The sequence below is a fragment of the Fulvivirga sp. M361 genome (genome assembly GCF_007097395.1).
Taxonomy (GTDB): Bacteria; Bacteroidota; Bacteroidia; order Cytophagales; family Cyclobacteriaceae; genus Fulvivirga.
The window spans coordinates 1-57,671 of the sequence record NZ_VKDC01000030.1 but is presented as its reverse complement, the minus strand read 5'-3'; the positions used below and the strand labels follow the sequence as shown (position 1 = coordinate 57,671).

Annotated in this window: 34 protein-coding genes; 27 read left to right on the top strand and 7 right to left on the bottom strand. The window is 40.4% G+C overall.

All coding sequences use genetic code 11. The features are described from left to right. Positions 1–285 precede the first annotated feature (285 nt). From FNH22_RS24325 to FNH22_RS24285, 9 genes are all read left to right on the top strand, one after another. Entirely contained in the window at positions 286–3,345 is a 3,060-nt protein-coding gene (locus FNH22_RS24325) for a tetratricopeptide repeat protein (RefSeq protein WP_143401107.1), read from the top strand. Continuing rightward, on the top strand, positions 3,345–5,048 hold the full coding sequence (locus tag FNH22_RS24320) for a hypothetical protein (protein WP_143401105.1): 1,704 nt from the start codon (positions 3,345–3,347) through the stop codon (positions 5,046–5,048). Before FNH22_RS24325 ends, FNH22_RS24320 begins: the two co-directional genes overlap by 1 nt. A 272-nt stretch (positions 5,049–5,320) precedes the next feature. Next, positions 5,321–6,094 carry an SPOR domain-containing protein gene (locus FNH22_RS24315; protein WP_143401103.1) on the top strand — a complete coding sequence of 258 codons (774 nt, stop codon included), beginning with the start codon at positions 5,321–5,323 and terminating at the stop codon, positions 6,092–6,094. 8 nt (positions 6,095–6,102) lie between these two features. Continuing rightward, complete coding sequence (locus FNH22_RS24310) at positions 6,103–6,783, top strand: MotA/TolQ/ExbB proton channel family protein (RefSeq protein ID WP_143401101.1); 681 nt, start codon at positions 6,103–6,105, stop codon at positions 6,781–6,783. Continuing rightward, positions 6,783–7,169, top strand: a complete 387-nt coding sequence (locus FNH22_RS24305; RefSeq protein ID WP_143401099.1) for a biopolymer transporter ExbD — start codon at positions 6,783–6,785, stop codon at positions 7,167–7,169. The genes FNH22_RS24310 and FNH22_RS24305 overlap by 1 nt, the downstream gene beginning before the upstream one ends. A gap of 27 nt (positions 7,170–7,196) precedes the next feature. Further along, positions 7,197–8,075 (top strand): hypothetical protein, encoded by an 879-nt coding sequence (locus FNH22_RS24300; RefSeq protein ID WP_143401097.1) that lies wholly within the window; start codon positions 7,197–7,199, stop codon positions 8,073–8,075. A 100-nt stretch (positions 8,076–8,175) separates the two neighbouring features. Beyond that, entirely contained in the window at positions 8,176–9,603 is a 1,428-nt protein-coding gene (locus FNH22_RS24295) for a RagB/SusD family nutrient uptake outer membrane protein (protein ID WP_143401096.1), read from the top strand. 208 nt (positions 9,604–9,811) lie between these two features. Then, a complete protein-coding gene (locus FNH22_RS24290; RefSeq protein WP_143401094.1) occupies positions 9,812–11,806 on the top strand; it encodes a DUF3858 domain-containing protein in 1,995 nt (664 codons plus the stop codon). Continuing rightward, entirely contained in the window at positions 11,803–13,695 is a 1,893-nt protein-coding gene (locus FNH22_RS24285; RefSeq protein WP_143401092.1) for a DUF3857 domain-containing protein, read from the top strand. Before FNH22_RS24290 ends, FNH22_RS24285 begins: the two co-directional genes overlap by 4 nt. A gap of 33 nt (positions 13,696–13,728) precedes the next feature. Here the strand turns inward: FNH22_RS24285 and FNH22_RS24280 are convergent, their stop codons facing one another. Further along, a complete protein-coding gene (locus tag FNH22_RS24280; RefSeq protein WP_143401090.1) occupies positions 13,729–15,033 on the bottom strand; it encodes a pyridoxal phosphate-dependent aminotransferase in 1,305 nt (434 codons plus the stop codon). 105 nt (positions 15,034–15,138) lie between these two features. On the opposite strand from FNH22_RS24280, the gene FNH22_RS24275 reads away from it, so the two are divergent. From FNH22_RS24275 to FNH22_RS24255, 5 genes are all read left to right on the top strand, one after another. Then, on the top strand, positions 15,139–16,425 hold the full coding sequence (locus tag FNH22_RS24275) for a folylpolyglutamate synthase/dihydrofolate synthase family protein (protein ID WP_255518150.1): 1,287 nt from the start codon (positions 15,139–15,141) through the stop codon (positions 16,423–16,425). Between the two features lie 194 nt (positions 16,426–16,619). Then, positions 16,620–17,720: a S41 family peptidase gene (locus tag FNH22_RS24270; protein ID WP_143401088.1), complete on the top strand. Its 1,101-nt coding sequence runs from the start codon at positions 16,620–16,622 to the stop codon at positions 17,718–17,720. A gap of 90 nt (positions 17,721–17,810) precedes the next feature. Next, the gene (locus tag FNH22_RS24265) at positions 17,811–20,225 is read left to right on the top strand and encodes an ABC transporter permease (protein ID WP_143401086.1); all 2,415 of its coding nucleotides are present in this window, start codon (positions 17,811–17,813) and stop codon (positions 20,223–20,225) included. Positions 20,226–20,363: 138 nt separating this feature from the next. Beyond that, positions 20,364–22,802 (top strand): ABC transporter permease, encoded by a 2,439-nt coding sequence (locus FNH22_RS24260; RefSeq protein WP_143401084.1) that lies wholly within the window; start codon positions 20,364–20,366, stop codon positions 22,800–22,802. A 127-nt stretch (positions 22,803–22,929) separates the two neighbouring features. After that, positions 22,930–23,679, top strand: a complete 750-nt coding sequence (locus FNH22_RS24255) for a GIN domain-containing protein (protein ID WP_143401082.1) — start codon at positions 22,930–22,932, stop codon at positions 23,677–23,679. 47 nt (positions 23,680–23,726) lie between these two features. Here the strand turns inward: FNH22_RS24255 and FNH22_RS24250 are convergent, their stop codons facing one another. The 4 genes from FNH22_RS24250 to FNH22_RS24235 form a co-directional block, all read right to left on the bottom strand. Beyond that, entirely contained in the window at positions 23,727–24,665 is a 939-nt protein-coding gene (locus FNH22_RS24250) for a type IX secretion system membrane protein PorP/SprF (RefSeq protein WP_143401080.1), read from the bottom strand. Between the two features lie 19 nt (positions 24,666–24,684). Then, complete coding sequence (locus tag FNH22_RS24245) at positions 24,685–31,002, bottom strand: gliding motility-associated C-terminal domain-containing protein (protein WP_143401078.1); 6,318 nt, start codon at positions 31,000–31,002, stop codon at positions 24,685–24,687. Positions 31,003–31,191: 189 nt separating this feature from the next. Next, the gene (locus tag FNH22_RS24240; protein ID WP_143401076.1) at positions 31,192–34,521 is read right to left on the bottom strand and encodes an FG-GAP-like repeat-containing protein; all 3,330 of its coding nucleotides are present in this window, start codon (positions 34,519–34,521) and stop codon (positions 31,192–31,194) included. Positions 34,522–34,534: 13 nt separating this feature from the next. Then, positions 34,535–35,827 (bottom strand): PorP/SprF family type IX secretion system membrane protein, encoded by a 1,293-nt coding sequence (locus FNH22_RS24235; RefSeq protein WP_143401074.1) that lies wholly within the window; start codon positions 35,825–35,827, stop codon positions 34,535–34,537. Positions 35,828–36,060: 233 nt separating this feature from the next. Between FNH22_RS24235 and FNH22_RS24230 the strand changes: the two genes are divergently transcribed. The 3 genes from FNH22_RS24230 to FNH22_RS24220 all read left to right on the top strand — a co-directional run bounded on the left by FNH22_RS24230 (position 36,061) and on the right by FNH22_RS24220 (position 41,639). Next, positions 36,061–36,870, top strand: a complete 810-nt coding sequence (locus FNH22_RS24230; RefSeq protein WP_143401071.1) for a porin family protein — start codon at positions 36,061–36,063, stop codon at positions 36,868–36,870. Positions 36,871–37,093: 223 nt separating this feature from the next. Further along, on the top strand, positions 37,094–37,981 hold the full coding sequence (locus FNH22_RS24225) for an ABC transporter ATP-binding protein (RefSeq protein ID WP_143401069.1): 888 nt from the start codon (positions 37,094–37,096) through the stop codon (positions 37,979–37,981). Positions 37,982–37,991: 10 nt separating this feature from the next. Beyond that, entirely contained in the window at positions 37,992–41,639 is a 3,648-nt protein-coding gene (locus tag FNH22_RS24220) for a M1 family aminopeptidase (RefSeq protein WP_143401067.1), read from the top strand. Between the two features lie 234 nt (positions 41,640–41,873). Here the strand turns inward: FNH22_RS24220 and FNH22_RS24215 are convergent, their stop codons facing one another. Continuing rightward, a complete protein-coding gene (locus FNH22_RS24215) occupies positions 41,874–42,473 on the bottom strand; it encodes a phosphoribosylanthranilate isomerase (protein WP_143401065.1) in 600 nt (199 codons plus the stop codon). Positions 42,474–42,583: 110 nt separating this feature from the next. Between FNH22_RS24215 and FNH22_RS24210 the strand changes: the two genes are divergently transcribed. The 5 genes from FNH22_RS24210 to FNH22_RS24190 all read left to right on the top strand — a co-directional run bounded on the left by FNH22_RS24210 (position 42,584) and on the right by FNH22_RS24190 (position 48,404). Further along, on the top strand, positions 42,584–42,901 hold the full coding sequence (locus tag FNH22_RS24210; RefSeq protein WP_143401063.1) for a co-chaperone YbbN: 318 nt from the start codon (positions 42,584–42,586) through the stop codon (positions 42,899–42,901). A 156-nt stretch (positions 42,902–43,057) separates the two neighbouring features. Next, positions 43,058–43,753, top strand: coding sequence for a hypothetical protein (locus FNH22_RS24205; protein ID WP_143401061.1), 696 nt, complete (start codon positions 43,058–43,060; stop codon positions 43,751–43,753). Next, positions 43,737–45,356 carry a S8 family peptidase gene (locus FNH22_RS24200; RefSeq protein ID WP_143401059.1) on the top strand — a complete coding sequence of 540 codons (1,620 nt, stop codon included), beginning with the start codon at positions 43,737–43,739 and terminating at the stop codon, positions 45,354–45,356. Before FNH22_RS24205 ends, FNH22_RS24200 begins: the two co-directional genes overlap by 17 nt. Positions 45,357–45,377: 21 nt before the next feature. Further along, positions 45,378–46,034 carry a ribulose-phosphate 3-epimerase gene (gene rpe, locus FNH22_RS24195; protein WP_143401057.1) on the top strand — a complete coding sequence of 219 codons (657 nt, stop codon included), beginning with the start codon at positions 45,378–45,380 and terminating at the stop codon, positions 46,032–46,034. A gap of 9 nt (positions 46,035–46,043) precedes the next feature. Beyond that, positions 46,044–48,404 (top strand): carboxypeptidase-like regulatory domain-containing protein, encoded by a 2,361-nt coding sequence (locus FNH22_RS24190; RefSeq protein WP_143401055.1) that lies wholly within the window; start codon positions 46,044–46,046, stop codon positions 48,402–48,404. On the opposite strand, the gene FNH22_RS24185 is transcribed toward FNH22_RS24190, so the two are convergent. Further along, positions 48,387–50,519: a sensor histidine kinase gene (locus FNH22_RS24185; protein ID WP_143401053.1), complete on the bottom strand. Its 2,133-nt coding sequence runs from the start codon at positions 50,517–50,519 to the stop codon at positions 48,387–48,389. The genes FNH22_RS24190 and FNH22_RS24185 overlap by 18 nt on opposite strands. A 324-nt stretch (positions 50,520–50,843) precedes the next feature. Between FNH22_RS24185 and FNH22_RS24180 the strand changes: the two genes are divergently transcribed. The 5 genes from FNH22_RS24180 (at position 50,844) to FNH22_RS24160 (ending at position 57,158) form a co-directional block, all read left to right on the top strand. Further along, positions 50,844–51,317, top strand: coding sequence for a hypothetical protein (locus tag FNH22_RS24180; protein ID WP_143401051.1), 474 nt, complete (start codon positions 50,844–50,846; stop codon positions 51,315–51,317). A gap of 109 nt (positions 51,318–51,426) precedes the next feature. Continuing rightward, the gene (locus tag FNH22_RS24175; RefSeq protein WP_143401049.1) at positions 51,427–52,038 is read left to right on the top strand and encodes a hypothetical protein; all 612 of its coding nucleotides are present in this window, start codon (positions 51,427–51,429) and stop codon (positions 52,036–52,038) included. Positions 52,039–52,092: 54 nt separating this feature from the next. Next, entirely contained in the window at positions 52,093–53,160 is a 1,068-nt protein-coding gene (locus FNH22_RS24170; RefSeq protein ID WP_143401047.1) for a hypothetical protein, read from the top strand. Positions 53,161–53,391: 231 nt separating this feature from the next. Beyond that, positions 53,392–55,938: a DNA gyrase subunit A gene (gene gyrA, locus FNH22_RS24165; protein ID WP_143401046.1), complete on the top strand. Its 2,547-nt coding sequence runs from the start codon at positions 53,392–53,394 to the stop codon at positions 55,936–55,938. Between the two features lie 29 nt (positions 55,939–55,967). Then, positions 55,968–57,158 (top strand): tetratricopeptide repeat protein, encoded by a 1,191-nt coding sequence (locus FNH22_RS24160; RefSeq protein ID WP_143401044.1) that lies wholly within the window; start codon positions 55,968–55,970, stop codon positions 57,156–57,158. Positions 57,159–57,671: the final 513 nt, after the last annotated feature.

The following is a 57,671-nucleotide window of genomic DNA, read 5'->3' as shown; positions in this document are numbered from 1 at the left end:
ACAAGCAGCAGGCAATAGTGTTATAAAGTGGACTTGCAACAAAAAATTCTACAAAGTAACCATCTCTTTACACTTAACTTAACATCAGGTATATTTTGCCCTCATGGTCTTGAAGCCCCAGAAGGTTTTAATTGAAGTGATCCATGTTAAATCGTTGAAAGGCCATTGATTAAATTTACTTAGTTTTACCTTTCATAAAAGATTTAGTCATTGATAGACACCTTTTGATAAATCTTTCGTTAATAATGAGTTAACAACTAACCACTTTTTAAAACCATATCATACATGAAGTTAAGGCTTTTTGTAGTCCTTTTTTTTGTGAGCTTTCATTTTGCACAAGCACAAAACACATTATATTTCACTGATAATGAGTCCCTTTATAGGAAGGGGCTGGAACTACTTGATAAATCCAACTATGCTGCTGCACGTCAGCTTTTTGAACGATACAATTCCTTGTCAGGTACTAAAGTGAATCAATTGGAAGCGGAGTATTATTCTGCCTTCTGTGCATTGAATTTGTATCATAAAGATGGAGAAAAGATGATTGACCGTTTCATTCGTAGTAATGAAACACACCCCAAGGCACTGTTGGCTTATTATGACCTCGGAAAACACTATTTCAAGCAAAAGAACTATAAGAAAGCAATCCGATATCTTTCAAAAGTGAACCTGACCCTGGTTTCCAAAGAGGAAAGTCAGGATACGCGTTATAAACTGGGTTATTCATACTTTACTCAGCGAAAGTTTAATGAAGCATTGGGGTATTTTAACGTACTAAAAACAAAAAAAGGCCCATATATGGCAGCCTCGTCTTACTACGCAGGTTACATAGCCTATCAGCAGGGGCGTTATGATGAAGCCGTTACAGACCTTGAAAGGGCACAGGAAAATGAAGCTTACGCTACGGTAGTGCCGGGAATTTTAGCTAACCTCTATTACCGGCAAAAACGGTATGACGACTTAATTGCTTACAGCAAAAAAGTACTATCTGGTAAGAACAGAGTGAATACCAAGGATTTTTACCTACTTACTGCCGATGCTTATTTAAGTAAAGGCGACTACAAGAAGGCGTCAGAATATTATGATCTCTATGATAATCAGATGAAAAATCCTTCTGCTGATATCCGTTATCGCATAGGATATGCTAATTACCGGTTGGGGAACTTTGATGAAGCGATTACTAACTTAAAACGTGCAGCCTCTGACAGGGACAGCTTAGGTATTTACGCATCTTATTACCTGGGTATTATCTATTTGAAGAATGGGAATAAACTGTACGCCCTAACCGCTTTTGATGTTACCCGAAAATCTGATATAAACGCCGAACTCAAACAGGAAGCCTCTTATCAGTATGCCAAAGTGAGTTATGATCTGGGTAGATCAAAAGAAGCCATCGAGGCCATGATAGGCTTTATCAAAACGTACCCTGATAACGAGCATGCGGATGAAATGAATGACCTGCTTTCTGAGGCTTATCTCACAACTAATAATTATGACCTGGCCATAACTCATGTTGAAAGTTTGAGGAATGTTAACATCAGCATGCAACGTGTTTATCAAAAAGCTGCCTACCTGCGAGGCTCGGAGTTGTTCAATAAAGCTGAATATGCCAAAGCCCTGGACATGTTCAGAAAGGCCTTGAAATATCCTGTAGATGATCAATACCGGGCGTTGACTAACTTTTGGGCAGGGGAGGCTTATTCTATTGGTAATCGATACCAACAGGCCATAGATAATTACCGGTCAGTTTTAAATAATAGCGGTGCTTCTGGCTTGCCAGAATATAAAAAGGCCAGATATGGTGCGGGTTATGCTTATTACAATATGAAAACTTATGATAAGGCACTTATTAACTTCAAGGAATACATTAACACTGTGAACCGGGAAACAGAAAAGCAATATTACGAAGACGCGCTGCTGAGACTGGCAGACTGTTACTATGTATCTAAGTCTTATGATAATGCCTTGAACTACTACAATCAGGCAGTTAGGTTGAATAAAACAGATAATGACTACGCGCACTTGCAGGCCGGTACTGTTCTGGGTATACAAGGAAATGTAGCAAGTGCAGTGAATGAGTATAACTACCTAATTAAAAATTATCCCAAGTCACGTTACTTAGATGATGCCTTGTTCCAAAAAGGACAGCTTTACCTTGAAAGCGGTAATTATCAAGAAGCTGCCATGGGGTTTACTCAGCTCATCCTTAAAAAGCCCAATAGCAGGTTTGTTCCGTACGGATACATGCGCCGGGCTTCAAGTTATTACAATCTGCAACAATATGATAAGACTATTGCAGACTATGAGAAGGTTTTGAGTGCATTCAATACGCATTCGGTGGCAGGTGAAGCACTTCTTCCACTGCAAGAAGTATTGAACTTACAAGGCAGATCAAACGAATTTGATCAGTATTTGACGCGCTACAAAAAGACTAACCCGGATAACAAAGGGCTTGAAAGCGTTGAATTTGAGACTGCTAAAAACCAGTACTTCAACCTGGATTATAACAAAGCCATTCAAAGCTTTAAAAATTATATAAAGCAGTATCCTGACAATGCTAAAGTAGAGGAGGGGACATACTATATTGCCGAGTCCTACTACCGTCTTAAAGAATTTGAAAAGGCCCTTGATCATTATAATGAACTAATGAATACAGGTACATTTGCCCAGCTCAATCGCGTCATTGGACGTATTGGTGAGATAGAATTTAGAAGCGCTCGCTATGAGAATGCCATCTACTTTTATAATCAATTGGCAGATGTGGCCTCGACAAAGAAGGAGCAATATAATGCCTGGTCAGGGCTGATGGAGTCGTACTACTTACTGAGTGAATATGATTCTGTAGATCATTATGCAAAAGTGATCCTGGAGCGAGGCAATGTAAATATAAGCTCTCAGAATAAAGCTTCATTGTTTCTGGGTAAGTCAGCCTTTAGCCAGGGGAACTACGAAGTGGCAAGGGATGAATTTCTCAATACACTGAACAGTGCACGTGATGAATTCGGGGCGGAGGCACAGTACCTGTTAGGTTATATATTTTACCTGGAAGGAAAGTATCACCAGTCGATAGAAGCATTGATAGCCTTGAACAATCACTTTAATGTATATGAGGAATGGGTGGGGAAATCTTACCTGCTACTGGCGGATAACTATGTTAAACTTGAAGATTTCTTTCAGGCCAAAGGCACACTGAATTCTGTGATCGAAAACTTTCCATTGGAACATATCCGGGAACAATCCAGGCAGAAATTACGAGGAATAGAAGCATTGGAAGCTGCTGAAAGAAAAGAAGAATTAAATGAATCTGATACTTTAGATATTGATATAGAAGTTCCTGAAAAATAATGAGTTATAATATTAACATAGATAAAATCTATCAGCGATATATGAGGTTTTTTTCCATTTTAATCGTTGTATTATTGCTTTCAACCGTTCATATTGCAAAGGCCCAGGAAGGTTGGGAAAATGACGGAGAAATTGAAGATGTAGAGATCGAGATCGTTAAAGATCGTGAGATCAATTTGCCGAAGGCCAATCGGCAATTCGATAAAATCCCTCCTTCAAACACTACCATTCAAAAAGACAAATTGGAATACTTTTTTCAATCCATGGATTTCAAATTACCAGAACTTAATGTACGGGTCCGTCCATTGAAAATGAAAAGCCAGAAGCTTTCCAAGATATATGGAAATTATGTCAAAGCTGGATTTGGTAACTATGTTACACCCTACCTGGAAGGTTATGTGGCCAGCAAAAGAGATAAAGAAAGAATGTATGGCGCTCATCTTTATTATTTAAATTCACAGCGTGGTCCTGTGAATGATGAAGCTTCCGGATCGGGAAGGTTTGACCTTGATCTTTTTGGTAAGCTATTTCATGATGACTTTACTGTGGGGGGGGAATTGGGTTTCAGAAATCGCAGTTATCACTTCTTTGGATTTGAGCCGGACCCCAATGTTTTCCAGGTTCTGGAAGAGCAACGATTCAATAACTTTTACTTGAGCACCTCTATTGAGAATACAGATGCAGACGCCAAAGTGCAATACTTCGCTGGGTTGAAATTTGACTACCTGACGGATGACTTTGATGCAACTGAGAGTGAAGTCCAATTTGATTTCAGAGGCAAGTACCAACTAGGTGATCTTACCTCGATAAACTTAAACAGTGACCTGGATTTGATCACACAGAAAGATGATCTGATCGAGGCAGGCACCCGGACCATATTCAGAATAACACCTACCGTCCATTTCCAATACGAAGGATTTAAGATACAGGCCGGGTTTAATGCAGTTTATGAAAACGATACCCTGGGAGATTCTGAAGAATTACATTTTTACCCTGAGGCACGGGCTTCTTATGATCTTACCCAAAGTTTCCAGGTGTATGCCGGCATCCGTGGCGACATAGTTAAAAATACCTTGCGGCAATTAACCACGGAGAACCCATTTTTAGGACCTAATACTGCAGCCTATAACCAAAATAAAACGTTCGAATTTTACGGTGGGATAGAAGGAAAACTCACAAGTAAATTTGGATTTGGTGCCGGAATAAGCGCTGCCAGCTATAAAAACATGTACTTTTTCATTAATGACGTGGTGAGTGAGCAAAAATTTATTGCAGCATATGCGGAAGACAATACAGGTGTTTTTAATGTGTTTGGTGAATTGTCCTACAACACTGAAGAAAAGCTTCGACTTAGTTTAAGAGGGGACGTATTTGCCTATGATACGCCGGATGCATTTGAAAATGCCTGGCACAAACCCAATTATAAACTAACTGTAATTTCTTCATATAATCTGTTTGATAAGTTCCTGTTTGGAGGAGAGCTATATGCTTTAGGGGGACTGCAGGCATTAGATGTTGCTACTGATCGATCCATTGATCTTGATGCAGCATTTGATGTAAACCTTAACGCAGAGTATCTTGTTTCTTCTCAAATATCGACCTTTGTGAGGTTTAATAACATTTTTGGTCAGCAATACGAATTGCTCAATAACTATCCGTCACGTGAATTACAGGTTATGGTAGGGGCAACATATAGTTTTTAGTGCATCGTTGATGGAACAAAAAGGACAAACAGTAAGGTAATAAATGGGCAGCCTTAAGATGATTTTTGGAGAAGTATTTGCCTAATACTGTTATTGATCATCAGCTTAACAAGTCGATTGAAATTTCAAAAAGTCACCTGATTTGTCACTACTCATTGTGAAATATGCGTTGAACCTATCATAGAGCCAGTTTACTTTACATTTGTGGCAGTGAAAAATTAAACTATTTTTGTAAGAATAAACCTCATACATTCAACCATAACATTATCAAAATGGCTAGTAAGAAAAAAGATCAGTCAGAAGAAAGTGATAACATCAATGAAGAAAATCTGGGCGACAATATTAATGAGGCGGACGATAGCTTTGGTTTACCCGATGTAGCTTATCAACCTCTGGATTCTGAAAATGAATCTGAGTCAGATCAGAGACAGGAGTATGGTACCGGGGAATCAGGATCATCAGACTTTGAAAGTTCGTATGAGAAAGAAGAAGATGAGTATGATTATGTTCCAGGAAGTTATTCACCCCCCAAAAGCGAAGGCAATAAGTCTGGTATGATCATTGGTGTCATCGTAGTTTTATTGCTGGCTGCTGTTGCTATATGGTTTTTTGGGTTTCATAGACCGGCTCAGCTGGCAGAAGAAGCTAAGATCGAGAAGCAACGTAAAGCTGCAGAAGCACAGCGTAAACGTCAGGCAGATCTTAAAGCGGAACAAGAGCGTATACAGCGTGAAGAAGCTGAACTTCTGGCGGCGCAGGAGGCGGAAGCCGCAGCAGAACCTGAAGAAGGTAGTATCGAAACAATTTCTTCACGTACAGGTCGTTATCATGTGGTAGTTGCCAGTTCCGTGGATGGCGATCTGGCCATGGACTTTGCGAAAAAATTGAGTTCGAACGGAAAAAGTGTAACCATTATTGAACCTTACGGTAACGTCCTGTTTTACCGTGTTACAATACATGCGTTGGATACATGGGACGAGGCCCAAAGTCAGGCAGATGCACTTAAAGGTGAATATGGTGACGGTGTATGGGTGATTAAATATTGATAGCGTAGATGATATTAACACAAATTACTACGGCGGCACAAGACACCACAGATGTAGTAACCTCACCTGACTCGGTCAGGGTAATTGACCTCCTTTTTCAGGGAGGTTTTATGATGATACCTATCCTGGTACTATCTATCGTAGCGATTTACATTTTTGTAGAACGTGTAAGAACGATAAATGCAGCTTCCAAAACACCGGATCAGTTCATGTCGCAAATTAGGCAACAGGTGGAAAAAGGTGATGTAGATGGTGCCAGAATGACTTGCCAGCAACATGACTCTCCGGTAGCGCGCATGATAGAAAAGGGAGTGGCCAGGATCGGGAGCCCTTTGAAAAACATTGAAGTGTCTATAGAAAATGTCGGCAAGATCGAAATATTTAAATTAGAGAAAAACCTTTCTCTTTTAGCCACTATCTCCGGAGCTGCCCCCATGTTGGGCTTCCTGGGGACGGTTATAGGGATGATACAGGCATTTATCTCCATTGCGCAGGAAGAAGGGTCAGTAAGCCCTAAACTGCTGTCAGAAGGGATTTATACGGCTATGGTCACTACCGCAGCAGGTTTGTTTGTAGGAATACTTGCTTACCTTGGTTATAATTACCTGGTGACAAGAGTTCAGAAAGTGATCCATAAAATGGAGTATAATTCGATTGATTTTATAGACCTTTTACAAGAGCCGAGGTAATGGGATTACAAACCAAGCATAAAATAGAGCCTATGTTCAGCATGTCATCCATGACCGACATAGTCTTTCTATTGCTGATTTTTTTTATGCTTACTTCTTCTTTTATTACTCCATCCGGTTTGCCGGTTAATCTGCCCACAAGCAAGACCAGTACCGTAGAAATGCAAAAAGTTTCTGTGACTATTACCGAAGCGCTTGATTATTACGTTAATGATAAAAAGGTCAGCCGTGCCATGTTGGAAGGAGAGCTTAGAAGCAAGCTGGGAGAGGCAGAAGGGGTAGTATCCTTACATATTGACAAAGCTGTACCTTCTGAACACCTGGTTTATGTAGCCGGTATCGCGACTGCCTTGGAGGCAAAGGTTTCTGTAGCAGTAAAGCAGTAAATATTAAGGCCATCGCCTTTAAATAATATGTCAGAACACGAAGAAAATAGAAATCAAAAAGTGAGCATGATGATATCGCTTGGTATCCATGCACTGCTATTGATTGCTTTTCTATTTATTCTGGCCTGGCGCGAACCGGACCCACCTTTACCGGAATACGGTATAGAGCTTAATTTTGGTATAAGTGATGCTGGTACAGGGCAATCGCAGCCTACCACACCACCTAATGAAAATGTTAGTGAAGAGGAATCTGCTCCTGAGGAACTACCTGAGGAGACTTTGGAAGAGGCCGAAGAAGTGACTGAGGAAGTCCCGGCTCCGGCTGAAGAGGTGACTGAAGTGGTAGAGAATACACAAGATAGTCCGGATGTGGTGCCGGAAAATGAATCTGAGCCGGTAGAAGCGGAGCCCGATCCGGTCGAAGAGAAGGAGGAGGAAGAGCCTGAAGAACCTCAAAAAGTAGAAAACGAAGAACCTGTACAGCCCGAAGTCGGGGCGGATGGAGAAGACGGAGAAAGTGATCAACAACAGGCTTCCAATCAGGGGGATAACCTGGATGCAACAGGTGACGAGGGAGATCCGCAGGGTTCACTGGATTCCAGGACCCTTTATGGTAATCCGGGTGGAGGAGGTGGGTCTTCTCTGGATATGACAGGATGGGTCTGGGACTTTAAACCTAACCCAAAAGATGATTCCAGTGACACCGGCCGCATTGTATTTGAAGTAAAGATTGATGATCAGGGCGAGATCCTTTCCGTAAGAAGATTGGAAAGTACGGTGAGTCCTGCCACTGAAAAGATCTATCGACAGGAAGTAGAAAAACTTACATTTTCCAAAACTTCTGATAATGCTATTCCGGCTCCTGTTTCTACAGGAAAAATCACCTTTGTTATCCGATCAAAGTAAGTCATTACAACTTATTTATTAAGTTGTTAGAGCTTTTTCACTGTTTAAATTGTATTTCATGACAGCAACGGCTATTTTCGCTCGTTAAATAAAAAACGAGATGACCTTCCCTTTAGCTAAACGCTTTCTTGCTCTTATCTTTTTCAGCCTTATTTTTCTTTCCTGTGGGGATGATGATGCGCCTGAGACGGATGTCAACAATGCTCCTGCGGTAAATGATCAAAACTTCACAGTCGAAGAAAATGCTTCTGAGGGTACTGCTGTAGGTATTGTTGTAGCCTCAGATTCGGATCAGGATGACATAGCATTTAGCATAACTTCAGGTAATACTGGCAGTGTTTTCGAAATGGACCAGGCATCGGGTGAAATTACAGTAAATGGCGTACTTGATTTTGAAGTTGTACCTGAGTATACTTTGCAAATAGCAGTGAGTGATGGGACCGATATGACTACAGCGAACATTATGATCTCACTTACAGATATCTCTCGTGAGCTTTTTACCACGGAAGCACAATTGATGGCTGAGCTTGATGGAAGTTATAATAAACTCAACGCTTATGCAGAGTTTTCTTACGTTTTTGATGCAGTATATGCAAATGAAATAGCAGCACCGGATACGGATTGGAATGCAACATTTGGCCACACTCTGACTTCAATGGACGGTAAAGTCAATGATTTATGGTCTGGTGCATGGGATATCCTTTATACCTTGAACAGTATTGCTCTAAGTACTGAAAATGTAATTTCAGGTACACAGACACAAAATGAAATTATTGCAGAAGCTCTTACTATGCGAGGTTTCCTTTTTTTACATCTCTTAAACTGGTATGGTGCATTACCGCTTGATCTGGGTGTTGATGATCAAATGCTGGCAAGAAGTACTATGGAAGAAGTGTTGCAGTTAATTCAATCGGACCTACAGTCAGCCGTGACCAACTTACCTGCCAGCCGTAGTGGTGCAGCACAAAGCCGGTTTACGGCTAATGTTGCAAAAGCAGTTCTTTGCCGCTCTTATCTATGGCAGCTTCAATGGCCTGATGTTTTAAATTCGGCTACAGAACTGATTAACGATGAGGCTTTAGAGCTTAACACTGTCCTGGATAATTTTGAGACAGATAAAGCTGAAATAATCTGGGGATTTGATGCAACAGGAAATATTACTTTCAATAACATGTTTACTAAAGGCACATTTGTCCCTTTGATCAGACTGACAGAGTCGTACTTGGCGCGTGCGGAATCTAATGCTATGTCAGGGTTTGCGATTAACGCTATTGACGATATCGACGTACTCAGAATCAGGAGAGAAGAAGCTGAACTTCCGAACGGACCAGGACAAGAAGAATTACTCGGTTTCGTATTTGAGCAATGGCAAAAAGAGATGAAATTTGAAGGTATGGCTTTTATGAATCTAAAGCGTTTTGGAAAAGCAGAAACTGAACTTTCCATTCAATCTTTTCAACTATTACTACCTATTCCTCAAGGCGTAATTGATACTAATGACAACTTTTTCCAAAACCCCGGATACTAGTTTTCAATTCCGGACAAGGTTAAGTTTTAATGTGGTTTTAAAAAACGCCTGTTTTCGGTATGTATTTCCTGCCCTGAAGTTTGACTTTAGTATAATGAAAAAAAACCTTTTTCCTGACTAAAATCAGGATTACAAATGGCCTGTTTTCTTTATAGCCTTGAGTATTTATAATATATTGTGAGCCTCGTTGTATCTGGCTTTTAATTTTATGAAAACGTCCCCATTATTCCCCGCCCTGTTTTTTGTATTGATCACTTCATTCTCTTACGCTCAAAAATGGCCCTTCAAGTTTGGCAAGGTTACCGAAGAAGAGATGCAATTGGAAAAGTGTGAGTTTTACCCTGAAGCAAAATCAATGGTTCTGGGAGAATACGGTGATCTGAGTTTTTATTATACAGATGACCATGGTTGGAAATATGAAATGGAAGTTACGGTGCGTAAGAAGATATTTAAAATCACCGATGGCGATCAGGCTAATGTAAAAATCAGTTTGTATGAACCGGTCAAGGGAAGCGCTAAGGAGGAAATAACGGGAATAAAGTCGTATACCTACAACGAAGTGGACGGAAAAATTGAACGGGAGAAGCTGGATAACAGTGAATACTATACCAAAAGAATAAGTGATTACTGGGTAGAGATCAGCTTTGCTATACCGAATGTAAAAGAGGGCTCTGTCATTGAATACACCTACAGGAAAACATCCGATTATCTCTATAATTTGACCACCTGGTATTTTCAGTCAGATATTCCCACGGCACATAGCGAGTTCAGATTCACCATACCGGAATATTTTAACTACCAGGCGTCGCAGTTAGGAAATGTCTATCTCGGAGAGAATGAAAATAAAACAAAGCCCGAAAAGTTTACCTATAAATGGGAGGTCCAGGAGGCAATGGGCAATGTCAGAAAAGGTACCGGTACGCTTGAATCGAATAGTAAATGGCGACGTATGGTGTTAAGGAATATTCCTCCCATAGAAGATGAGCCATTCATGAATAACCGGTCCGACGTTCCGTCCAGGTTAGAATTTCAATTGATGTCTACTAATTTTCCAAATAGTGTGATGAAAGTGGTGGCGGGCAGTTATCAAAAATTTAATAATGAACTGTTGACGAGCAGTTCTTTTGGAGACAGGTTAAAAAACGGCAATTTCGTTAAGTCGCTGGAGAATTCACTTCAGGGTAAAAGCCCTCTTGAGAAAGGACAGTCCATATACACTCATATCAGTAAGCATTTTGACTGGAACAAATCGTATAATTTTATGAGTTCTCAGGCAGGAAGACCGGCCTACAATAAAAAAAGTGGTAATGTAGCTGATATTAACTTGACCCTGGTGGCAGCCTTAAGAGAATTTGATCTCCAGGCCTTTCCTGTAATACTGAGTACAAGGGGACATGGGACAGCCCATCCTATATATCCGTCTTATGATGATTTTAACTATGTAATTGCCGTTATTATTGTAGATGGGAAATTGATTACATGTGATGCTACTTCCGGGCTGCCTTTTGGGCAACTCCCTTTGAAATGCAGAAATGGGAATGGATGGTTGGTAAATGATGGTGGGGGGAAGTGGTTAGACCTTAAAGCCAATTCTAAGTATGTTGAGACCACTGTGATAAAAACTGAAATTAAAGAGGGGGAGCTGGTGACACATGTACAGCAGAGAGAAGCAGATTATGCTGCACATTCTTTCTTGCGTAAGATCCGAAATAGCTCCGAAGAGGAATACTCCAAGACAATTTCAGCTGCATTTTCTGATGCGGAAGTAAAAAATTTCCATGTTTCGGAAATTGATCTAAGTCAGCCGGTAGAGATAGAGTACGATGTAGTGCGTGAAGGAAATGATGCCGACGTCATTTACATCCAGCCAATTATTACCGGTAGTATACAAAGCTGCCCATTCACAAGAGAAAGTAGAACATCACATATTGATTTTCCTTACACTCAGTCCAGGCGTGTATTAGCCCAAATAACAATACCGGAAGGTTACCAGGCTGAATTACCTGAAGCTGCAATCTATAAACTTCCTGATGGGGCCGGGGCTTTTATTTTCAACGTTCAGCAGCAAGGTGATCAGGTGCATGTAGTGAGTACATTGACGATAAAGAAAACCATGTTTTCAACAGAAGAATATACCAGCCTGAAAAGGTTTTATGAAATGGTGTCAAATAAAAATCAGGAATTAATAGTGCTATCCAGATGAAAAGATTGTTTAGCCTACTGGTTTATATATTCCTGGCCATACCTGTTGTTTGGGCCCAGGTACCTGATGAATTCTTAAAAGAGTCAACCTCTAATGCTATTGTAGTAAGTAGTCACGAAGAATTTATCATTGAAAGTGCCGAGCAGTCTGTCATAAAAAAAACATACGAGCTTGTTTTAAAAAATAAGTATGCCGGTGACCTGAAAGAGGTATGGTTGTATTATGATCAGTTCAGGAAAGTGACACAGGCCGAGGTGCTGATTACGGACCTGACCGGAAAGGAGATTGCGAAATTTAAACTCAAAGACTTTGATGACAGGGCTGCATGGTCAAGTGACATAGCCTCAGACAGTAGATGGAAGGCATTATCTCCAAGCTTTTCAAGTTACCCTATGAAAATAAATGTATCGTATGAGATAGAGAAATCCGGTTCGCTCCATTATCCCATATGGAAACCCCAGGATGAAGAGAAGTTACGTATCATGTCGGCAGATTTTAAAGTGATTGATCGTTCTGGAAAGGGTATCCGGTTTCATGAGTTTAATGTACCACCTGTTAAAACGGATAAAGGGTCAGAAGAGACTATTTACCAGTGGGAGGTAAAGAATATTGCTCCCTACGAGTTTGAGAGTTTTAATCGGGATATTGAATATTATGCTCCTATAGTATATACGGCACCCAATAATTTTAAGATGGAAGGTTATGCAGGTGAAATGTCCAGCTGGAAGTCATTGGGGGAATGGATTCAACAACTCAACAAGAATAAAAATGATCTTGAACCCCATCAATTAACAGAATTAGACGCTCTGTTAACCGGTGTGAAGGACGATCTTGAAAAAACACGTATTATCTACGACTATCTTCAGAAAAACACGAGGTATGTCAGCATTCAGCTTGGCATTGGTGGATGGCAGCCCTTTAGTGCAGCCTATGTGCACGAAAAGAAATATGGAGACTGTAAGGCGCTGTCGTTTTACATGAAGTCGTTATTGGAACATTATGGTGTAAAGAGTCATTATACGCTTATAAAAGCCGGTAGGTATGCGCATGATGTTAACACTGAATTTCCAAACGCCCATTTTAATCATGCAATACTGACAGTACCTATTTCAAAAGATACTATATTTCTTGAATGCACTTCTCAAACTAGTCCGTTTGGCTATATGGGTACTTTTACCAGTAACAGGAATGCGCTTTTAATCACCGATGACGGTGGTAAATTAATACGCACCAGAAAATACGAAACTTCGGAAAATGTACAATCTACCAAGACAGTTATTGAACTTACTAAAGAAGGTGCTGCGAATATCTCTGTGCAAAGAATATTTAAGGGACTTGAGGTAGAAAACAAAGGCTTTTACAGGCTGTATGATGCAGTAAGTAAGGATAGAGACCATTGGTTATTAGATAAATATCGTTGGGATGGAGTTAGTCTTACTTCCTTTGAATTAATGGAATTTGATGAAAAGAGTGTGCCGAAAGGCGGGTTTATAGCTGAATTAACTGCTGAGAAAGAAGCTCGAAAAATGGGAAAAAGACTCTTCCTAAACCCGGGTAAATATATTAGTGCCGGTATAAAAAAAATGACGGAAGAAGAGCGGAGCAAACCTATTAGCATTAGGTACGGCTATACACAAGTGGATACTATTATTTATGCAGTTCCTGAAAACCATCGTATAGAAGGTAGTTCTTCACCGGTACTTTTAGAAACAGCGTATGGAACTTACCGGAAAGAAATAATCCAAAATCAGCAAAAAATTACTGTGCTTAGAAAGTTTGCACTAAAAGATGGCGTCTATCCAACCGAAGCTATCGATGAATTCAAAGCGTTCATCAATACTGTGGTCAAAAACGATCGGCGACAGATTGTGTTAGTAAATAAAACGTAACACTATCAACGTGCTTTAGAGAATATCAGGCAACTAGTGCAAGGCTAAATACTCTATGAGGCCTTCCTTGATCCGCTGATACGTCTCTTTTTGCTCATCTTTATCGGCTTCCAATAATGTCATTCTGAATCCCAGGAGGTCAGAGGCAAAAGTGGAAATAGGAACTACACACACCTGCTTTGCCGCCAATAGATAATAGACGAAACGTTTATCGAGGGCCATGCCGGGAGTGACCCATGTATCAAGTATTGCCTTGACTTTTGGATCTGCAATTTTCAAAGTTTGTTGATCATTTAGTACACCCTCTTTGAATATAATAGTGTTATAGAAAGCCCCGTTGGTCAGGTTGAACCGGATGCCTTTGATATCTGAAAATACCTGCGTCAGATAGTTACTTCGTTTACCTATCTGCTCGTTGGTTTCTTTGATGAAATCAGCGTAACGAGGGTCTTCCATTATTTCAGGGATAGCTCGCTGCGGTAAAGTAGTCGAACTTACTTCAATCATTTTGGCGTTGTCTATGGTCTGGCAAAGTTTATTAAAATCTGCATCATGTTGCCGGTTATAGTACTCAGCCCAACCACATCTGGCTCCGGGCCATGGAAATTCTTTAGATATTCCCTTTAAAGACATACCGGGGACATCACCGATTACTTCAGCCATACTGGCTGTGCTGGCTCCATTGTAAATAATGTTCTGATAGATCTCATCAAATATCAGGAACAGATCGAATTCCTTAGCAATCGCCACAATGCGTTCCAGAATATGCTTAGGGTATACCATTCCTGTTGGGTTATCCGGGTTGATAACAAGAATACCTACTATGCCCTGGTTGTATTTTACCTTCATATATAAGTCTTCAAGGTCCGGATACCATGAATTCTCAGGATCCAAGGTATAGGTAATAGGTGTTGCATTGGCATGTGCCGCTTCCGCAGATGAGTGGGTGGAATAAGCAGGTGAAGGACCTATCACGCGGGCAGCAGGTTGAAGGAATTGGTAGATCTTGGCTATGGCATCACCTAACCCATTGAAAAACGTTATGTCTTCTAAACTAACCTGGGCGCCATTCAGGGCGTTATTTTTAGCAGCAAGGTATTTTCTTGTTTCCAGCAAACCTTTGGAATGACTATACCCAAAGGTCTTGTCTTGCATTAGTAAATTGATGATGCTTTCTTTCATCCAGGAAGGGAGCTTTCGGTTTTTCTGGATAGGGTCACCAATGTTTTCCCAATGAATTTTGTACCCTAATTCCTGGAGCTTTTCTGCTTTTCTCACAATGCCCCGGATCTCATAAGACAGCTCGTCGGCTCCGGGGCGTAATAAATTTTGACGCATACACTTAAAAAAATTGAACACGAAGGTAATAAGATTCTTAAATCAAATTAAGGATTATGAAATCTGAAGTCTGAAATTTGCCTATTCTTTAATATGATGTTACCAATGACTAATTTTTCTACTTATCAGGAAGTACTGGAATATTTATATACCCAACTGCCCATGTTCCAGCGTGTAGGTGGGACCGCTTTCAGGAAAGATTTGGTTAACACTGAAGCATTATGCGACTTTCTTGACCATCCTCAACATAGATTTAAATCTATTCATGTGGCGGGAACCAATGGAAAGGGTAGTAGTTCGCATATGATCGCATCGGTGCTACAGGAGGCAGGTTATAAAACAGGGTTGTATACCTCGCCACACCTGAAGGATTTTACAGAGCGTGTAAAGATTAATGGAGAACCGGTGACAAAGCACTTCGTGGTCAGCTTTATAAAGAGAATATTGCCGGTGATAGAAACCCTTAGCCCTTCCTTCTTTGAAATTACCGTGGCATTGGCCTTTGACTACTTTGCTCAACAGCAGGTAGACATTGCTATTATTGAGGTGGGAATGGGGGGGAGATTGGATTCCACTAATGTGATACAGCCTGAACTGAGCCTGATCACCAATATCAGTGAGGATCATAAACAGTGGCTTGGAGACACATTGGAAAAGATAGCCTTTGAAAAAGCCGGTATTATAAAAGACCATACGCCGGTTGTGATCAGTGAAAAACAACCTGAAATAACGCATGTTTTTGACCAAAAAGCCATCGACTTAAATGCCTCATTAAGCTATGCTTCCGATGAATATATGGTTTCTACCCAAAATGATAAATGGTCTGTTCGTCTTGATCAACAGGTCTACCTGGAAATAGAGCCAGGGTTAGTAGGTGACTATCAATGTTATAACTTGCCTGGCGTATTAAAGACCATTGAACTTATTGCTGAAAGGGGCTTCCGTATTGAAAAAATACACATTGAACGAGGCCTGGAGCATGTGGTAGCTAATACCGGAATAAAAGGCAGATGGCAGGTACTGGGTGAAAATCCCTTTATGGTTTGCGATGTGGCCCATAACGTAGCCGGGATTAAAAGTATTATGGACCAGGTGAAAAAGAAGCTTTACGGAGAACTTCATATTGTATGGGGCATGATGGGTGATAAGGAAATAGATGATATATTGATGTTGCTTCCGACAAAAGCCTACTACTACTTTTGTCAGGCCGGTATACCCAGAGCTAAAAAAGCCGGAGAGCTTCAAAAAGCCGCCTCCCATCACCAGCTGCAAGGAACTGTGATTGAAAATGTGAACTTAGCTATACAAGAGGCCTTATCTGTGGCAAAAACAGATGATCTGATCTTCATAGGAGGCAGCAATTTTATAGTGGCTGAAATAGACAGTCTTTGAAAAGCAAATATTAAGTAGAGCCCCTGTCCTGGCATGATCCATTGCATTGTGCCATCATGATACATTTAGCTGTACCATAATGATACGTTTTTTATATTGCTCAAATCCTTATTTGTTCATAAGTAATTGATTTTTAGATAATTATAAATATGGCATGTCCTTAGTTATACATCAATATAAAGAGTAAAAAGGGTATGAAAATCTCATTGATCTTACATGTCGTGTTGTTCCAGGCTTTTGCAATGTTGTTGACCATTAGAAGTGAAGCACAGTCATCCAATACAGCGGTTGAAAACTTTGAGGCCTTTTGGAAATTGTTTCATGAAAATTATGCTTCTTTTCATGAAAAGGGCATAGATTGGCAGCAGACCTACAACACATTCAGACCTCAGATTACCAACACTACTACAGATCATGAATTATTTCGGGTGTTGACCGAAATGGTGCGACCTTTGAACGATGCCCATGTCGGTATCAAAGCCAAAAATATTGATACATCATTTTCTGCCAGCCGGATATCGCGTATAAAAAATGAGATTAATTCATTAAAGAATAAGCGTAAGAGATTTAGAGCAATGACGAGAGAGACGTTGAAAGAGTACGGCTTTGAATCTATTAATGAGATAGGCCCCACCTTTCGAGACGAAAAATTATTCAGTTATACTCAAAATGGCAGCATTGGTTATCTCAGGTTCCTGAGGTCTTTTAGTAAGTTAGCCGTAATGATAGGCCCGGGGCTGGATAAGCAGCTGGAAACTATTTTTCACTCTTTTAAAGACCTTGATGCACTTATAATCGATATTCGCTTTAACATGGGAGGTGATGACAAGTTCTCACAGCTGGTGGCTGCAAGACTTGTAAAGGAAGAAACCATTGGTTTCTACAAACAAACCCGGGAAGATGGCGAATTCCAGGAATTGCAAAGCAAATTCATCCCGTCGAAGGGTAAATCCAGGTTTTTTGGACCTACCATATTACTCACCAATGATCGGTCAGTTAGTGCCGCAGATGTATTGGCACTTATGATGGCCGAACTACCGAACGTAACAATTATTGGTGAACGCTCTAATGGATCATATTCTGATCTATACACCAAAAAGCTACCCAATGGCTGGAGGGTCAGCTTAAGCAATCAGCGCTACCTTTCTGCTCAAAAGGTCAATTATGAAGGGGTAGGTACACCGGTTGATATAGAAGTTAAAAACATGCTGCAAGATTTTGAAAACAATAATGATACGGTATTGATCACGGCGATGGAACATTTGAAGGAAATAGGATACGCCTGGGATAAATAAACCTGACAGATCTGAATATAAACAAAAGCAACTTATAGAAAATCAGATCCAATAGAAATAGCAATTAACTACTGTTTAAGCATTTATGTTATGTTAAGAAATTATCTAAAGACTACTTTTCGAAGCTTATTAAAGAATAAAATATTTTCATTTATCAATCTTTTCGGATTGGCCATAGGCATGGCTTCTGTCTTAATGATCACCATTTATGTGAAGTATGAAAGAAGTTATGAAAAATTTTATGACAATGCATATGATATTTTCCGAGTAACCCTTGATCTCTATAATGGGTCAGAATTCGTGGTTAACGACTGTGAAACTTACCAGACATTAGGGCCTGAGTTCAGTGAAAAAATGCCTGAAGTAAGGGATTATGTGCGATTTATGCATTACGGAACAGGTGAGGTTTTTGCTCCATCAACATTAAACCGGCATTACGAGCATAAGATCTACCTTGCCGATCCTTCGGCGTTTACAATATTTGACTATAGTATGCTCTTTGGTGATCCAAGTGTAAATTTTGATGCCCCTTTTAAAGTGGTACTCACTGAAACTATTGCACAAAAATACTTCGGGGAGCTTGATGTGATAGGAGAGGTTATTGAATTAGCCGGATTAGAAACTCCTTTCGAGATAGTGGCCGTTATGAAAGATTTGCCGCAAAACACACATCTGAAATTTGACATGTTGGTCTCACATGCCACTATTCCTAAAGTTTTTACATCGTATGAAAAATATCCATGGGGAGGGAATAATGAGTATACATATCTTTTAATGAATAAGGGAGTAAGTGTAGAGGAATTTAATGAAAAACTGAAGCAATACTCTCTGGATAATGAGAATATTACCGACGAAATCGTCATTTCAGAGCGAATAACAGATATACATTTGTATTCAAACAAAACGTTTGAGCCGGAGGTAAACGGCAGCGCTCAAACGGTCAATTTTATGGTATTGATCGGGATGTTTATCATTGCACTTGCCTGGGTAAACTACATCAACCTGTCCACCGCCAAGTCCCTCGAGCGTGCCCGTGAAGTAGGTGTGAGAAAAGTAGTAGGTTCTTCTAAGACTCAATTGATCAGTCAGTTTTTATTTGACGCATTTATCATCAATTTATTAGCTGCCGTATTCGCTTTTACAATCGTTCAATTGGGTATGCCTGTATTTAGAGATATCACGGGGCAAGACCTGCCGTCAACCATGGTTACAGATCTACAGTTATGGGGCCTGTTGTTAGCGATTATGTTATTAGGGACCTTTCTGGCCGGTAGTTATCCGGCTCTGGTATTATCTTCATTTAAACCGGCTGTGGTCTTAAAAGGTAAATTCACCCGATCTTTTAAAGGCTTATTGTTACGTAAAGGTCTTGTGGTCTTTCAATTTTTGACTACCGTGGTATTACTGTCCGTTTCGTTGGCAGTATATTTTCAGATTGATCACTTATCTACTGCAGACCTAGGTGTTAAAATCGATAACACAGTTGTTTTAAGGTCTCCTCCCAGAATCAAGTATGATTCGGCCTTTGCAGGGCTTGTTAATACCTATAAGAATGAGCTAAGCCAACAATCATGGGTTTCAGGAGTCTCCGTTGCTGAGGCTGTACCAGGTGTAGAATTACATGAGATAAATACCACTACAGGCATTAGGCGTGTGGAGGCGGATGAAAAAGAAGGGACTTTTAATTATTATACCTATGGTGTACAGCCTGATTATTTTAATGTACTGGGTATTCAGCTAGTGGCTGGTAAGTTTTTTCCTGACAAAGCTAAGGCACAAATTGTCATCAATGAACGCGCTGTGGAAACATTAGGTTATGAAAATGCTGAAAGTGCTTTAGGGAAAAAAATAACTTATTTCAGGTACGATGAACCCTGCGAAATAGTGGGTGTGATTCGAAATTTTTATCAACGTTCACCAAAAGAAAAACACATTCCAATGGTCATGTATTGTTCCGGGCAAAGTGACTATCATCTGTTCGTGGTGAAACTGAATACTTCTGATACTAAGAAGGCATTGGCCACTATGTCAGATTTATGGAAAAACGTCTTTGTAAATAGCTCGTTTGACTATTACTTTTTGAATGATCAATACAACCACCAATATCAAACGGACCAAAGATTTGGCAATGTGACGGTTCTATTTACCGTCTTATCCATCATCATTGCTTCGCTTGGTCTTTTCGGTTTATCTTCCTTTACTATTGCCCAACGTACCAAAGAGATAGGGATCAGGAAAGCATTGGGGGCGACGGTATCAGGGATTGTTCATCTTCTGTCTAAGGACTTTCTTAAACTCATTATGATTGCAGGGTTACTAGCTATACCAGCGGCCTATTACCTTGTTTTATTATGGCTGGATAATTATGCCTCTAAAATAGAGTTGGAGTGGTGGCTGTTTGTAATGCCTTTAGCGCTGATTTTAGTTATAGCTATTATTACTATCATAGGTCAAACTATAAAAACAGCAATTCAGAATCCGGTGGGTAGTTTGAGGCATGAATAGATGGATGAACTAAATATTACGATTGGAAAAGAATAAAATAAATGACTCTGGTCGTATTGCAGAGAAATGCAATTCACCCAATAGTGAAATGCCGGTACGGTTACAAGGTACTTTAATTGATTCTAAAAAATATCAGTCATGATAAGGAGCTACATGAAAATAGCCTGGAGGGGTCTTTTAAGACAGAAATTATTTTCAATCATTAACATCTTCGGGCTGGCTGTGGGGTTAACCGCCTGTTATTTGATAACACTGTTTGTCATGGACGAGCTTTTGGCAAATCGATGGCTTAAAAATGTTGACAGACAATATATGATAGAGTCGGATTGGAAAGAGGGGGGGACGGGTTTGGAAATAGTAACGCTTGCACCTTTGGGTAAGGCCCTGACAGAAAACTATCCACATTTGGTGACAGATTATTTTACAGTGCATGCCAGAGGGTGTAATGTTTCCACTGAAGAAGGTAAAAGCTTTCGTCTGGACCTGCAAGTGATTGATGGAGCATTTCTTGAACCTTTTGGTATACCCCTGCTTCATGGTGACCCGGCTACCGCGTTAAATGATATAAATTCTGCTGTGATCCAAAAGGAAGTGGCGCTCAGGTTTTTTGGTAGATCAGATGTTATTGGTGAGACCCTGGTTCTGGAAACAGAGAATGCGAATTACGATCCTGTTGGTAAAAAGGCCTTTGTTATAAGCGGGGTAATTGAAGATATTCCTGAAAACTCTATTACAGATAATCTTAACAGTCGTACAGATATCTATATCAATGGAGAGAACGTAGCCTATTACGGACCTGTCGATATGTGGAATCAATGGAATATAGATATCGTCCAAACGCGCATCGTCTTAGGTCCGGGAATTAAGCCGACTGATTTAACCGGGCCAATGAATGAACTTATAAAAGCTCATGCTCCTCCCTACATGGCCAATAACATAATTCCTAAGCTTACTTCCATGAGTACATATAATTTGACCCAAAACAATGGCGCTAAAAGTAAAATGCTTTGGGTTATTAGTGCTGCAGCTACCTTTATCATGGTAATGGCATTGATCAATTTTGTTAACATTTCATTAGGCATGGCACACAAAAGGATGCGTGAAATTGGTGTCCGAAAAGTGCTGGGAGGTATAAAGCTACAGCTCATAAGACAGTTTTTGATCGAGTCGGTTTTATTGACCATGATTTCTTCTTTACTGGCTATGGGAGTGGTACAGATATTTTTACCTGCTTACGCATCACTTGTCAATAAACCTTTTTTATTCAGCAATGTTAGTACACATTTAATTTACGCGTATTTTGGTGTGATAGCCTTATTTATAGGTATCGCAGGCGGGCTTTATCCATCCTTTGTATTGGCGCGTAAACCCATTTTGCAGTCGTTGAAAGGTAGAACGGTACTTCACAAAAGAAGGCTTAGTTTAAAAGAAGCCTTACTGACTGTTCAATTTATATTGGCATTATTTTTCATTACCGCCAGCGCAATAGTAGCGGACCAAATGGACTATTTTTTGAATAAAGACTTGGGTTATGATGCCAGTGATGTGATTGTGGTAAACTCTGTACCACGCTGGTGGAGTCCGGATGGAATAAAACGCGTTATGGCCGTGAGAAATGAAATGGCGAATGTAGAAGGTGTAACCTCCGTAACCGTTTCTTTTGAAGTGCCTAACGGTCGATATGGCTCTACATTTGACTTTAAAAGAGTAGATAGTCATCAGGAAAACTATTACACGTTAAGTGTTATTTCCTGTGATGAACATTATCTTGAAACTTTTGAGATGGAGTTGGTGGAAGGACGGTTCATCGAATACGGCGACGGCACTGCGGAAAAGATCAAAGTGGTACTCAATGAAACTGCGGCAAAACAACTTTTTGGTGACATTTCACCCATCGGCAGAATGATTCGTGGACGTAATACAGAAGGGCAGGACCCTATTGACCACCAGGTGGTGGGAGTGGTCAAAGACTTTAATTTTGGATCTTTACACCGTGCTATTGAAAGCCAGGTTTTTACACATATGGCAGATCCGCAGTTATACCGCTCTTTTAGCTTTAAGGTGGAGGCTGGAATGGGTTCAGAGGTGCTCCAAAACCTACAAGCCAAATGGAATGAAACATTGCCGGAAGTACCTTTTGAATACTGGTATATGGAAGATGAGCTCACCCGGTTGTATAGCTCAGAACGCCAATTTAAACAAGCCCTGACAGCAGCGGCCTTTTTTGCCTTAGGAGTTGTGCTCATTGGTTTGTTTGGCGTAACACTCCAAAATTTGACCTACCGTACTAAAGAGATAGGCATACGAAAGGTGCTTGGAGCAAGTGGTTTGAGTATGGTAAAGCTTTTCACCCGTGACTATGCTCTTATCTTGATCCTTTCATCAGCTGTGGCTTTACCACTTACCTATCTTATGATGGAAGGCTGGTTATCCAGGTTTGTCTATCGTATTGAGCAGTCGCCCTGGATGTATACGAGTATATGGATACTTTTTGCCTTGTTTAGTTTGCTAATGATCAGCCTGGAAATATTCAAGGTAATAAGTAAGAATCCTGTGGATAGTTTGAGATATGAATGATGTGAAGATAGTTGCTTGAGGGGCAGTTATTCATAGTTTGTCAAATATATATCTCGTTCAAGAGCAACCTTTTTATATAAAATTCATCTTTTATTAAAAGATTGCAAAAACTCAACATTTAATTAGTATGAAACTCCTGACATTATTACTTGCCACGTCCCTTTTATCACCAATAGTATATGGTCAACAAAAGTCCATAAAACTGGAAGAGGTGGAATATTTCAATAAGATCTCTGTGGGACCAATGATCAACCTTGAATTCACACAGGGAGAAACGGAAAGTGTGGAGGTCAAATACCGTAACGTTGAAGAGGATGACATAAATATTAAGATAGTTGGAAAAACCCTTAAGGTTTACCTTGATAAGTCCAAATATTTGCCACAAAGGAGAAAAGAACAAACGGGTTCATACTACCAACGTGTAAATGTTTATGAACGCGCCAGTGTAACAGCTGTGGTAACGGTACGAGACCTGAAAAAGATCGAGTCGCGAGGTGAAGAGCGGATCTATTCTGAAAAGGGTTTAATTACCGACAAACTAAAAATCAAAGCTTACGGAGAATCTGACATCAGGTTAAACTCGTTAAAAGCAGACAGACTGAAAGTAGTGATGTATGGTACACATAACCTGAAAATCAAAGAAGGTATTGTGAAAAGACAAGTAATCAAAGGCATAGGAGATAATGTGGTGAAGAATACTGATCTTCTGACGGACCGCACTAAAGTGGGCATAATAGGAGAGAGTCACGTACGTATTAATGCCCGTGATTACCTTAGGTTAAGTTCACTTGGAGAAACTACATTGGAATATAGTGGTCTTCCACGAATAAACCGATGGTTTACGATTGGTGAGAACGATATGCATCAAATGAGATAGTGAATATCACTCACCAAGGGAAGGTATGATCTATGCGATCACCTTCTTTATTCATACTGGAAGTAACTGGGGCATTCGGCATTTCCATGTATTTGCCGTATTCTGAAGCGATAATTTAACGTAAATTCATGTGTTCCGTTGGAAAACTGTGCAATGTCAGAAGTAGTCCAATCGTAAGAATACCCAAAGTGTAATTGATCCGATAGTTTAAGGTCAAGATATGTAATAACAGCGTCAATGTTTCTATAAGATGCTCCTATACTGAAAACTTCATAGAATATAAGCGCTGCGTTGACGTCAAGACTTAAGGGTGAACCTTCTTGTGCCCGAAGAAGAAGAGCTGGATTAAAAACTACTTGTCTTGTACGGTTTAATGGAAGTAAAAACCCGCCATAAAGATAATAGTACCTGGCTTCCCGGATTTCTCCTAATGCACTTTCTATCCCATCAGTGGAAAGAGAATTGTTCAATAAAAAGGGTACGGAGAACCCTGCAAAGAAGTGCTTATTATGAAAGTAAGCTCCTGCGCCAAAATTAGGACGAAACTTATTGTCAAGGCCTCCAAAAGAGGCATCTCCTTGAGAAAAAAGGTTGAGGTCGCTAAAATCAGCAGATACCATATTAAAACCGGCCTGCAAGCCCAGGGAGAGCTTGCCGGCCGGTGTTTTTAGAATATATGCATAACTTCCGAATATGCTTTGATTTCTGTAACTCCCGATCTCGTCATTAGTTATCATTGCGCCAAGACCCATTCTCTCCTTCAATAATGATGTGTGTCCTGAAATAGAGAACGTTCGAGGGGCTCCATCAAAATTCACCCACTGATTCCTGTATTGAGTTGTCAAGCTCATCTGGACATGGCTGCCTGCATATGCAGGGTTTAGAGCCAGGCCATTAAACAAATACTGTGAGTAAACAGGGTTTTGCTGTGCCCTTACATTTGAAAAACCAATAACTAAGACAACGCAAGTTAGAATGTATCGCATTCTTAGGAAGTTTAAAAAATTAATTGACTATTTCCATGTATCCTGCCAGAGGTTCAGATTCATCACCTTTATCTATTACATAAAAATAGGTGCCGTCCGGAAGATTAGTGCCGGTGATGCGCATTCCTTTGTTAGAAACACCATCAAAAAATACCGACGAGTTATCATATCCTTTATCCTCATATACTAATGTACCGGCTCTATTGAAAATTTTCACAACATTATTAGGAAAATCTTCGATACACTCTATAAGGAAAATATCGTTCAGGCCATCACCATTTCTGGAAACTCCATTGTAAGGGTTGATCTCTGAAAGGATAGTAAAATCCTCTGATACGAAACAACCTAATGTAGTCCATACGTTTACTGTATACTCTCCTGCAGGAACTTCCGTCAGGTTCGGACCTACAACTACTCCTCCATCAGGAGTTTCCCATGCGATACTGTCTACTACCACATCGTTGGTAATAGACAGTGATGCGAAACCATTGGATTGTGAACAACTTGCATTTTGTATGATAAACTCAAACTCAGGGAAATCCTTATCTTCAATGATCACCTCGGTAACAGGGTTAGATACGCACCCTGTAGTCCTGTCAGTAGCTATGACCGTGTAGGGTCCAACAGAAAGGTTGCTATAGATCTCACCGGTAAAGTCAGGAGTTCCTGTGGCCTGTTGACCATTAAACCAATCGAATATATAATTACTGGTTTCACCATTTACGGAAACGGACAATACGCCATTATCAAATTCACAACTGGTAACATGCGATATGATTTCTATCGTAGGGTCAAATACCTGGGGTATATCTTCCCCGATGGTGATCTGAGCTGTAGTAGAACAACGGTCAATATCGTTGGTAGCCACTACTGTATAAGTTTGTGCTTCTAATCCTGTAAACTCTGTTCCCACATAAGCAGGTGCACCCGATACGGTAGAGCCCACATACCACTCGAACGTATGTCCAATGAAACTGCCATCAACGGAAGCTCTGGCTACCCCATTTGCCAGCGAAATATCACAAACAGTAATTGGAGCAACTTCCTCGACCATTAGATTCGGAGGCGTTTGCTGTAATTCTATATTTATTGATTCTACTGCTCTACATTCAGCAGGATTATTAGGATCAACAATTACCACGCTGTATTCGCCAGCATCAAGGCCTGAAATCAGCTTTCCGGACCCAATACCGCTACTTGTGGTCACATTGGTCCAATCATAAGAATATGCGTTGCTTCCGCCTGAAGATACCGTGGCAAACACACTTCCATTAGGTGTCTCACAGTTCGTAACTGGTGTGGCAGATAAACGCGTGAAAATGGGCGCTTGTTCTAATTGCAGTGTGAACAACCCTTCAACCGTACATTGTGAATCATTGTTAGTTACTGACACATGATATTGTTTGGTTGGGCCAGAAAAAGTTAAATTTTCAATACGTTCGTTACTGGCACCTACACCTGTAACTATACTGCCAATGCTGTTATCTTCTCTCCAGATAATAGTATAACCGGTGGTGCTGTTACCAATCACCTGAACTTCTAAAAAGCCCAGTAAATTATCATTGTCCGTGTTATCTCCATCATCGTCCTGACGACAAATGGTAGGGTTTTGAGAAGAGATAAGGCTTATGGAAGGGTCATTGATCGTTTCATCCTCTATTTCAAATTGTATCAACGTGGTAATACATGAATTAACCGTATTAAAAGCTCTTACAAAATAATTACCTGGCGTTAGGTCATTAATGGCATTTGACGTATTGGGTGCAGCTGCGGTTGGCAATATATTATTGCTTGCATCGAACCATTCAAACGTATAACTGGCAAGATTGCCCGGTGTTCCATTCTCATTTACATTATTAATCACTGCCGCTCCGGTGTTTATGTCACACCTGGAAAAAGGTGTCACCGCAAGGTCTGCTGCTGCTACACTGATAACAGGGGTGTTATCCCGGATCTGGAACGTACGTGTGGTACTACAACCCGTGAAACCAGCCGGACTGGCAACGATATCTTCCACAGAAACAGTGTAGAACCCTGGTTCCAGGTTAATAGCTTGTTCATTATTCGCTCCACTTACATTTGATGCGGATAGAGGAGTAGAAGTATCTTCTCCGGTAAACCAATTGATATTGAAGTCGCTCAGAGGTCTTGCTCCGGAATTAACTGCTATTTCTATCAAACCGTTGGCGGCTGTACCAAGGCAATTCGTATTCGCGTCAATTGTAGTGGCTTCAACAATGGGAAATTGTACATCAAATTCTATAGTGGCCAGTATCACAGGATTCTCACATGACGTAATACTAAGGTTGTCAGGAATAGCGGTAATTACATATGTGCCGCTATCCAGGCCAGTAAACTCGTAGTTGAAAGTGGCAGGTGTGCCTCCGTTTGGTGTACCTGCACTTCCAGGTATTGTTAGTCTGGGAGAACCACTAACCGATGTCCCTTCATATAACTCGATGCTATAATTATCCTGGTTAAAACCTGCCAGAGTAGTTGGTGTAAGCCTTACGGTTACGTCCCCATTGTTGTTTAAACATGTGGTGGCAGGAGATGCATTTACCAAAGCTAATTCATGACGGTTTGCCAGTGGTAAATTGAAAATACCTACTTCTTCACACCCGGTCACCGTATTTACTGCCAGAACAGTGTAATTACCCGCTGTCAGGTTGGAAGCCGTGGATGAATTAACCCCGGTTTGATTAAAAAATGCAGTTGAGGTAGCAGGATCTACTACACCGTCATACCAACTTATGTCATAACTAGCCGTATTAGGGATGATGTTAACAGTCAAAACCCCACTATTGGCGCTACAATCGGAAGGAAAAGAAGATGCACTTCCGTCCAGTGAAATGTTGATCACAGGAGCAGTGATGATGATAGAAGCTGTTTGAGAGACACAATTTGTGGTATTGTTAAAAGCAACTACGGTATATGTACCTGCCACAAGGCCATTTAAGACATTCCCTGTTTCCGCATAGTCGGGTGAACTCTTCACCGAAGAACCATCATAATATGAGAAAGTATAGTCGGAGATATTACCCGGTGTTACGGATGCAGTAATTGATCCGTTGAATGGAGCACAGCTGGTAACATCTGTTTTATTCAGAGATAGTGTAGGTGTTACCACATTGGGTAGGATCAGTACGTCATCTGTTATATCACACCCTGTATCGGTATCTGTTACTTTTACAGTATACGTACCTTGGGCAAGACCTGTAGCTGTAGTATTGTTTGTATTACTGGCCAGTAGGTTAGCGGCATTCGTGTTTTGTCCTTCAAACCACTCAATGGTCACGTTGGTAGCCCCTGTGAAATTAACGGTTGCCGTACCATTGGGTAAGCCCGCATCACAGGATGTCATAGGTGTTCCAACCAATGATGAGATTGCCGGAGGAACCGTTCGTTCTATGGTAACTGTTTCCGGGTTAGAAGTACATCCTGTAGCATTATTGGTGGCTACTACGGTGTACGGTCCGGCAGCCAGGTTATTTCTTACATTACCCACAAAATCCGGGGTAGCTGTTACTGTATTGCCAATATACCATTCAAAAGTATGACCAACAATTCCTACACCAGTTACTTCTACTGAAACAGCACCCAAAGGATCTGTTGAACACGATATATTTGTCACTTGGACATCTATAGAAAATGGGGGTAAATCATCATTGACATCATCTGATTGACTAAAACTACATCCTGTTGATTTCTCAGTAACTTCCACTACATAATTGACTCCTTCTGACAGGCCTGTAAGTTCAGGATCTATACTTAATATATCAGAAGAACCAAATTGGAACCATTTAAAATCAAAGTTAGTTGAAGGTTCACCACCATTTACCACAGCAGTTAACGTTCCATTTGGATTTTTGCAATTAGTGTTATTAGTAATATTTATGGTCACGTTTATGGGCTTATTCGTTCTGCCAACAACAACCTGCACGGTATCCGAACTACATAGAGCTGAGACATGTGTAGCGAAAACAGAATAAGTCCCTGAATCCAGCCCGGTGTAAATAGCGCCCTGGAAATCCGGTGCTCCGGATACCACTGTACCGTCATACCAGTTAAAAATATAATCTGCTGTCTCTTCGGCACTTCCTACCAACCTGAAAGCTCTTGCCGAGCCATTGGGCGGCGCAGAAGTACCGCAACGTACATCGTCTGTGCCTACGGCTGTTACCGGGAATGGATCAGGGCCTACAAGACCTTGAATTACATTATCATTGTATTCACATTCCAGAAATTCAGTATTGGGTAATGAGACCGGTGTAGGTATGGTAGAACCATTGTCATTCAATACTATAAATAAAGTGAAGGCAGATCCGGGGCCTGTCACCGTGATGTTATTTACATCAAGCGTGTCCCCCATACTAAAGTTATTGAAGTTAAATACTTCGGTTTCCAGGTAGGTCGCTCCTGCTTGAAAGGGATCTCCGTTATAAAAAGAGACAGGAACATCTCCGGAAAGAGCAGCATCACCCTGGTTGGTAATCCGGAAGGAAACGTTGAAGTCACGTTCAGGACACAGCGGTTGATCTATTGAAAGGGAGTTTTGAACAAACGATAAGTCAGGAGAAACATACACCGGGCATCCCTGAGAATCAAGAAAAGGAGACTGGTTCAGAAAGTTATTCAAAGGACGGTTAGGGCCTTGAGTACATGATCCTGTAGACCATACCAAGTGGTGTTTTTGTAAATTCACCGGAATGGATAAGTCATCATTTACGTTGGCGTTAAAGTAACCATGTTGGTTCCAAAGCCTTCTGGCCGGCACCCATGGTTCACTATCAGATTTATAGATCCTTACTTGAGCTTGTGCGCTGAATTCCAGATCACAAAAATTCTTCTTATCACCCGAAACGGCATCAATCGTACCACATAACACACATATTTCTGTTGAACCATCTGCGTCAACATCGGCTACAATCGGATAATCCACACTTGTTCGTGATATACATTGTTTTTGAGTGAATACGGTGCCGTCGGTTCCGTTGATAATGTATAGCCATTGTTCATCGCGATACACAACCTCTGTTTTACCATCTGCATTGAAGTCAAACAGGGTACAACCTGTAAACCCTGAGGTTTCTTCATTCACGTCTGCGCGCCATTTCTGATTGAAATTTTCATCCAGCGCGTACAAGAACCTACCGGATACAAAAGATACATTTAATTGACCATCACCATCCAGGTCGCCAATGTTCAGACGCCCTGTTCCGTTTTTCCAGCCTAGTGCATAGTCATTCTCGTTTACAGAAAGACCTGAACACTTTAACGTTGAAGGGGACACCTTGGGAATAGGGTCGTTAAACATTTTTAGCGCATTGTTTTCAACATCCCAGAAAAAGACTGTAGTAATATTTTCAGAGTCTTTTCCCGTAGTGATTACATCTAAAAAACCGTCTTGATTGTAGTCAGCGATACTGGTGGAAGATTCCTTACGCTTTACCCGATATTCTTTGCCACCCGGTAGCGTTGGCATTTTTGCTACTGAAGTTAATGATCCCGATCCGGCGCTTCCGTTTCCTAAATTGACATTGAAGATAGTACCTCCTGATACCAGTTCAAGATCTGCACCTCCTCTGATGTCAACTGCGACTGGTCCTCCGTTTATTGCATTCCATTTACCGTCATCCGGACTTTTTATAATGAGAGTACCTGTCCTTGCGTCACGTACTTCATCCTTATAATATAATTCTACTCTTCCGTCACGGTTGAAGTCTGCCAGTCCCATATGTACAGGATCCCGTTCCATTCTTTCTCCATCCACCTCATCAGAGGACCAAAGTTTGTTAAGATTACAGTCATATGCTGAGATCCTGTAATCTGTAACTCTAATAGTTCCGTCGTTTCTAAATTCGAAAAATTCTTCTACACTAAAAACCTCGCCACAATTGTCATCATCAATATTCCCTATGGCTACTCTCCAAGAAGGGCGAATTTGACCATCTATCGTTGTAGTGCTCTTTATGTTTCCTGATGCACCATCTAATATGAACAATTTGTCGGCATATTTACTTTGTGTGACAATATCAGGTATCCCGTCTCTGTCCAGGTCACCTATGGCCATACGACCGATATGGTCGGCAGTACTGTCAGGTGTCGCAAAGTCAAGTGTCATTGAAAAGGCGGGGAATTGGTTGGGCGTCGCCTGACACTCAACATCATTACCTACATAGAAACCTTCACAATCGGCACTTTCTCTACAATCACCGTCAAAACAATCAATAAAGCCATCACCATCATCGTCTATGCCATTTCCGCATTGCGTCTCCTGGGCATAGGCAAAGAGGGCCATTAAGAAAAAAAAGAAAGTAGAACATAGCTTTTTCATATCTCAAAAAATTAATTCATTACCTGAAAAACAATCACAACATGCGGCATATTCACCACTCATATGAATATAGGGCTGTGGGTGATGGTAACTAGCCTTGTAAGAAAAATGTGCAAATAACACTGTTTTGAAAGGTTTGGGAGTTCTGTAATAGGAATAAATCATAACAATCTTGTTTAAGTGACCATCTCAACGTAGCAAAGTAATGCTACCCGCTTTGGCCAGTTCGTCTCCTCCGCAGTTGATGGTAAAATAATAGACCCCTGTAGGAAGCTGTTGCCCCAGGCTTGTCCCATCCCAATCGTTAAGGTAGGGCTGGGCTTTAAAGAGCACATTGCCCGTTTGGTCATAAATGGTAACCTCGCATTGAGGGAAGTCGAGTATTCTGTCTATGGTCCATGTCGCATTGATATTGTCTTCCGTATTTGGTGAGAAAAAATTTTTCGGATCCAGTAGCTCTCCGATAAGATCGCCTTCCGTTAATATTTGTATGCTACCTGACCCTGGGCATCCATTAATGTCTTCACCAATGACTTCAAACAATGTAGGTACTTCCAGTGCTGCGATAGGGTTCGCAATGGTAGGGTCGTCCAGTAACTCTGCCGGAGACCATGAGTAAGTTACTAGGCCAGAGGCATTGAGCTGTACCGGTTCTCCTGGTGCGACATTGGTAACATCTGAAGTCACTTCCACTATCGGTTGAGGAAATGCGTTAATTGTTATTTGTCCGGAACCGGAACACCCACTGGCATTTGTCACAGTCACACTGTATGTTCCGGGAGCATTGACTGATAAAGATGAGGTCGACTCTCCGGAATTCCACTCAAACGTTTGAAAGCTTTCGGTTGTGGTGATCTCAGAAGCTTCTCCTTCGCAAATGGCTTCCGGCTGAGCAGTTAATTGCACGTCAATGCCTGGCTGAATAGTGATGGAAGCAGTCTCTGTATCTTCACAAGTTACCCCTTCGTATGAAACGGTTAATGTGACGGTATAGGAACCTTGCGCTACATAAGCATGCACCGGGTCAGCCTGAGTCGAAACCTTACCATCTCCGAAATCCCATTGGTACCTTGCGGTGCCGGCAGCATCAACGACAGAAGTGTTTTGAAAGGTGATTACACTGTTTACACAAGAAGATGCCGGTGAATCAAAATTAGCCTGGGGTAATGTAAGAATATCTACTCTTTGTGGAGCGGAATCAATGGAAGGGCAGGTCGGATTCGAAGTATCCGTGGCCCTTACCCGGTAGGCACCACTTACGGTCGGCGTGAATGAGCTGCTATTGGGCTGTACAGGAGTATCATTCGAGTCAAACCAATCGAAGGTAAAGCCTGTGGCATTAGGGGAAACAGTAAGCATGACCGTTTGATTTTCACAGATGGGAGTGGTTGCGGATGGCACAATATTAAATTCAGGAGACGGTAACGTTTCAACGGTCAGGTTGAGGGTTTCCACTGTACAACCACCATCAATAACATCTACTTCATACACTCCGCTGTTAATAAACCTAAAGTCAGATACGGTTACTTGCTGGCCTGTCGAAGTAAAGTTATTTGGGCCTCGCCATTCATAGCTGTAAGCGCCACTATTCATTTTGAATATCACACTGTCGCCGATGCATACAGGTGCAGTAGGTGAGGTAAAGTTTGGCGAGACATATCCTATGGGTGAAGCACCCACAGTGACCGATACCGGTGAAGAAGTCTCTGAACAACCTGTGGCATCCGATATAGTTACCGTATAATCTCCGGATGAGACGGTAATATCGATAAAAGGGTCATTTGTACCCGCAGCTATATTATTTATTTCCCATTGGTAAGTGGCGCCATTCAATTTTTGCGTATTTAGCCGTTTAGTATTACCTGAGCAGATATTAACGGTTTCATCGGGATCAATAACAGGTACCAGGCACTTTGTATTTCGGAGTATGGAAACAATATTATCAGTTCTGTTGAAAGCTATATCAGGTCTTCCATCATTGTCGAGATCACCAGCTCTTACATTTTGATTTGCCACTTCAACACCTATGCTAATGGTGGAGAAGCTAACCGTAGAGCCTGAGCTGGTATTTCTTAACACATTTACTGATTTAGGAACCCTAAATATATCTGATGTTCCTACTATCAGGTCTTCCAATCCATCACCGTCAAAATCTGCTATATCCAGTCCAAACGGGCGGCTATCAGTGTTCATTACAATTGGTGCCGCAAACGTAACACGACTACCTGAAGCGGTTTGATTTATCAATATAGAGAGAGAGTTTTCTAATGACTGAGTAAAAACCAGGTCTGGTTTCTGGTCTCTGTTAAGATCGGCAATTTTAATAATAATGGGTGTGCCAGAAACATTGAGAGGTGAAAAAGGAGCGAAATTTATATTTCCCGGGGAGCTTTGATTAAGGCTTACAAATATATCCCCGTTTGTAGTTCTAACCTGATTTACGATGATATCAGCACGCTCGTCATTGTTTAAGTCGGCAATTTGAATACTAGCCGCATTGTCAGAACCTGTCGGGAGATTGATATTTATAGGTGTGCTTGCCCATGAAAGATTACCTCCGGAACTATTATTTTTTATAATAGAAACCTTAGGGGAGGCCGAGTCTGAAATCACAATTTCCGGCTTACCATCCCCATCCAAATCATGAATTTCGGACCGGTTTGTAGCGTTGTCTGTTACAATAATATTGGCAGACGAGAAAGATGGCATGCCGGCGGGTAAAGTAGTAGTGTTATTCAGAATAAATAACCTTTGTCCGTCAGCATTTTCGGAAAAGATCAATTCAGGAAGCCGGTCACCGTTTAAATCACCACATGTTACACTGGAAGTGGGTGCGCCTAATACAATCGGGCTAGTGGTGAAGCTTAGGTTTCCCGGTGTACTGTTGTTTAAAAAGAGAGAAGCGCTGTTATCATTTGAATTGGCAGCTACCAGGTCATTTTTTCCATCGCCGTTCAGGTCACACATACATATATCCAATAGCCCGGCCCTTGCTGATAACTTCTCTTCACTGTCAAAATCTGCGGGGGTCAGTCCAGGAGTGCCTCCAAAACTCATGGCATAAGGTATCTTTGATCTACTTCCTAAATGATTGGCAGTGTTTATGACGGAAATGTACTCAAAAGTAGCACCGATGGGTACTTCTACTTCTATCAATTGATCGGAACGTGAGATCACATTACCCAAAACCCCGCCAAAGCGTATTTCAGTAGCCCCGGTTAGGTTTTCGCCCTGTATATTAATTACCTGACCAGGGTACCCATTGATGGGCTGGACATTTCTAATGACGGGTATCTGAGCCCGGACCGAAACAGATAGGAAACTAAAGACAAGAATGGTAATAAGAGTGAAGCCCGCTGTACCGGTTTTACTGCGAGAGTACATAACCGGCTGATCCGTTTGATGGTGCCGTACACCTGACGTAGTGATAAGGGATAAAGAATGAAACAGATTCCTGAACATTGATGAAATACCTTTCCAGCCTGTTAGTTCCTTATTTAATAACGTTTGATCGCTCATTGTAACCTGTTTCTTATTCGTCAACAACAATGACTGACACACTTTTGAACTTGGTCAGCTCCTGAACCGCCTTTTTTTCCTGGTTAGCTTCTTTAGCCTTGGTAGTTTTGAAGATGTATACATAGAAACGACGATTGTTCTTATTGTAGAAGATGTCTGTTTCTATATCCTGTTCACTTAGCCTTCTCACAAGGTCATCTGCCGCATTAAAGTTACTGAATGCCTTCAGTACCACGTAGAAGACTTTTCCTTTTGGAGCATCTGAGCTAGGTGAACCTCCATCCAGGGTGCCCTGCGTGAATCGTGCTTCATGACTTTTCTGCTTGTTAATGGTACGTAAAATAGGTTTGCTTCTTTCCAGTTTTTTCTTCTTGCCAATGTTTATCTGCAGTTGGAGTTCATGTGTGCCATTGGTAAATCCCGATACAAAATCATTGGCAGGTTCATAAGCATAGCCAAGCCTGAAGTTTTTCCCTTTGATCCCGAACAGGCCGGTAGGTCCGTAATTAATACGAAAAGCACCGCCCACCCATAAATGCTCGCCCAGGTTTAAAGTGGCTAAAAATTCAATCCTGTCATCTACAAGGCCAGAGTATTTGTAGAACAAATAAAGCTGTAAAGGGGCATAATAGTCTTCTACCGACACCCGGCCTCTTACCCCTCTGCGTTTTTTGTTTACTATTTTCTTATCAAATCGTTTGCGGTAATACAACATAATATTGACTTCATCTAGCGGAGAAAATCGATAGGAGGAGAAGTCCTGTGAATTGAGCAGATTCTTTTGTAGTAATTGAGGTAATGATATACCAAAATTTAACCCTGACCCGGCTTGCAATTTAAAACCTACATTTCCAATTACCTGCATATTATTATTCAGGAAATCACCAAGGATAGGATCATTGGGGTCATCAATTTCATTTAAGTCCAGACTTGTACTGGTAATACCTGCGGAAATCCCAAAATGCATCGTAGTGGTTTTGGTAAGGTAGGAAGTATAACCGAAAGTTCCCCAGGCATCAGTAGTCGTAAAAAGTCCGCGATCAAAGGTATTGATGTAAGCCCCTATTGCTGCTCTTTTATAACTGAATGGAGTTTGAAAAGTCAGCGTACTGATCTTTGGAGCGCCTTCTATCCCAGTCCATTGCGAACGGTGATTCAGACTGACACTGGTATATCCGCCGGTGCCTACTTCGGCAGGGTTGAAAACATACGGATTGTCATAAAAGTGGTTGTAAACCACATTCTGAGCCCTGGCCGAATGCAAAATTGCCATGCAAAAGATTAAAAAATATGTAACGCGATCCATTAAGGATATAGTTCAAAAAATGAGGTTAATGACTATCTATTAACATTAAAAATGAATTTCCTTTAAATCACTCTAAAACACTTTAATCAACGAAAAGCTCTGTAAAATGCGTTTCGTAAATATTTGGTTTCGTCGAGCTTTGTTTATATTATTTTTTGTATCATTAAGCCTGAAAACCTCCTGTTGGCTTTTTTAGGTCTATTATATTTTTATTTTTTTTAATAGCAGCCAAAATGTTAATACTTTTTAAAATACCCCGAAAATACTTACTTTTTTTGTTTTTCTCCTGTTTATGTATGTCAAATGACTTACATGGTCAGCTTTTGATCGGACCTAGTGCAGGTATTCAGCTCAACTGGATAAATTACGAAGATGACGTAAGTTTCATAGAACCAGAGCCTGTTGTAGGTTACAATGTGGGTATGACTGTCGTGGGCAAGGTGGATAAACGTTTTTTTTTACAGGCTGAATTTTTGTATTCCAGAAAAGGCAAGCGTTACGAGGGGGCCATTGATCCTGATCTTGATTTTAGAATGACCAGCCACTACCTGGAGCTTCCGATCGTTTATCGGGTGGACTTTAAAGCCAGGATAGGAAATATACCTGAATTTAAGTATTACCTTGGATTAGGTCCCAACCTCAGCTATTGGTTGAAATCAAGCGGTACGGTTAATTCAGCAGAACTTGTTGAAGAAGGCCTGTCCGAATTGGAATATGATGTGGTTTTTGGCGCTAAGGACAATCCTGAGCCTAATGAATTGGTAGTAGATAAACCCAATCGTATTCAATTAGGTGTAAATTTTGCTGTAGGTCTTAGTTTTCAACCTCCGTCCGGTAATGCCATATTGGTAGACCTGCGCTATCAATTGGGACACTCGTTTTTTGCGAGGAGTGATTTTGCCCGCTTGTTAGAAGTATCTGATTTTGCCGATCCGCTTAGGGCAAGAACCAACGGAGCGCGTGTAAGTGTATCTTATTTGTTTGATACCAAGATTTCCCAACGCAAAAAAGGAAAATCCACCAATAAAGGTAGAGAGCGGTAATGCCAAAAGAGTAGGCACTCAGTAAGAACAATGTGTTACCCAGAAGTGTGAAAGGGGAGTAGTACATCACGTTTTCTACAATATCATCCGGCCAAAGGCACGCATATAATGTTACCAGACCGTTCAGACTGAATGTTGCCTCTATATGGTTATGATGACGTATATTGTTTGATAGTAATGTTTAAAACAATTTACCACGCAAATTTTAGACCACCACTATTTTATGGAGCTGAAGATTCAGAACTTATCAAAAGCCTATTCCAACGGGGTTCAGGCATTAAATAACATTTCACTCACTATCCCTCGGGGCATGTTTGGTTTACTCGGGCCAAATGGGGCAGGAAAGTCCACTCTTATGAGGACCATAGCTACCCTCCAGGATGCGGATAATGGCTCAATCAGCCTGGATGGTATTGACATTTCTGAAAACAAACAAACTATTCGTGAGCGATTAGGGTACCTGCCACAAGACTTTGGTTTATACCCTCGTATCAATGCAGAATTGATGTTGGACCATATAGCCCAAATGAAAGGGGTGATCAAAAAAGGTGACCGAAAAAATTTGGTGGCCAGCCTTTTGCAAAAGGTAAATTTGTATCAGCACCGTAAAAAGGGGTTAGGCACCTATTCAGGTGGTATGCGCCAACGGTTTGGGATAGCCCAGGCACTTATTGGCAACCCTTCATTGATCATTGTGGACGAACCTACCGCGGGACTTGATCCGTCCGAAAGGAATCGTTTCTATAATTTGTTGAGTGAAATTGGTGAAAATACCATTGTTATTCTATCAACGCACATTGTAGAGGATGTCAGTACACTTTGCTCTCGGATGGCAATCATCTGTGCCGGAGAGTTAATGATGGAAGGGAAACCGAAAGATGGAATAGATCAGTTAAAAGACAAAATATATAAAAAAGCCATTCAGAAAGAGAGTCTGGATAGTTACAAAAAGGAGTATCAGGTGATTTCCACTAAACTGGTAGAAGGTGAGTTGAATCTGCGTGTTGAGAGTGATACATCATTGGGAAATGGCTTTGAGCCTGTGAGTGCAGACCTTGAAGATGTTTACTTCAGTCATATCGCTAAAAAAGTAGATCCCATCACCCTTTAATTTGGTACACATGTTTTTAAACATATTTATTTTTGAGTTGAGGTACCGTTTTGCGCGTCCTGCTACCTATATCTATTTTGCACTGCTTGCATTTGTGGCATTATTGCTGATTGCTTCAGGTAACAGTCCTGCGTCAGAAAAAGTGTTCCACAATGCCCCGGTAGTTATTGCAGAGTTATACCTGCTCTTTTCATTATTTGGAATAATGATTTGTTCTGCTGTGATGGGTGTACCTCTTTATCGCGATCTGGAGCATAAAACCGGCACCTTTCTTTTCAGTTATCCTATTTCTAAAACAGCCTATTTTATGGGCAGGTTTTGGGGGTCTTTTGTTACTGTGATTTTCATATCATTTGGCGCTGTGTTAGGTATTTTTCTGGGGAGTATTATTGGGCCTGGCACAGGGTGGACGGAGTCGCTTCGTTTTGGACCGAATACCTTTGCCAATTATTTCCAGCCCTGGTTGACACTCTTTCTGCCTAACATGTGGTTTGCCTCGGCTTTATTTTTCGCCCTGATCGTTTTTACCAGGAATATCAAGTCCATCTATTCCGGTGGGATTGTGGTATTCATTGGTTATTTACTGGCAAATTTTCTGTCACGAGATATTGATAACCAGGACCTGGTACAAATTATTGATCCATTTGGGTTGAATTCATTTAGCTACCAGACCCGCTATCTCACACCTTTTGAGCAAAATACTTTCCTGCTTCAGATAGATGGTAACCTTTTGCTGAATCGTATACTTTGGTTTTCTGTTGGCCTTGTGTTTTTTGTGGCCTCTTATTTTAGATTTAGCTTCACGAGGTTCTTTCAAATCAAGCAGGGTAAATCCGGGAAAGTAAAAGATGATGGTGTTGTTGAAACCGTCCAAACAAAGTCCATTAACATAAGCTTTGCAGATGGGTTCCAATGGAAGGTGCTTAAGGCGTTGACCAAAATTGAGGTCAAAAACGTAGTTAAAGATGTCTATTTCAGATCCATTCTATTGGGTGGGCTGATATTCCTGATCCTGGATTTCTGGATTGGTAATACCATTTACGGTGTTTCTTCCCAGCCGGTCACGTCTATTTTAATGGAGTATAAGGGATTTGATTACATGATCTTTGTCTTCATTATACTAGTCTTCTTTACGGGTGAAACGCTTCATCGTGACAAATCGACGGGATATTCTACCATTAATGATACATTTCCTGTGAAGGATAGCGTGATAATAGGCTCAAAGTTTTTAGGAATGGCATTTATTTGTTTTATTCTCGCCACTATACCTATTCTCATCGGGCTGGCAATTCAGACTTTAAAAGGCTATTTCAACTACAGCCTGTCGACCTATTTTATTGATAGTTATTTAATCTCATTTCCAGACTATCTTCAAATGGTGATGTTGGTGTTTGCCGTGCACCTTTTCATTAATAACAAGTTTGCCGGCCATGCCGCAAGCATCGGTTTATGGCTGGTATTGATCATACTCAGGAGCTTCGCTAATTTCGATTTTAACTTGTTCTTTTACTCATATAAACCAAATTATGCATGGTCAGAAATGAATGGGCTTGGGCACTTTGGAGAGCCCTTATTTTGGTTTAACTCGTATTGGATGGCTTTTGGGTTTTTTCTGCTATTGTTCTTCTCCATTTTCTTTAGTAGAGGCACTGAAGTTAGTTTTAAGAATAGGTTGAGAAGAGCCAAGGCCAGTCTTGTAAGCCCGTCAACGGTAATCTCCTATGTATTTTTAGCTGTTGCCATTACAGTTGGAATATATATCTATTCCAATGTAGTCTACACTAATACTTATTTGACTAATGATGAGCTAGAAGAACGGCAGTCGGAATATGAAAAGCAATTAAAGCATTATGAGTTCATGGTGCAGCCTAAAATCACACAGGTTAGCTTAAAAGCCGATATCTACCCTTTCGATAGGAGTGCTTACTTTGATGCTAATGTTCAAATGGTGAACAAAACAAGTCAGCCCATTGATTCCCTTCACCTGCAAAGCAGTCAACTTTCAAAGTTTCACTTATTATATAATAAGGATACCATGAAATATCGCTTTCCACTTACCTTTCACAAACCAAAATTTAGACTGGTCAAAGAAGGGGAAGAACAGGAGTGGTATAAAATTTATGCATTGCCCAAAACCATGCAGCCGGGCGATACACTCAATATGCGAATGGTGAGTAGTATTGTAAACAAAGGTTTTGCCAATAGTGGATTTAGTCGGGAAGTGGTTTATAACGGTACATTTGTTGGAGTAGGTATGCCTGAAATTGGATATGCTGCACAAAATGAACTAAACAGTGATGAGGCGCGTAGGAAGTACGGTCTCCCCGAAAAATTAAATGAATTACCACCCCATGATGACGAATATGGAAGACGGACACTTCTCTTTTCCGATGAAGCTGACTTGATCCATTTTGAAGCTGTCGTAAGTACTACTCAGGGACAAATAGCGATTGCCCCTGGCTATTTGCAAAAAGAATGGACTGAAGGGGACAGAAGGTACTTTCACTACATTCAGGATACGCCAATTCAGGCATTTTTCAGTGTTGTTTCTGCGGATTATGAAGTGTATAAAGATAAAATGCAACTTCCTAATGGCGAAGATGTTAATATCGAAATATTCTACCATCCCGGGCATGACTATAACCTGGATAGATTTGAGGCAGCTTATAAAGATGGTCTTGAGTATTTTTCAGATACGTACGGACCATTTCAGTTCAGGCAAATGAGGTTGTTGGAATTCCCCAGGTATGCCAGTTTTGCGCAGTCATTTCCCAATACCGTACCATACTCAGAAAGTTTTGGGTGGTTGGCTGATCTAAGCGATCCAAATAGCTTTGACTATGCTTATTATGTGACGGCTCATGAATTAGCGCATCAATGGTGGGGCCACCAGATTACGCCAAATTATACACGTGGGTCTAATCTGATCTCTGAGGCTCTTGCTGAATATTCTGCCCTGGTTTTGACAGAGCGTAAATATGGGAAAGATAATATGAAGCGTTTTCTAAAAGATGAGCTTGATGATTATTTAAGAGGCAGATCAAGCGAAAGTAAAAAGGAGAATACTTTTATCAATTGTAACCGACCCTATCAGTGGTATAATAAAGGTAGTTTAATCCTTTACGCCCTGAGAGATTATATAGGGGAGGTGGCGATTGACAGCGCTATGAAAAGCTTTCTTACTGAATTTGGACTCCGTGAAAACCCACCTTATCCAGGAAGTTCAGACTTGTATCGTCACCTAGATCAGGTTACACCAGATAGCCTTAAATACTATTTGGAGGATACCTGGAAAAAAATCACACTTTATGAAAACAAAATGGAAGAGGCAAAGGTCAAAAAGGTGAATGATGAGGAGTATCTGGTCACTATGAGCATAAAGTCCAACAAACTCTATGCAGATAGTTTGGGGATGGAAAGTCCGGCCAGCTACAATGGCGATTATATTGATATTGGTGTTTTTGCTGAAGACGATATAGATGAAAACGGGAGAGATCGTACTAATCCCATTTATTTAGCAAAGCATAAGATAAAACCTGGGGAGGGAACCATCGAAATTACTGTAAATGAGGAGCCGGTTAAAGCAGGCATTGACCCTTACAATAAATTGATCGATAGAATACCTGATGATAACATTGTGAATGTTGAGAAAGATTAGTTAAAACCCGAGTTGATAGAAATTATTCTTGGAATGAGTTTTCACAGCTCCTGAGTTTTTCACTGATATAAGCTCGGGAAAGATACGATAGCCAACTCTATTACGAGAGATTGCCTGACCTTTTATGTGTAGTCTCAGCCAGGTATAGATGTCCGGTAAGAATAACTTTAAAAAGCCTCTTGAAGCCTGATATGCAAGATATCAAGTTAACTTGGTAGCTTTTAGACCTTGAGCTTAGGTTTCTACCTCGAGTAATTCTAATATATCTGCGAGTTCATCGAAATCCTTATACCCGGGCCGTATTTCGTCACCGGCAGTAAGGGCTATGCCATATGCGTTGAGTTGTTCAATCCAACCCAGGACATTATGTTCATTGATACCACTGGCAAATAGTAATTTTGTTCTTTTCGCTAGGTTCTTTAGAGTTTTTACATGACTTTCCTCGGGCACATCTGTTGAATGGACCATTAAATAGTCGACATCGTTTATATCATGTAATTCATTCAGAGCATCCAACTCAACGGTTAATATAACTTCATAACCAGCCTTTTTCAGCTCCAAAGCAACATCCGAATCGTTTACCTGTACCCGTGTTAAACGATAAGCTTCCAATTTAGCTTGTATATCATTGATAGAAGAATATTCGAATTCACCGACAAATTCTACCCCGGAAAGCCATTCCGAGATCTGCTTGAATTTGTCTAGCGGGGTATAATCGGGCTGGCCATCTTCCAGGCAAAAACCAATAAGGTTGACACCCATCCCCGCACAATAGCGGGCATCTGATAAATTGTTAACGGTATTTATTTTCACAAAAGTCTTAAGACTCATCATCTACAATATAGGTTTTAACACTAAGGCAATAAATTTTTTCTATTAATATTGGCAGCAAAATTAACCGAAATCTATTTTTTTTGTTCCTGTAATTAAACTTTAAGAAAAAAATGGCAGTAGAAGTATTAGATGACAGCAATTTCAACGCTACATTAAAAAATAGTGAAAAAACAATAGTGAAGTATTATGCAGGATGGTGTGGAAGTTGCAGATTATTTGCGCCTAAATTTAAGCGACTATCAAATGATGAACGTTATAGTGATATTATCTTCGCAGATATAGATGCTGAAAAGAACCCTGATTCTAGAAGTGTGGCAGGAGTTACTAATTTACCCTTTTTTGCTGTATTTAAAGGAGATCAGTTGGTAGAAACAGTGGCAACGAACAAAGAAGACGTGGTATTAGACCTTTTGAATAAATTAAATTAGTAATGTTAACACAGGTCAGACCCTGCCTCTGGGGTGACTATAGTAGTTTCTTCATAATGTAAAACAATGCTTATCTTACATTGTGAATTGATCTGTTAATATTTTGGTTATATTTAAAATCAAAGAACGGATCCAGCCGTTCTTTTTTTGTTTGAGATGAGAAAATACTTGATAGTCATATTTTGTGCTGTTCAGTTACTGAGTTGTCAGGAAGAGGGCGCTTTACCTGATACGGTAGCTGTAGGGTATAATTTTTTCCCCCTTCAGTTAGGAGACTTTCGAGTGTATGAGGTGGAAGAAATCACACATTCTTCCCAGGGAGCCACAGTGGATAGTTTTCAAATTAGAGTGGATGTGGTGGACTCTTTTCGAAATCAGGCAGGAGGTATTACTTATGTGCTTAGCCAGTTTACAAGAGTATCTTCATTAGAGGAATGGAAGTTCGAAAAAACCAATAGCGCCAGGCTCACAGGCGTACAAGGCATATTCATAGAGGGTAACGTTCCTTTTCTCAAATTGTCTTTTCCTATTTCTGCCGGGAAAACCTGGGATTCAAATGCACTGAATGCCTTAGACGAAGATCTTTTTGAAATGGATAGTCTTTTTAGCCCATATACCACCACACGGGATATTCAGATGCCGCAAACATTAACGGTTATTCAGGAGGATAATCAGGATTTTACGGTGAATTTCATAAAGCGCCATGAAATTTATGGCTTGGATATAGGTCTGGTGTACAGCGAAGATATTAATCTGGCCTTTTGCATAGAAGAGTCCTGCCTGGGGCAGCAGATTGTTGAAAATGGTAAGGAAATTAGGCGAAGTCTGATAGATTATGGTACGGAGTTGTAGAAAAACGATAGGTAGTATCGCTCTCTTGCTGATCAGTTTTTCGACTTTTTGTCAGGTCGATCGTTATGTTGTTTACCTGACAGATAAAAATAACACACCTTATTCTTTAGAATCTCCCGAGGATTTCCTCAGTCAGAAGTCTGTGCAAAGACGCCTGGATCAAGGTATTGAAATGGTTGTACAGGACCTACCTGTTGATCCGGCATATATAGAAGAGGTTAGCACTACAGGCGCAGAAGTATTTTTATCTTCAAAGTGGCTGAATGCATTAATTGTGGCGTCTGAACCTTCCATCGTGTCGAGTATAGAGGCTTTACCCTTTGTTGAGAAAGTGCAAAAAATAGCTTTGGGTGACAAGCCGGTCTTTAACTCGCGAAAAGCCTCTTCTTATACTACGGGAAGGACTCAATCTGTGATTAATGAGGCGCAAATATTGCATCTTGGATTGAACAATCTGCATAATGAAGGATATACTGGAACGGGAATTATTATCGCTTTTTTTGATAGTGGCTATAGAGGGGTGAACACGATTGAAGCTTTTCAGCATGTTATTAACAACAACAGATTAATACACGCTGAGAATATACCGGAATGCAACACTGATGTTTACGTTGGTGACGATCACGGCACGGAGGTTTTTTCTGTGGTGGGAGGGTTTTCGGATGATTCTTTCACCGGGACCGCATACAGTGCGGACTTTGCCTTGTTCATTACCGAAGATCTGGGTTCAGAATATCCTATTGAAGAATATAATTGGCTAATAGCTGCTGAAAAGGCAGATAGCTTAGGGGTAGATATCATAAACTCATCCCTGGGATATAATACGTTTGATTTGCCTTTTGACAGCTACGAATACGCTGATATGGACGGTAATACCACGGTAGTGAGCCGCGCCGCGGATATAGCTTCATCCAAGGGGATGTTAGTCGTTACCAGTGCCGGAAATGATGGTAACCGTGAATGGCGTTTTATCGTATCTCCGGCGGATGCTGATTCAGTTATTTCGGTAGGCTCCGTGGGTTTTGGAGGAGTTATTAGTGCCTTTAGCGCTTTTGGCCCTTCGGCAGATGGCCAAATTAAACCTGAAGTCGTAGCGTTAGGACAAGGGACTTATCGAATAAACAACTCCGGCGCCATAGTTCAGGCGCCTAGCGGTACTTCCTTATCCGTTCCCATGATTACTGGCCTTGCTGCATGTATTTGGCAATCTCGTCCGGAGTTCACCAACATGCAATTAAGAGACACCATTTTAAGTATCGGTGATCGTTCTGAATCACCTGACAATCGTTATGGTTATGGATTACCAAGATATGGTGATATCACTACAAGCCTAGCGTCGGAAACATTGAAGGGAAGCTGCAAGGTATATCTCAATCCGCATAGAGGTAATTCATTCAGGATAACCGGTGTATCCATTGACCAGGTTACAGAGGTAAATATTTTTGATTTGACTGGAGCTCAGCAAGATAACTATCAATGGAGAAAGATCGGGACAAGGCAGGGTGAAATTGAATTAGTAACACAATCTATGCCGGCAGGAACCTATATCGTCCAATTGAAAAGTACCATTTATTCGAAGCAAATTAAAATCCTTAAATACTAAATCTTATATATATTTGGCGATATGAACAAACCACTTATCGCACCATCTGTATTGGCCTGTGATTTTGCCAATTTACAGTCTGAAATTGAAATGTTAAATGAAAGTGAAGCTGACTGGATACACATTGATATAATGGACGGAGTATTTGTACCTAATCTCTCCTTTGGCATACCAGTTGTGCAAGCTATTAAGCGTCATGCAAAGAAACCAATGGATGTTCATCTTATGATTCAAAACCCGGAAAACTATGTTGAAGCATTTAAAGAAGCCGGAGCCAAATCAATTTCTGTGCATTATGAGGCATGTAACCACTTACATCGAAACTTACAACAGATCAAATCGCTAGGTTGTAAGGCCGGAGTGGCCATTAACCCGCACGTGAATGTGCAGGTTTTGAAAGATATTATTACTGATATAGATGTGGTATGTCTGATGTCGGTAAACCCTGGTTTTGGAGGACAAAAGTTTATTCCCAATACGTATCGGAAAATTGAACAACTCAAAGAAATTATTACAGATTCCGGCACATCCACACTCATAGAGGTTGACGGAGGAGTGACTAAGTCCAATGCTAAACGACTGCTAAAAGCAGGTGCAGATGTATTGGTAGCCGGAAGTTTTGTTTTTTCTTCTTCTAGTCCGAAGGACACTATTTCCTCATTGAAACACGTTGTTTAAACGTTGTTTATGAGAAACTTTCCATACCTGTTTTTTTTATTGTTTTTAACACCCATTATTAACGCCTGGAGTCAGGATCAGATCACGATATCCGGTGCTGTTACAAATGAGAAATCAGAACCACTTCAAGGAGCTTCGGTAGCTATCAAAGGAACTAATACAGGTGTGATCACAAATGATTTTGGTGAATTTACCCTATCTGTAGTAACTGCAACTTCAATATCACTCTTGGTTAGTTTTGTGGGTTACGAGACGAAAGAAGTATCCATAGATAATCAAACGAAGATCAATATTGTATTAAAGGAGGCTACTGAAGTACTTAATACCATAGAGATAGAGGGACAAAAAGAAAGCAGAAGTGAAGTGAGCCTTACCACTATAGCACCTAAAACCATCAAAGCCCTACCTTCTGCATTTGGTGATTTTACTAAGATACTGGCTACACTTTCAGGTGTAGTAAGTAATAATGAATTATCATCTACATACTCTGTGAGAGGGGGAAGCTTTGATGAAAACCTTGTTTACGTCAATAACATCCCTGTCTATCGGCCCTTCCTGGTAACCAATGGCCAGCAGGAAGGATTGAGTTTTATTAACCCCGACCTCGTGAATTCTGTTGAGTTTTCTGCGGGAGGTTGGCAATCTAACTACGGAGATAAGTTGTCATCCGTTTTAAATGTAAAATACAAGGAGCCTACCAAATTAAAAGCGTCAGCAACATTGGGATTACTAGGCGGTTCGGCCAATTTGGAAGGCTCCGGGAAAAGGATATCCGCTATTTTAGGAGTACGACACAAATCAGCCCAGTACCTATTGAATACCTTGGAAACGGAAGGTCAATACCTTCCTCGCTTTACGGATATTCAATCTTATATAAACATTGACCTGGGAAGTAAGCCTAATCGGACGAAACTTGGTATACTGAGTTCATATGCCAGAAATAGGTACCTGGTGGAACCGGAGAGCCGTGAAACAGATTTTGGAACTTTTAATCAGTCGTTGCGACTTTTTGTAGCTTTTGAAGGACAAGAAATATTGGAGTATGACACCTATCAGTCAGGGTTGAATCTGACACATCATGTAAACGATCGACTTACCACACAGTTTATTGCTTCCGTCGTACGTGCATCAGAAAGGGAGTTTACCGATGTGGAAGGCGGATACAGACTATGTGATGTGGACCGTAATGTAGGGTCATCTACGTTTAATGATTGCGTATTTACACGAGGCATCGGTACCAATGCTAATTTCGGAAGAAATACGTTAGATGCGACGATTTATGACATGGAAAGCCGTAATATTTTGACGGTTGACAGCAAAACCGTTATGGAGTTTGGCTTGGGATTCAATCGTCAGATTATTGATGATGTACTTAGTGAGAACGATTTTATAGACTCCTCTGACTTTGTGATCGAGAGAAATTTTTTGGAGGCTGAAAATAAGATAGAGGCTAGCAGGCTCCATGCCTATGGACAAGTTAGCAGAGACTTATCAGCCAGGATGACCTCTACATTAGGAGTTCGCTTAAATTATTGGAGTTTTAATGAAGAGTTAATTATTAGTCCTCGATGGCAGATATCTTATCGGACGAATTGGGTAAGAGATATTGTGTTTAAAGGAGCCATCGGCTTTTATGCCCAACCTCCTTTTTATCGCGAATTGAGAGATTTTGAAGGTAATCTCAACCAGCAGCTTAAGGCCCAACAATCCGTTCATTTTATAGCCGGTTTGGATTACAACTTTCGTTGGTGGGGCAGGGGTTTTAAATTTTATAGTGAAATCTACTATAAAGAATTGTGGAATGTGATCCCTTACGAGGTAGATAATGTTAGGGTAAGATATTATGCTAATAATGATGCCAAAGCATTTGCTACTGGTTTGGACCTCAGGCTAAGCGGTGAATTTATTGAAGGCACCCAGTCATGGTTTAGCCTGGGAATATTAAATACACGCGAAGATGTTGAAAATGACGGCAATGGCTATATACGCAGACCTTCCGATCAGCGATTGACCCTGGGAATTTTTTTCCAGGATCATTTACCTAATGACCCTACTATTAGAGTGAATCTGGGAATACAATATGGTTCAGGTTTACCCTTTGGCCCACCCAATAACTTTGAAAATAGGAACAGGTTCAATGGGGATACATACAGGCGTGTGGATATAGGTTTTGCCAAATTATTTTACTTGAGTAAACCTTCTGGTAATTACGATAAACAGTTGTTGCTTTCGGCAGAAATATTGAACTTGTTGGGAGCGCCCAATGCTATTTCCTACTTATGGGTTTCAGATGTCAATAATCAACAATTTGCTGTTCCCAACTCTCTTTCTGCCCGTTTTTTGAATGTTAAGTTAACACTGAATATTTGATACAGTCATCTTATCCTTTACTTCCAGACCTGGCACTGCCTGGGCTACTGGTATGGTTATGGTGAATGAGGCTCCTTTTTTTTGTGAATTATTAAGCTGAATTTGTCCATTTAGTTTTTCTATGGCTTTATCTACGATGTAAAGCCCTAACCCATGTCCTTTTACGGTTTCATTTCCTACTTTGTACATTTCAAATATTTCATGAGCATTTTTTCTGGCTATGCCGGGGCCGTTGTCACGTACCGTTATTTTAATGGCCTCTTGATCCACACTGATATTACAGGTGATTGTAATGGATGTTGACACATGATCCACCCATATCGCACTGTTTAAGAATAACTGGTAAAGGATTTTTTCGAGTAGGAAGACATCTGTAATAAGTTTGTCCTCGCCGGATAGCAGGAAAGAGATATTGTTTTTTTCCTTTACCACTTCCATAATAGTGGTTTTTAGTTTCATAATTAAGCTTTTCATGGACACTAATGAATAGCTTACCTGATGATATTTTATAGTGCTTACTATATTGAGTTTACTTACCAGTTCATCCATAGAATTGTTGACGAGGGCTATTTTATCGAAAAATTCTAATGAGGTTTTATCGATTACTATTTTTTTTGCCAGGTAAAGTAGTCCGGATATAGAGCTGATAGGCTGTTTTAGGTCATGTGAAGAACGGTAGAGGAACGTGTCTAGCTCTTTATTGATGGCTGATAATCGAGCTGTTCTTTTTTTTACCTGCCTTTCCAGTGTGTTATTAGCCAAACTGACCTCTTTGTTCTTTTCTTTTAGCATGTCGCTTTTTTCTTTCAGCTCATTATTTATTGAATTTAACTTTTCTGCCTGGGCACTGATCTCCTTTTTTTGGCCAAGTGTACTCAATTGTAAATTTTCGAGAGTGTAAAATGATTTAGAAAACCTTTGGCCAAGGAGGAAAGAGTTGAGCAATATAACTACTACATATCCGGAGTTTAGCAGAACTACATTCAGATCATTTGTATTAAAAAAAATATGAGTCAATACATGAACACCAAGCACTAAGGTGCCCAAAAGTATGGAGACAGTAGCCAGGGACGAACCCTTGAGCTTATTTTTGGCGGCTATAAATACAACGATAATCGCATATAATAAATTAACCCCCATCAATAAGAGAAATACATTTAAAAGCTGTGTGTAAAGCCTGGAAGGTGCCAGTACGGTGAGAAGTATAAATGCACTGATTAACCAGGTGATTATTTTTGGATAAAGTCGATGGCTGAATTTTTTAAAAATGGTACTTAAAAACATGCTGCCGCATAAACCACTTGAAAACATCGCAATATATTCGAGTTTGACGTGATAGATCCATGGCAGCCACTCAAACGATAATGCCAGAGGTGCATATCCATCGCTGAGTGATCTGTAAGACCAGAATATACATAAAACAGAAAAGTATAAAATGGCTTTGTCTTTGTTCCAGAAGAAAAAAAACAAAAATAAGAATGACATGCCTATGAACATAAGGCTGCCAATGAATATCATGTCCGCCATTATGGTTTGCTTTTCTTTTTTCAGCAATGTTTTTGCAGTGCCTAGTATAGGAGCTTCTATTAGTCCGCCATTATTGTGATAGAAATTAGCCACCTGGATAACAATATCTAACGTATCCCCAATTTGTGAAAATGGAATGGTGGCATTTAATTGCAAATGCCTGGTTTCTTTCTTTGTTTTCGCCACATTACCGTTCTGTAATATCAGTTTGTTGTTGATCCACACTTTACTGCTTGAGAAGGCATAAGGTATTTGCAGCGCCATTAGCGGCAAGTTGTCAGCTATAAGCAAGCTAAGATGATAGGTAGCATAGCCAAATGAAGAATCAAGCGTTTTGTCCTCGGTTTTGATATCCTGCCACCTCATCAAAGGAGTATAAATTGCATGATCTGGTAGGGCCTTTAACTGATCAGGGGTTAGCAACTGTTTCCAGTAGAAAAGCCAGTTGTAATCCAGCTCTATGGCTTGGTCATTATTGAAATCTATGTGTCGGAGGTCAACAAAGTGATATTCACTTTCATTCTGTGCCCATAGGGGTGAAGAAAGAAATAGGACTGTAAATAATACTATAGACAGGCAAAATCTCACTTATATTGTAATTAAAGTTAAAGTGATGGTAGTAGACGTATGCATACTATGTCTTTAAATTAATAAAACTAATAGATGTATTCTTTTTTTAGAATATAAATTCTGTAGATCAAATTGGAAGCTTACCCTTTATTAGAGAGCAACTTACATTAAGTGTCGAGCACATATCGTTATCATACTTTTATATGCTGTTAGTAAAAGATGTCGTGTACTAAGATATTCATCATCAAATCGGAGTTTTGCTTGAAATAAACATTGGAATCTTGTTACTTCGGGGTTCGTTGATAATATAATTTCAGGAATTAACCCAATAAACAAGAAAAAATGATGAAGATTAATGTTTTGCTTACAACATGTTTTGTAATGCTTTTAGGTACTGTGGCCTCAGCCCAGGATGAAGTAACAGATGATCAACTGAGGAAATATGCGTTAATGATGGAGGTAATAGACGCTATGAAATCAGAAATTAGTGTCTTGACCAATGATATGATCAAAAATCAGGAAGGCATAGACGGGAAGAGATATAAAGAATTAGCCAAAGCAGGGGGGGATGCCGCTAAACTGGATGGATTAGGTGCGAAAGAGTTCGAGAAGAAATTCATGATGTTAATATATGAGAAGCAGGAAGAGCGCAAAGACGCTATTAAGCAGGTGAATCAAATCTTGGCTACTAAAATGCTTTCTAACGGAGGAAAAAGCTACAAGGCAATCAAAGCGGCACTCAAATCCGATGAGGCAGTGAAAACACGTTATGAAGAAATTGCTAAATCACTTGAGCTCAGTGATGATGATGCCTGATACGTGTAGTTAGAATTAAATAATATTCAAAGGTCAGTGAACAAAATGCTGACCTTTTTCATTAAAAAAATATTATATTAACTCACGTTTTAGTTTAATAGATCTTACTATGTTTTCGGAAAATGAAATAGCTACCATGATTGAGATCGAAGAGATCTTAAATGCTACCGTTAAAACCAAAGAAAAGTTTATTCGTGAAGAAGCCAATTTTCTGGATATTTCCAATCACGATTTTTTATCATTAATCATGATGACCCCTGCCATGGGGGTGGCCCTGGCCAACGGTAGTATTAGCTTATTTGAAGAGTTGGCACTCAATAAAATGGCACGTAAGATGTCAAAAGGAGGCTATTTTTTGAAAGCAGACCCTGTGGCACATGCCATGAAGTTTGTGATCAACAACTTTTCTACATGGGAGCAGGAGTTTTTGAGCGTGGTAGAAGTGTGCATGGAGTGTACCTTTAATCGTGAAAAACTTTCGGAAGATGACGGACATAAATTGGGTGACCCTATCAAAGACTTTGCGAGAGATCTTATGACCGTTCCCTATATTTTTGTGAGGTTTCTAAGTACGATGGTACTTAATGATGAGTCTGATATTGTGGAACATAGAAGTATTTCTACTGTTGAATACGAAAAAATTAAAGATATCGGTGTCAGATTAAAACTACAGGATATCCCTGTCTTCAAATCGTTTTGCAACACTTTTGACGTGAAATAAGTCATTTTCCTGAATTATAGGATAATATTTTTTAAACTTGCCTGTTCTAATCTAATGATCAACAGGGCCTTTTTCATTCACTTTCTGTTTTACTTAGCACTGTGCTGCCTGGTAGGTATAGGTAATGTCAGCGCCCAGGAGGAAGAAAAACCGTCTATTCCGCTAGATCATTTTTATGCAAAGCCAAAGGAAGTTTTTGGGCTAAGAAAATTAATCAGTAAGCTAAACTTTAGCTTTGAAACAGGTTATGGTCGTACTTTTTATAGTCAGGACCTTTCCAACTTTAATTTACTCCAACGTGTCGACTCTGTTCCTGTGATATTTAATCCGGATCTGAATACCAGTGGCGGTAATCTTTCGGTGGGATATGATTACTGGTTTAACAGAGCAAACAGTAATGAGAATATTAGTTTTGATTCTGCCAATGATTTCTTAATAGGAGGAGATTCCACGAACCTGAAGTTTAAAGCGCCTGGCACCAGCATACCAGTCACGGGTATGATCCATGTAGAAATAGACAGGTATAAGATAGGGGGAGGTTTTTCATTCGAATATCATCGGCCAAGTACATTTGAGCCTACCGCGTTCAAAGACAGAATTGCTTCTTTTGATCCTGACTTCAATGCAACGTTTCATAAAAAGTATTTTATACTATTGGGGGCCAAGGTATATCGGTATTATGAGTGGTTGCTCTCTGTAGATACAAGGATAGGGGCCTATCGCCTGGGTAGAAGGTTTGATCGTAGTATCATACAAAAAGGGATTTTTGTGAATTTAGGAGGTACCATAGAGCGGGAACTTTCCGAATACTTTTCTGCTTTTGTCAGGCCTTCTTTCGATTTTAAAAACTATACCCTCAGTTTACCGGAGTCGAACCTTGATGTAAATCATTCTATGAATGCCTTTTACATTGGCGTAGGAGTAAAATACAGACTTCCAGAACACCCTAAATGTTTTATAAAGAATTGTACTACTCAAATTAACCATCAGCACGGTAATAGTAGAATATACAGGAGCAGGAAACATCCTTTTTACAAGAAGCAAAACCCCCATCATGGTGAGAACTATCCTCGTTTGATCAAATATAAAAGGAAAAATAGAAGAAAATTAGAACCTTATTAGCAGAAAGTACAAAGTGTTTCGAGCTATTTTTGATCTTATCAGAACAGTCGTCTGAACCGTTTGATTAAACGCTGATTATTAAGATAATCAAAGTAGGAATAAATGGGGTGAATCTGAGGATAACAAGCAGTTTTACGCCTTGTTATAATTGTTTTGCTATCCTTGTAAAATGCTCTGCTAATTCCGTAAATTCGCCTTAATTTTTAGATAAATCTGAGTTAACAATAATCAATGGCTGAAGGAGGAAAAGAAAATCTGCCAGGCGGCAGACAAGGTATCATTCCCATTAACATAGAAGATGAAATGAGAGGTGCCTACATAGATTATTCTATGTCGGTTATTATATCCAGAGCACTCCCCGATGTAAGAGACGGTTTAAAACCTGTACATAGAAGAATACTCTATGGAATGCTTGAATTGGGAGTAAATTATAATAAACCGTATAAAAAATCAGCTCGTATTGTTGGAGAGGTGCTGGGTAAGTATCACCCTCATGGAGACAGTGCAGTATATGACTCTATGGTGCGTATGGCCCAGGAGTGGTCCCTTAGATATACATTAGTAGACGGGCAAGGGAACTTTGGAAGTGTAGATGGAGACTCTCCTGCCGCGATGCGATATACTGAAGCACGACTGCGAAGATTAGCAGAGGAGCTACTGGCAGATATCAATAAAAACACCATAGATTATCAACCCAATTTTGATGATTCCTTAAAAGAACCTACCGTATTACCGGCTAAAATCCCCAATTTATTGGTGAACGGAGCTTCAGGTATTGCTGTAGGTATGGCGACTAATATGGCGCCGCATAACTTAAGCCAGGTGATAGATGGTACCATAGCTTATATTGATGATAATGAGATCACTATTGCCGATCTGATGAAGCATGTAACCGCTCCGGATTTTCCCACCGGAGGTATTATTTATGGTTATACAGGGGTCAAGGAGGCGTTGGAAACAGGCCGTGGCAGAGTAGTGATGCGAGCCAGAGCTGACTTTGAAACCACTAAAACCGGCAAGGAGCAAATCATAGTTACCGAAATACCTTATATGGTAAACAAGGCGAGCATGATTGAGAAAACGGCGGCCTTAGTCAATGAGAAAAAGATAGAAGGTATTTCTGATATTAGAGATGAGTCAGATAGAACAGGAATGCGAATAGTGTACGATCTTAAAAAAGATGCTATTCCTAATATTGTCTTGAATCACCTCTATAAATATACACAACTCCAGTCGTCGTTTGGAGTAAACAATATAGCCTTGGTGAAAGGGCGTCCTCAAACCCTTAATTTAAAAGACCTGATCCGATATTTTGTGGATCATCGTCACGAGGTGGTCGTCAGAAGGACACAGTTTGAATTGGAGGAGGCCGAGCGAAGGGCTCATATTCTGCAAGGTTACCTGATTGCATTGGATAACCTGGATGAAGTGATCGAACTGATCAGGAATTCAAGAGACCCTGAGGTGGCCAGGGTAGATCTGATGAAGAAGTTTGATCTGTCTGAAATACAAGCCAAGGCTATCCTGGAGATGCGCCTGCAACGATTGACCGGTCTTGAGCGTGAAAAGATTGTGAAGGAGTATGAGGAGGTTATGCTTTTGATTACCGATCTCAAGGATATTCTTGACAACAAAGGCAGACGAATGGAAATCATCAAAACGGAATTGACTGAGATCAAAGACCGATATGGAGATGAACGTCGTACTGAGATAGTGCATAGTGCGGATGATCTTACTATAGAAGATATGATCCCTAATGAAGAGATGGTAATTACTATTTCACATGAGGGCTACGTCAAGAGGACACCGTTGACGGAGTATAGAACACAGAGCAGGGGAGGTGTGGGGTCCAAAGGAGTGAGCACCAAACAGGATGATTTTACCGAACATCTTTTTGTAGCTTCCACACATAATTACTTATTGATCTTTACGGAGTTTGGTAAAGTATTCTGGAAGAAAGTATATGCTATTCCGGAAGGTACTAAAACATCCAAAGGAAGAGCCGTTCAAAACCTTATAAATATTGAACCTGGTGACAAAGTACGTGCAGTGATCAATGTTGATAACCTGACGGACGAAGAATACATTAATAACAACTTCGTCATGATGTGTACAGAAAATGGCATCATTAAAAAAACTACATTAGAAGCCTATTCAAGGCCACGTCAAAATGGGATCAATGCCATAACCGTCAGAGATGGAGATAAATTGTTAGAAGTGAAACTTACGAACGGTAAGAACCATATTGTTATTGCGAAACGAATGGGTAAAGCCATTCATTTCAATGAATCTGATGTGCGGTCTATGGGACGTATGGCTTCCGGTGTAAGAGGCGTTACACTGGAAGGTGATGAAGATAAGGTAGTGGGTATGGTCTGTATAAGCCGAGAAGATGCTAACCTATTAGTAGTTTCAGAAAAAGGATTTGGTAAAAGATCGTCTATCGAGGACTATCGTATTACCAAACGAGGGGGTAAAGGTGTAAAGACTATCAACGTCACTGAAAAAACTGGCAAGCTTGTTGCCATTAAGGAGGTAATTGATTCCGATGGGCTTATGATCATTAACAAGTCAGGGATCACCATACGTATGGAAGTAGAGGACCTGCGGGTGATGGGGCGTGCTACGCAAGGGGTGAAGTTGATCAGACTAAACGAGAATGACGCAATATCTTCTGTAGAGAAAATAGAAAAGATAGAAGTACATGAGGATGAACATCAAGGTGATGATGCCTCTGAAAGCAATGCCTCTGAAGATGATAAGGAGGAAAAAGAATAACTTTGTATTAAACTTGAATTTTAAATACTATGAAACGATTAATTGCACTGTCAGTGGCTTGTCTATTAGCATTTGCAGTGAGTGCACAAAAAAAACCTAAAATAAACCAGGCTGAAAAATTAAGGCTGGAAGGCAAACTTGGTGAAGCGAAGGAAATTATTGACGCGGCTGCAGAGTTTGAAAAAACTAAAATAGATGGGAAAACATGGTATTACCGTGGCCTCATATATGCAGCGTTAGATACAACTTCAAATCCGACATATAAAAATCTTGCCAGTGATCCTTTAAAAACGGCAATGGAGTCTTTTAAGAAAGCAGATGAACTACAAAAAGGTTCCAGTGAGTATTATATTTCAGGGCCTGGCGGACTTCCTCAGCTAAAAAGTCAGCAGGTGCAAGGTTTGTGGGGCTATTATTTGAATAAAGGAGTGGAAGCTTTCCAGGCTGATAATAAAGAAGATGCGCTTGTTTGGTTAAATAAGACTAAAGTAGTGTCTCCGAAAGATACAACCGGATATATTTATGCAGGGTCTATTGCTTTAGCTGCAGAAAAATATGATGAAGCTGCAGAGAATTATTATGCCCTAATTAATGATCTTGACTTTCATTCCAAGGATGCTTACAATTCGCTGATCTATATAGAGGGATCTATCAACAAAGACAATGAAAAATCATTAGAGATCATTCGACAAGCGAAAGTGAAATTTCCTGAAAACCTGGATTTTGCAAAATCTGAAGTGGCAACTTTGATTAGAATGGGTAAATCAGAAGAGGCAAAGGACGGATTAGTAGCCGCTATTGCTAAAGAACCGAGTAACGCCGCATTACATTTTCAGTTGGGTATAATGGAAGAAGAGTTGGGTAATATAGAGGAAGCAAAAGCAGCTTATGTGAAAGCAACCGAAGTGGATCCTGATTACTTCAATGCTGCCTTTAACATTGCAGTACTTTACTATAACGAGGCTGTGAATTTGATTACAGAAAAGAATAACCTGGGCATATCTAAAGCTGACATTGCTAAAGCCAAGGAAATGCAGACAGAAATAGATACTAAATTAAAGAAGGCGCTACCTTTTTGGGAGAAAGTGCTGGAACTACAACCAGAGGAAAGAACTGCACTGGAAACATTACAGTATATATACCTCCAGGAAAAAGAATATGACAAAGCTGAAGAAGTTAAAGCCAGGCTAGAAGCTTTACCGGAAAAGGAGGAAGGCTGATCTTCAGAAATACAATAAAAGAAAAGCCCTGGTATTTTCAAGATACCAGGGCTTTTCTTTTATACTACATGCATATTACAAAAGCGAATCAGGGTTCTCTTGAAAATGCGTTTTCCGCTTTTGTTGCTGGGTGTTGGCTACTGGGTTACTGGCAATACAGCATGTAGCTTTTTGATTATCAATATATTACAAAGTGCTTAAAACGCACTATTGCTCAGCGATTTTAATGCTGATGGGCTGTGGTAGCGAGATGAAAACCCCAAAAATGGCACGAACTTCCTGATTCTGAGGTGCAAGCTGCCAAAATATCCGGCAAAAAAAAGTACATCTAATCATGAAAAGAGCACTTTTTGAGTCAAAATCATTTTTCATGAGTTGCCCAATTAAAAAGAGGCCGTCTCAAAAGTGATTGAGGCGGTCTTTTTACTTTTACAAGGATTGAGTTTTTGATTTAACGATTAGCAAGCTTCTTTTTCAAAAAGGCAAGAGTTGTCCTAAGCCTATGCCGCCTTT

Bases quoted from the DNA above. Each gene is read 5' to 3' on its own strand.
- FNH22_RS24325 (WP_143401107.1), top strand. From the start codon at position 286: ATGAAGTTAAGGCTTTTTGTAGTCCTTTTTTTTGTGAGCTTTCATTTT.
- FNH22_RS24320 (WP_143401105.1), top strand. From the start codon at position 3,345: ATGAGTTATAATATTAACATAGATAAAATCTATCAGCGATATATGAGG.
- FNH22_RS24315 (WP_143401103.1), top strand. From the start codon at position 5,321: ATGGCTAGTAAGAAAAAAGATCAGTCAGAAGAAAGTGATAACATCAAT.
- FNH22_RS24310 (WP_143401101.1), top strand. From the start codon at position 6,103: ATGATATTAACACAAATTACTACGGCGGCACAAGACACCACAGATGTA.
- FNH22_RS24305 (WP_143401099.1), top strand. From the start codon at position 6,783: ATGGGATTACAAACCAAGCATAAAATAGAGCCTATGTTCAGCATGTCA.
- FNH22_RS24300 (WP_143401097.1), top strand. From the start codon at position 7,197: ATGTCAGAACACGAAGAAAATAGAAATCAAAAAGTGAGCATGATGATA.
- FNH22_RS24295 (WP_143401096.1), top strand. From the start codon at position 8,176: ATGACCTTCCCTTTAGCTAAACGCTTTCTTGCTCTTATCTTTTTCAGC.
- FNH22_RS24290 (WP_143401094.1), top strand. From the start codon at position 9,812: ATGAAAACGTCCCCATTATTCCCCGCCCTGTTTTTTGTATTGATCACT.
- FNH22_RS24285 (WP_143401092.1), top strand. From the start codon at position 11,803: ATGAAAAGATTGTTTAGCCTACTGGTTTATATATTCCTGGCCATACCT.
- FNH22_RS24280 (WP_143401090.1), bottom strand. From the start codon at position 15,033: ATGCGTCAAAATTTATTACGCCCCGGAGCCGACGAGCTGTCTTATGAG.
- FNH22_RS24275 (WP_255518150.1), top strand. From the start codon at position 15,139: ATGACTAATTTTTCTACTTATCAGGAAGTACTGGAATATTTATATACC.
- FNH22_RS24270 (WP_143401088.1), top strand. From the start codon at position 16,620: ATGAAAATCTCATTGATCTTACATGTCGTGTTGTTCCAGGCTTTTGCA.
- FNH22_RS24265 (WP_143401086.1), top strand. From the start codon at position 17,811: ATGTTAAGAAATTATCTAAAGACTACTTTTCGAAGCTTATTAAAGAAT.
- FNH22_RS24260 (WP_143401084.1), top strand. From the start codon at position 20,364: ATGATAAGGAGCTACATGAAAATAGCCTGGAGGGGTCTTTTAAGACAG.
- FNH22_RS24255 (WP_143401082.1), top strand. From the start codon at position 22,930: ATGAAACTCCTGACATTATTACTTGCCACGTCCCTTTTATCACCAATA.
- FNH22_RS24250 (WP_143401080.1), bottom strand. From the start codon at position 24,665: ATGCGATACATTCTAACTTGCGTTGTCTTAGTTATTGGTTTTTCAAAT.
- FNH22_RS24245 (WP_143401078.1), bottom strand. From the start codon at position 31,002: ATGAAAAAGCTATGTTCTACTTTCTTTTTTTTCTTAATGGCCCTCTTT.
- FNH22_RS24240 (WP_143401076.1), bottom strand. From the start codon at position 34,521: ATGAGCGATCAAACGTTATTAAATAAGGAACTAACAGGCTGGAAAGGT.
- FNH22_RS24235 (WP_143401074.1), bottom strand. From the start codon at position 35,827: ATGGATCGCGTTACATATTTTTTAATCTTTTGCATGGCAATTTTGCAT.
- FNH22_RS24230 (WP_143401071.1), top strand. From the start codon at position 36,061: ATGTTAATACTTTTTAAAATACCCCGAAAATACTTACTTTTTTTGTTT.
- FNH22_RS24225 (WP_143401069.1), top strand. From the start codon at position 37,094: ATGGAGCTGAAGATTCAGAACTTATCAAAAGCCTATTCCAACGGGGTT.
- FNH22_RS24220 (WP_143401067.1), top strand. From the start codon at position 37,992: ATGTTTTTAAACATATTTATTTTTGAGTTGAGGTACCGTTTTGCGCGT.
- FNH22_RS24215 (WP_143401065.1), bottom strand. From the start codon at position 42,473: ATGATGAGTCTTAAGACTTTTGTGAAAATAAATACCGTTAACAATTTA.
- FNH22_RS24210 (WP_143401063.1), top strand. From the start codon at position 42,584: ATGGCAGTAGAAGTATTAGATGACAGCAATTTCAACGCTACATTAAAA.
- FNH22_RS24205 (WP_143401061.1), top strand. From the start codon at position 43,058: ATGAGAAAATACTTGATAGTCATATTTTGTGCTGTTCAGTTACTGAGT.
- FNH22_RS24200 (WP_143401059.1), top strand. From the start codon at position 43,737: ATGGTACGGAGTTGTAGAAAAACGATAGGTAGTATCGCTCTCTTGCTG.
- rpe (WP_143401057.1), top strand. From the start codon at position 45,378: ATGAACAAACCACTTATCGCACCATCTGTATTGGCCTGTGATTTTGCC.
- FNH22_RS24190 (WP_143401055.1), top strand. From the start codon at position 46,044: ATGAGAAACTTTCCATACCTGTTTTTTTTATTGTTTTTAACACCCATT.
- FNH22_RS24180 (WP_143401051.1), top strand. From the start codon at position 50,844: ATGATGAAGATTAATGTTTTGCTTACAACATGTTTTGTAATGCTTTTA.
- FNH22_RS24175 (WP_143401049.1), top strand. From the start codon at position 51,427: ATGTTTTCGGAAAATGAAATAGCTACCATGATTGAGATCGAAGAGATC.
- FNH22_RS24170 (WP_143401047.1), top strand. From the start codon at position 52,093: ATGATCAACAGGGCCTTTTTCATTCACTTTCTGTTTTACTTAGCACTG.
- gyrA (WP_143401046.1), top strand. From the start codon at position 53,392: ATGGCTGAAGGAGGAAAAGAAAATCTGCCAGGCGGCAGACAAGGTATC.
- FNH22_RS24160 (WP_143401044.1), top strand. From the start codon at position 55,968: ATGAAACGATTAATTGCACTGTCAGTGGCTTGTCTATTAGCATTTGCA.